This is a genomic window from Micromonospora zamorensis, assembly GCF_900090275.1.
Classification (GTDB): domain Bacteria; phylum Actinomycetota; class Actinomycetes; order Mycobacteriales; family Micromonosporaceae; genus Micromonospora; species Micromonospora zamorensis.
This window is the reverse complement of the sequence record NZ_LT607755.1, coordinates 1,494,317-1,551,052: the sequence shown is the minus strand read 5'-3', so window position 1 is coordinate 1,551,052 and position 56,736 is coordinate 1,494,317. Positions and strand designations below refer to the sequence as shown.

Genomic DNA, 56,736 nt, shown 5'->3' with positions numbered 1-56,736 from the left:
TACTGCAACGCAACTCCCAGATTTGAAAGTTGCACTCCGTGCAGGCGCGACCTGCGGATCTTGTTCTGTCAGACTCGGACGGTGACCGCCGTTCCCACCACCCGATCCGCCACCAGCCCGACCGTGCGCCGCCGACGCATCGCCAGGGAGCTTCGCCAGCTCCGGGAACGCGCGGGTATGACCCTCGACGTGGCGGCCCGTCAGCTCGACATGTCGAAGAGCAATCTCTCCCGCATCGAGACCGCCCAGATCGGCATCAAACCGCGCGACGTCCGGGCGGCACTCGCGCTCTACCAGGTGACCGGCTCCGACGCTGAGGCACTGATCGAGATCGCCCGAGGCGCGCAGCAACGCGGCTGGTGGCAGAACTACAGCGACGTGCTGCCCGAGTGGTTCGAGTTCTACGTCGGGCTGGAGGCCGAGGCGGCGACGCTGCGCACGTACGAGGCCGAGTCGGTGCCCGGGCTGCTGCAGACCGAGGCGTACGCACGGGAGATCTTCCGGCGCACCGCCGGCGAGGACGGCCTGGAGCGCAAGATCGCCGCCCGGCTACGCCGACAGGAGGTGCTGCGTCACGAGGATCCGGTCCATCTCTCGGTGGTGCTCAACGAGGCGGTGCTGCTGCGCCCGGTCGGTGGCGCCGCGGTGATGGCCGAACAACTGGTCCACATGACGCGGATAGCGCAGTTACCCAACGTGACAATTCAGGTACTTCCATTCGCGGCTGGCGGCCATCCCGCGATGAGCACCCCGTACGTGATCCTCAACTTCGCCGATGCCGCCGACGCCTCAGTGGTTTACCTGGATAACCTCACGATGGGGCTGGCTCTGGAGGATGGCGATCATGTGCTCGGGTATAGCCTTCTGCACGAGGAGCTGTGCCGGATGGCGCTCGATCCGACGGCGTCGCTGACCCGTCTTGAGCATGCTTCTCGTAACTTTGCGTGACCGCTTCTGCGGCACGCCGACGCAGACGAGAGGTACCCCGGATGACGGCGCACGACCTGACCCGAGCGGACTGGCGCACCAGCACGCGCAGCAGTGGCAACGGCAACTGCGTGGAGGTCGCGACAGCCGACGGTCAGGTCGCCGTACGCGACAGCAAGGACCGCTCCGGCCCGGTGCTCGCCTTCGGGCCGTCGGCCTGGCGGGCCTTCGTGGGGGGCGTCGGCGAGGTCCGTCGGCGTTGAGGCACCCACGCCGGTGCGAGACTGGGCCGTGCTCTCCGACGTAACCCTGGACCTGCCGGTACGCCCGGTGCTGCCGGCGATGGTCGCGGCGCTCGACGCCGCCGGCGCCGGCGTGCTGGTGGCCCCGCCGGGCACCGGCAAGACCACCCTGGCGCCGCTGGCCGTGGCCGACCGGGTGACCGGCCGGGTGGTGATCGCCCAACCCCGTCGGGTGGCGGCCCGCGCCGCCGCCCGGCGCATGGCCGAGCTGCTCGGCGAGCGGGTGGGCGAGCGTGTCGGCTACGCGGTCCGCGGTGAGCGCAAGGTGGGCCCGGCCACCCGGATCGAGGTGGTCACCACCGGCCTGCTGGTCCGGCGGCTGCACCACGACCCGGAGCTGCCCGGTACGGGCGCCGTGCTGCTCGACGAGTGCCACGAACGACAACTCGACGCCGACCTCGCGCTGGCCTTCACCGTCGAGGCGCGGGCCACCCTCCGGCCGGACCTGTGGCTGCTGGCGATGTCCGCCACCCCGGACACCGACCGGTTCGCCGCGCTGCTCGGCGGGTCCGCCCCCGCCCCGGTGGTACGGGCCGATTCGGCGCTGTACCCGGTGCAGCGGATCTGGGCGCCGCCGGCGCGCCCGATCGCCCCGTCCGGGGCCGGGCCGGTGGACCGGGCCCTGCTCGACCACGTGGCCGCCACCGTCCGGCGGGCGCTGTCCGAGCGCGACGGCGATGTCCTGGTCTTCCTGCCCGGGGCCGGCGAGATAGCGGGGGTCACCGGCCGCTTGGCCGACCTGCGCGACACCGTGGCGCTGCTTCCGTTGCACGGCCGCCAACGCGGCGCCGAGCAGGACGCCGCCCTGCGTCCCGCTGACCGACGCCGGGTCGTGCTGGCCACCGCGCTGGCCGAGACCAGCCTGACCGTCCCGGGCGTACGGGTCGTGGTGGACGCGGGGCTGTCCCGGGTACCGCGTATCGACCTGGCCCGCGGGCTGGGCGCTCTGGTCACCGTGCCGGTCTCCCGAGCCGCCGCCACCCAGCGGGCGGGCCGGGCCGGCCGGGAGGCCCCCGGGTACGTCTACCGGTGCTGGTCGGCGGCGACCCACGAGCGGCTGCCCGCCCGGGCCGAGCCGGAGATCGCCACCGCCGACCTGACCGGCTTCGCGTTGGAGCTGGCCGCCTGGGGTCGGCCCGACGGCGTCGGGCTCGCGCTGCCCGACGCCCCACCGGCCGCCGCGATGACGGTGGCCCGGGACACGCTGCACACCCTGGGCGCGGTCGACGTCGACGGCCGGATCACCGCGCGGGGGCGGGCGATCGCCGCCGCGGGTGCACACCCCCGGCTGGCCCGGGCGCTGCTCGACGGCGCCGGGCGGGTCGGCGCCGACCGGGCGGCCGAGGTGGTCGCCCTGCTCGCCGAGGAGAGCGCGGCGGGCCCCGGTGACGACCTGGTCGCCGGTTGGCGTCGACTGCGAACTGGTGTCGACGCGGGCGCGACAGCCCGGTGGCGCACCGAGGTACGACGGCTACGCGCCGCCCTGCCCGCCGGCGGCGCACCCGCCGGCCGCACCGACTCCGTGGGCCGGGGCGGCTCGGGTGGGCTCAGCGACGATCTCGCCGCCGGGCTGCTCGTCGGTCTGGCGTACCCGGAACGGTTGGCCCGGGTGCGGCGACCGGGCGGTTCGGCGTACCTGATGACCGGCGGGACCGCCGCGGAGCTGGCGGTCGGTTCGGGGCTGGCCGGTGCCGACTGGCTGGCGGTGGCCGTCGCGGACCGCACCCCCGGCGCGCCGTCGGCGCGGATCCGCCGGGCCTCGCCGGTGGACGAGGCGACGGCCCGGGAGGCAGCCGGCCCGCTGCTGCGCACGAGTCGGGAGGTCGGCTGGTCCGACGGCGACGTGGTGGCCCGGGAGGTGACCCGGCTCGGCGCGATCGAGCTGGTGCAGCGGCGGCTGGACCGACCGGACCGCGCGGAGGTGGCCGCGGCGTTGCTGACCGGCCTGCGTCAGGAGGGTCTGGGACTGCTGCCCTGGACCCCGGCGGCCCGGGCGCTGCGGGAGCGGCTCGCGTTCCTCCGACACCATCTTGGCGTCCCGTGGCCGGACGTCAGCGACGAGGCGCTGCTCGACGCCGCACCCACCTGGCTGGGACCGGAGCTGGCCGCCGCCCGGCGCCGCGCCGACCTGGCGCGGGCGGACGTGACGTCGGCGCTGCGCCGGCTGCTGCCCTGGGCGCAGGCCGCCCGCTTGGACGAGCTGGCCCCGGAGCGGATCGAGGTGCCGAGCGGTTCGCGGATCCGGGTGGACTACACCGACCCGACCGCGCCCGTGCTCGCGGTGAAACTCCAGGAGACGTTCGGCTGGTCGGTGGCGCCACGCGTCGGCGACGGGCGGGTGCCGGTGCTGCTGCACCTGCTCTCCCCCGCCGGCCGGCCGGTGGCGGTGACCGCCGACCTGCCGTCGTTCTGGCGCACCGGCTATCCGCAGGTCCGTTCCGAGTTGCGCGGGCGCTATCCCCGGCACCCGTGGCCGGAGGATCCGGGAACGGCGACGCCCACCCGCCGCGCCACACCACGGCGGCGCTGAGCGCCCGCCTATTCCTCCACGACGTCGGCCACCACGACGGTGACGTTGTCCGGTGCGCCGGCGTGCAGTGCCAGGTCGATCAGCTTGCCGACGCACTCCGACCGCTCCGGGTAACCGGTGAGCACCTCGGTGAGGGTGTCCGGACGGACGACGTTGGACAGGCCGTCGCTGCACAGCAACCAGCGGTCGCCGGCCCGGGGCACCATCGTCGCGTACGACGGGGAAACCTCGTCGCCCTGCAACGCCTGGGTGACCACCGCCCGTCGCGGGTGGCTGCTGGCCTGGTCCGCGGTGATCACGCCCTGGTCCACCAGCATCTGGACGAACGTGTCGTCCCGGGTGACCTGCTTGAGCACGCCCTCGCGAAACAGGTAGGCCCGGGAGTCGCCGACGTGCGCGAGGGCCAGGCAGCTGCCGGTACGGGCGAAGAGCAGGGCGGTCAGCGTGGTGCCCATGCCCTGCCGCTCGGAATCCTCGGCGACCGCCTGCCGGATCCGGGAGGTGGCGAGCGCGATGCCACCCTCCAGTGCGGCCACCAGAGCGTCCTCGGGAGTCTCCACATCCAGCGGGGCGACCGCGTCGATGGTGAGGGCGCTGGCCAGGTCACCGGCGGCCATCCCGCCCATGCCGTCGGCGACGGCGACGAGCCAGGTGCCGGCGTGCAGGGCGTCCTGGTTCCCGCTGCGGATCAGCCCACGGTCGCTCGTTCCCACGGAACGCAGCTTCAGGGTCATGGGAGGCAGCCTGCCAGGCGAAGGGCGCAGTTGTCTCTAGGAGATCAGGACGACGGCGCGTGGCGCGGCCAATCTCACGTCCGGATGGCGGCGCGTCGAGGGATGCCGGTCGGCTGACCGCCCTCGTCGGATGCTGAAACCCATCCAACCAGATCAATTGACATGGCGTACCGGCACTGGAAACATCGAGCCGACACCTGGGAGCGCTCCCAGGTTATTTCCGCCCCACCGTGCCACCACCAATGTCCCACTTTCCGTCCCGGAAGGACTCCCCGTGACGCCATCCCGACGCCGCCTCCTGCTGGCCGCGGCGACCACCCTGGCCCTCACCGGCGCCGGCGCCGGCGCGGCCCACGCCGACCCACCACCGGACGCCCCCGAGCAGATCGACAACGGCGACTTCAGCGCCGGAGTGAGCCCCTGGTTCTCGTTCGGCACCGGCCCCCTCGCGGTCACCGACGGCCGGCTCTGCACCACCGTCGCGGGTGGGCTGGCCAACCCCTGGGACGCCGGCATCGGCCAGGACGGGGTGCCGCTGATCGCGGGCGCCGAATACACCCTCGGCTTCGCCGTCTCCGCCACCCCGGGCGCCGCGGTCAAGGCCGTACTGCAACTCGGCAGTGCCCCCTACACCACGTACGCGGCCGTGGACGCCAGCGCGACCGGCACCGCCCAGCGGGTCGAGCAGACCTTCACCGTCCCGGACGACAACCCGAACGCACAACTGATCTTCCAGGTCGGCGGCTCCCCCGAGACGCAGACCGTCTGCCTCGACGACGTCTCGCTGCGCGGCGGTGAGCCGCCCGAGCCGTACGAGCCGGACACCGGGCCACGGGTGCGGGTCAACCAGGTCGGCTACCTGCCGGGCGGCCCGAAGAACGCCACCGTCGTCACCGAGGCCACCGAGGCGCTGCCCTGGCAGCTTCGCTCGGCCGCCGGCGCCGTCGTGGCCAGCGGCAGCACCACCGCGCGTGGCGTCGACGCCGCCTCCGGGCAGAACGTGCAGACCGTCGACTTCTCCAACTACCGCACCCCCGGCACCGGGCTCACGCTCACCGTGGACGGCGAGACCAGCCACCCGTTCGACATCTCCGGGACCCTCTACGACCAGCTGCGCTCCGACTCGCTGCAGTTCTTCTACGCCCAGCGCAGCGGCATCGCCATCGACGGCGACCTGATCGGCGACGAGTACGCCCGCCCCGCCGGCCACCTCGGCGTGGCACCCAACCAGGGCGACACCAACGTGCCCTGCCAGCCGGGCGTCTGCGACTACTCCCTGGACGTGCGCGGCGGCTGGTACGACGCGGGCGACCACGGCAAGTACGTGGTCAACGGCGGCATCGCCACCTACCAACTGCTCAACACGTTCGAGCGGACCAGGACGGCGGCCACCGCGGCCGGCGGCGCCGCGCTGGGTGACAGCACCCTGCGCGTCCCCGAGCGCGGCAACGCCGTGCCGGACATCCTCGACGAGGCCCGCTGGGAGCTGGAGTTCCTGCTGCGCATGCAGGTGCCGGCCGGCAAGCCGCTCGCCGGCATGGTCCACCACAAGATCCACGACCAGAACTGGACCGGGCTGCCACTCGCCCCGCACGACGACCCGCAGCCGCGCGAGCTGCACCCGCCGTCGACCGCGGCCACCCTCAATCTGGCCGCCACCGCCGCCCAGTGCGCGCGGCTCTTCGCCCCCTACGACGCGGCGTTCGCCAGCCGCTGCGGCACTGCCGCGAAGACGGCCTACGCCGCGGCCAAGGCCCATCCCGCGGTGTACGCGAGCCCGACCGACGGCACCGGCGGCGGCGCGTACGACGACACGAACGTGACCGACGAGTTCTACTGGGCGGCGGCCGAGCTGTACCTCACCACCGGGGCGCAGACCTACCTGACCGACCTGACCGCGTCGCCGCACCACACCGGTGACGTGTTCGACCCGCGCGGCTTCGGCTGGCAGAGCGTTGCCGCGCTGGGCCGCCTCGACCTGGCCACAGTGCCGAACGGGCTGCCCGCCGCCGACCTGGCCCGCGTCCGCGCCTCGGTCACCGCCGCCGCCGACAGCTACCTCGCCGAGCTGCGCCGACAGGCGTACGGGCTGCCGATGCCCGGTGACGCCAACAGCTACTTCTGGGGCGGCAACAGCAACGTCATCAACAACGCCGTGGTGCTGGCCACCGCCTTCGACCTGACCCGCAACCCCGTCTACCGCGACGGTGCCGTTCAGGCCATGGACTACATCCTCGGTCGCAATGCCCTGAACATCTCCTACGTCACCGGGTGGGGCGAGCACGCCGCGCAGAACCAGCACAGCCGGATCTTCGGCCACCAGCTCGACCCGAACCTGCCCCGACCGCCCGCCGGCTCCCTCGCCGGTGGCCCGAACGCCGCCCTCCAGGACCCGTTCGTGGCGCAACTGCTCGCCGGCTGCAAGCCGATGTTCTGCTACGTCGACGACATCAACTCGTACTCGACCAACGAGGTGGCGATCAACTGGAACTCGGCGCTGGCCTGGATCTCCTCGTTCCTGGCCGACCAGGGTGACGCCGGCGCGGTGCCGGCCACCACCTGCTCGGTGAACTACACCAACTACGGTGCCTGGCAGGGCGGCACCGGGTTCACCGCCCAGCTGACCATCCGCAACACCGGTGCCACGGCCGTCAACGGCTGGAGCGTGCGGTTCGCGTTCACCGGCGACCAGCGGGTCCGCGAGGCGTGGCTGGCGAAGGTCACCCAGGCCGGCTCGACGGTGACCGCGCGCAACGAGTCGCACAACGCCAAGATCGCACCGGGCGGCACTGTGACGTTCGGCTTCAACGCGACGACGGCCGGCGGCGCCAACCCCGCTCCCGGCCTGATCACGGTCAACGGCGGAGCCTGCAGCCTCTCCTGACCCACTGCTGGTGGCCGCCCTCCCCGGGCGGCCACCACGCTCGCATGATCACGCGGCCGGCGGGCTAACCGCCGGCCGCGTTGTGCTTCGCGACCAAAGTGGGGAGTTCGTCCAGCGAGTCGATCCGGAACAGGCACCGTTCGGACACGGCCGGCATGTCGAGGATGTGACCCCACGGTGAGCGCCGGATCAGGCACGTCTTCATCCCGGCCTCCTGAGCCGGGCGGGCGTCGTTGTCGGGTCGGTCGCCGACGTACAGAATCGACGACGCGTCACCGCCGCCCTCACGAACGACCCGCTCGAAGAAGGCCGGTGACGGCTTCGCCACCCCCCAACCGTGCGACGTGCCGATCAGGTCGACAGGTAGGTCGAGCGCCCGAAGGGTCGACTCGGCGTGCGCTGGCTGGTTGCCGGCCAGGCCCACCACCAGGCCCTGCTCCCGCAACGAGGTCAGGCACGATCGTGCGTCCGGGTAGAGGTCCTCTTCGCCGAACGACTCCGGCTGACCGGCGGCCGCGCGGCGCTCCAACTCGACCGCGAGATCGAAGTCCGGCCGGAAGGCCCGGAACGTCTCCTGATAGTCCAGGCCCCGGGCGATCACCGCACCGAAGACCGCCGAGAACGTGTGCCGTGGAACGCCGAGCCAGTCGGCCCAGGCGGCGAACTCGTGGGACTCGTCGAGAATCGTCCCGCCGACATCGAAGAAAATCGCATTGATCACGTGCATCCCCGTCACTGTCGTTGTCGGTGGATCATAGGCAGCGGCACGACCGGCCACCAGGACTCCATGATCACTTGATGGTGAGCAGCTGGAACAACGCGACTTCCGCTACTGACCACCATGTGATCGAGGGCAGGCGGCGGTGTGCCGCTCCGCAGAAGCGTTCGGGGCGAGCGTGCCTCCGGCTGGCGCTGTGGAGCTGATGACGCAAACGATTCACCGGGCGCGGCAGCAAAACCGATGGATCGGACGCGCTGAGTGAGCCATGGTGACGCCATGGATGACGGCGAACTGGCCGGGGCGGAGCGTCGGGTGTGGGCGGCGATGCCGGCGGGAACGCGGACCGCGCTGACCGGACTGTCCAGCGCAGACCTGAGCAGTCTGCTGTTGAGCGTGGCCCGCGACCGGGCGGCGACCGCGCGTCCATCCGACGCGGTACGACGGTGGCGCCAGGACCGCTTCGTCCGCCCCGCCCGCACCGACCCGCGCGCGCTCGCACGGGTGGAGGCCCGAATGTGGCAACTACTGCCCGCCGACGTCGCCGGAGTGGAACTGTCGCCGGTCGTACCGGTCGGCACCTGCTCGGCGGTCGCACCGGTCAGCCAGAACAGGATCGTCACCACGATGCGCGCCAGCGAGGTACTGAGCGATCCCACCAACGCCCTCGCCATCGAGGCGGCCGTACGTCGCCGCCGACAGAGCGAGGTGCACCTGGCCGCCGCCCATCGGGTGCTGCGGGCGCAGGATTTCGGCAACGACGCGTCGGCTCACTTCCGGCTCTTCGCCCTGGTGTCCAGCGCCCGCGACACTGGTTCGGGCGGCACGCAGACCCGGTTGCTCGTCCGACACCTCACCTACTGGCGGGCCGTCCTCGCCGAGCTGGCGCCGGCCGTCGCGCCTCAGCTGCACGTCACCACCTTCGACGATCGGACCGTCCGAGAGCGGCTGGCCGACACCGTCCGACCGGCACTCGACGGGGGTGCGGTGCCGCTCGTGGATGAACCGGAGCGGTCTCGCGGTCGCGGCTACTACACGGGGTGCGCCCTGCGGATCACTGTCCTGGGCGGCAGCCTGGAGGTCGGTGACGGCGGCCTCACCGACTGGACCGCCCGGCTGAGCGGTGACGCAAAGGAACGCTGCCTCGTCTCCTGCCTCGCCACCGAACGCCTCGTCGACTCCATCAGCCGTTGAGCCGGGCCGGGCGACGACCACCTTGCCCACCGTCCGAGCGGCCACTCATCTCCACCGCCGGAAGCCGCCGCGCTTGGCCTGCTGACCGAACCCGAAACTGTCGTACAGCTGTTCTATTCTCGTTCCATGTTGGAGGAGTTGACGCATGCGGAGACGGCGGTCGCCGACTGCCTCGACGCACCGGCGTGGGCTCTTCCGGAGCACGACCTCGTCGCGGCGCTCGACGCCGCGCACCGACTCGAGCAACGCCTGGCCGCGGTCAAGCTGACCCTCGTGCGGGAGCTGGACGGTCGAGGCACCGGGACCACGCAGGACGCATCCTCGACGGTGGTGTGGCTGCGGGACCGGCTGCGGCTCAGCGTCTCCGCCGCTCGCCGGCTGGTCGATCTCGCCGGCGCGTTGGACGCCGGAGCGCCAGGCGTGCGCGCTGCTCTGGCCAGCGGTGATATCAGCGTCGAGCAGGCCCGGGTCATCGGCGACACGGTCAGCACGGTGCACACGGCCGCCGGCGCCGAGGCGGCCGGGAAGGCGGTCGGCGTCCTGGTCGAGTGGGCCGGGCAGTTCGAGCCGACCCTGCTGCGCAAGCTGGGCACCCGCATCCTCGATCACGTCGCCCCGGAGGTCGCCGAAGCCGCCGCCCGGGCGGCGCTGGAGGCCGAGGCCCGCCGAGCCAGCCGGGATCGCCATGTCACGCTGTCCGAGCTGTCGGACGGCCGGCTGCGGCTGTCCGGCAGCCTGGACGCTGAGGCGGCCGGCCTGCTGCGCGCCGCGATCGACCCCCTGACCGCACCGTCCGGTCCGGACGATCCGCGTTGTCCCGGGCAACGCCGGCACGACGCGCTCGCCGACCTCTGCCGGCTTGCCCTGCGCACCGGCGAGTTGCCCGAGCACGGCGGCGACCCCGCCCAACTCGTCGTCACCACAAGCTTCGAGACGTTGGCCCGGCAGCTCGACGCCGGCACTCTCGACACCGATCTTCGGCTCACCCCGGAGACGGTTCGCCGGCTCGCCTGCGACGCGGCGATCCTGCCCGCTGTCCTCGGCGGCGCCGGTCAGACGCTCGACGTGGGCAGGCAGCGTCGGCTCGTCACCGGCCCCCTGCGACGCGCCCTGGTCCTGCGCGACCGCGGCTGCGCCTTCCCGGGCTGCGACCGCCCGCCCCGCTGGTGCGACGCCCACCACATCCACCACTGGGCCGACGGCGGCAGCACGAGCCTGACCAACGCCGTGCTGCTCTGCGCCCACCATCACCGACACGTCCACCGTGGCGAGTGGACCGTCCGGCTCGGCGGCGACGGTTGGCCCGAATTCGTCCCGCCGGCCTGGCTCGATCCCGACCGGCTCGCCCGCCGCAACCAGTACCACCGGCGAACGTGACCCATCACTGATCCGACTCCGCCAAACAAGCCGACGCCGCCGGACAGACGCGCAGCGCGAGCAGGCGCGCACCGCGAGCAGGCGCGCACCGCGAGCAGGCGCGCAGCACGAGCAGGCGCGCAGCACGAGCAGGCGCGCAGCACGAGCAGGCGCGCAGCACGAGCAGGCGCGCAGCACGAGCAGGCGCGCAGCGCGAGCAGATCAAGAGCCGGCAAGCGACCCGGAGGGGCTGTGACGGGCACCGCACTGCGCGGGGCATCGATGAGCAGGCGGCGGCTCTACGGTCGGTGGATGGGCATCACGGCGGAGGTTCGCGGCCGTTGGCGGTCGCTGTCGCCGCTGCCGCCGCCCGGTCGGTTGCGCACCCTGTCGCTGGCCACCCTCGCCAACACGGTCGGCACGGGGCTGTGGGTGACGGGTGCGGCGCTCTTCCTCACCCGCGCCGTGGGGCTGACCCCGACCGAGGTGGGGCTCGGGCTCACTCTCGCCGGCCTGGTCGGGCTCACTGCCAGCGTGCCGCTCGGCGGGCTCGCCGACCGACGTGACCCCCGGAGCCTCCGCGCCGTCCTGCAACTGGCGCAGGCGGTTGTCGCCGCCGCGTACCTGCTGGTCGGCTCTTTCCCGGTCTTTCTGCTGGTGGCCACACTGGACGCTCTGCTGATCTCCGGCAACCTCGCCGTCCGCGCCGCGCTGGTCGCGGCGGTGGGCGGCCCCGAGGGCCGGGTGTACGCCTTCGCCACCTTGCGCGCGGTGGCCAATCTGGGCGTGGCGCTCGGTGCGGGGCTGGCCGCGTTCGCGCTGGTGGCGGACACCGGGTGGGCGTACCGACTGTTGGTGCTCGGCAACGTCGCCACCTATCTCGTCTCGGCGGCGCTGATCATGCGGCTCCCGGCGTACCCGCCGGCCCGGCAACCACTGCGGCAGAGAGCCGGCCGGGCGTTGCGCGACAAGCCGTTCCTCGCGGTCGCCGGCGCCTCGGCGGTGCTCTCCGTGCACCACGTGGCGTTGACGCTGGTGCTGCCGCTGTGGGTGGTGGCGCACACCGATGCGCCTCCGGTGACGGTTTCCGCCCTCCTGCTGGTCAACACGCTGCTCACCGTGCTGCTCGCCGTACGGCTCAGCGGGAGCGCTCGGCATGCGGTGCCGGCGGCGACGACGATGCGCCGGGCGGGGTTGGTGCTCGCGGCCGGGATGCTGCTCTGGGCCGCGACCGCCGTCGTGCCCACCCCGGTGGCGATCGGCCTGCTGCTGGGCGCGACGGTGATCTACACCGTGGGCGACCTGTGGCACGCCGGGGCCGGGGCGGCGCTGGCCTACGACCTCGCCGCCCCGGACGCCCTCGGCGCCTACCAGGGGGTCGACGGACTGCTCGCCGGGCTGGTCCGCGCTGCCGGCCCGGCCCTGCTGACCTGGTTGATCATCGACGGCGGCCCGGTCGGCTGGCTGGCGCTGGCGGGTTTGCTCGCGCTCACCGGCCTCGCCGTGCCGCCACTCACCCGCCGCGCCCTGGCCGACCGCGCCGATCGCGCTGACCGCACCGAACGCACCGAACGCGCTGACCGGTCACCGCACCCGGTCTGACCGTCAGCCGATCTCCTCGTCGACGAAGCACCATCGCCAGGCCTCGCCCGGCTGCGCCGAGCGGATCACCGGGTGGCCGGTGGACGCGAAGTGCTTGCTCGCGTGCTGGTTCGGCGACGAGTCGCAGCAGCCGACCTGCCCGCAGCTCAGACAGGTGCGCAGGTGCACCCAGTAGGTCTCGCCGATGGCGACGCAGTCCTCGCACTCGTCGGGGGTGCGCGCCTCGGCGGCACCCGCCTCGGTCAGGTGCTGACAGCTCACTTCCCGGCCTCCCTCAGCAACGACTCCTCCAGGTCCAGGTCACGATAGGCCTGCACCAGCACCTCCTCAGGGATCCGACCGGAGTCCCGGGCAGCCCGGAACACATCCCGCTCGGCGTCGATCATCTCTTGTCGCAACCGACCGTACGCCTGCGACGGGGTCTCCCGCTCGGTGCCACCGAGCCGTTCCCAGGCCATGTTGGTGCGGTCCTCCACCGCTCGGCGCAGCCGGTCCACCACCGCGTCCGGGGCGCTGTCGGCCAGCTCGTCGAGACGCTCCTGGGCAGCCCGGCTGGCCTGCTGCTGCACACCGGCCGCGGACAGCGCGTCCTGCACCGGGTCGTCCTGCGGCAGCTTCAACCGACGGGCGACCAGCGGCAGCGTGGCACCCTGGCCGACCAGCGTGAAAACGATCACCGCGAAGGCCAGCCAGATGAGCAACGCCCGGGGGTACGGCTCGCCGTCGGCCAGGGTCAGCGGCAGCGCGAGCGCGGCGGCCAGGGTCACCACGCCGCGCATCCCGGCCCAGCCGATGATGATCGGCAACTTCGGCGACGGCCTGGGGTCGCGTCGGCGGACCCGGGGCACCAACCGGGCCAGGTAGGTGGCCGGGAAGAGCCAGATGAACCGGGTCAGGAAGACGGCGGCGAGCACCGCGAATGTGGTGATGACGAGCGAGCCGACCGGTTCGTCGAGGTCGTGCAGCACCTCCCGCAGCTGGAGCCCCACCAGCAGGAAGACCAGGCCCTCCAGCAGGAATCGGACCAGCCGCCAGAACGCGCCGATCTGCAACCGGGATGCCGCCGACAGCAACTGCGGCAGCTTGTGCCCGAGCAGCAGACCGGTGACGACCACCGCGACCACACCGGAGGCGTGCAGGTGCTCGGCGGTGAACACCACCGCGAACGGGATGATCAACGACAGCGCGTTGTCCAGCAGAGGGTCGGTGATCCGCCGGTGCAGGAAGCCGAAGACCAACGCGCCGAGCGCCCCGATCAGGATCCCGCCGCCGGTGGCCCGCAGCACCTCGATGGCGACCTCGGCCGTGCCGACCGCAGATCCGATGGTGGCCATCGTCGCGACCCGCAGCAGCACCAGCGCGGTGGCGTCGTTGACCAGGCTCTCCCCCTCCAGGATGGTGACGACCCGGCGGGGCAGGCCCACCCGCCGGGCCACTGCCGTGGCGGCCACGGCGTCCGGCGGGGCGACCACCGCGCCGAGGGCCAGGCAGATCGCGAACGGCAACTGCGGCAGCAGCAGGTGCAGCACCAGCCCGACCACGAAGGCCGTGAACAACACCAGGCCGACCGCGAGCAGCAGGATCGGCCGGATGTTGTTCTTGAACGCCGGCACCGAGGTCTCCAGTGCGGCCACGTAGAGCAGCGGCGGCAGGATGCCGATCAGCACCAGCTCGGGGTCGAGTTCCACCTGCGGGAAGCCCGGTACGAACGAGAGCGCCAGACCGAGCACGACCAGCACGATCGGCGCGAGCAGGCCGAGCCGGCGGGCCAGCGCGGCACCCAGGGTGGCGATCGCGAGGAAGACGACGACCGGAAACAGGCTTTCCATGGGGTACGAGCCTAGGGGTCCGTCGGTTGAGCCCTCGATCAGCCAGCCGGGCGCAACTTCGGCAGCACCTCCGCGCCGAACGCGTCGATGAAGCCGCGCTGCTCCTGCCCGACGTGGTGCAGGGCGATCTGGTCGAAGCCGAGTTCGACGTACTCTTCCAACCAGCCGACATGCCGACCCAGGTCCGCGGACACGTTGACCACCTCGGCGACCCGCTGCGCCGGCACGTCCGCGGAGACCACGTCGAAGTGCTCGACGGTCTCCAGGTCCCAGCAGACCGGCGGGGCGAAGACGTTGCTGCGCCACTGTTCGTGGGCGATGGCCTCGGCCTGCGCCTGCTCAGACGCCCAGGAGACGTGCACCTGCAGGTGCAGTGGCCCGCGCCCACCGGCGTCCCGGTACGCGTCGATCATCTCGCGCAGGTGTGCCTTCGGCGCGTTCACGGTGATTAGCCCGTCCGCCCACTCGGCGCACCAGCGGGCGGTGGCCACGCTGACGGCGGCGCCGACCAACGCGGGCGGCTGCTCCGGGCGGGTCCACAGCCGGGCCCGGTCCACCCGGACCAGGCCGTCGTGGCTGACCTCCTCGCCGGCCAACAGCGCGCGGATCACGTCCACGCACTCGCGCAGCCGGGCGGCGCGTACGTCCTTGCGCGGCCACGGGTCGCCGGTGATGTGCTCGTTGCTGGCCTCGCCGGTGCCCAGCGCCGCCCAGAACCGGCCCGGGTACATCGCGCCGAGCGTGCCGATCGCCTGCGCGATGATCGCCGGGTGGTACCGCTGGCCGGGCGCGTTGACAACGCCGAACGGCATGCCGGTGGCCTGCAACGCGGAGCCCAGCCAGGACCAGGCGAAGCCGGACTCGCCCTGCCGGGCGCTCCACGGCGAGAAGTGGTCGGAGCACATGGCCGCGTCGAAGCCGGCCCGCTCGGCGTGCATCACCGCCTCCAACAGGGCGCGTGGACCGATCTGCTCATGCGAGGCGTGAAAACCGAACGACGTCATGGGCACACTTCCTACCCACGACGGCACCGGCTGACGCGTGCCGCGCCCCGAACTACTCGGCGTGCGCCCCGGTGCCGGCCGAGGCGGCGCCCTCACCCACCCAGACCGTCTTGGTGTTGCAGAACTCCCGCATGCCCAGCGCCGACAGCTCGCGCCCGTAGCCCGAGTTCTTCACACCACCGAACGGCAACTCCGGGTAGGACGTCGTCATGCCGTTGATGAAGACGTTGCCCGCGTCCAGGTCCGTGGCGAAACGCTCCTGCTCGGCCGGGTCCCGCGTCCAGGCGTTCGAGCCGAGCCCGAAGCTGGTGCCGTTGGCGACCTCGATCGCCTCCTCGTACGAGGAGACCCGGAACAGGCCGGCGACCGGGCCGAAGACCTCCTCGGACCACATCCGCATCTGCGGGGTGAGGTCGGTGACCACTGTCGGCGGGTAGAACCAGCCGTCGCCGCTTGGCAGCTCGCCACCGCAGAGCACTGTCGCGCCGTTGTCCACGGCGTCCTGGACCTGGGCGTGCACCTCGTCACGGCCCCGCTCGCTGGCCAGCGGCCCCACGTCGGTGTCCGGGTCCATCGGGTCGCCGACCCGCAGCGCGGCCATGTTCGCGGCGAACTTCTCGGCGAAGGCGTCGAACACGTCGGTGTGCACGATGAACCGCTTCGCGGCGATGCAGGACTGGCCGTTGTTCTGGCAGCGGGCCGTGGTGGCCACCTCGGCGGCCCGGTCCACGTCGGCCGAGGGCATCACGACGAAGGGGTCGCTGCCGCCGAGTTCGAGGACGGTCTTCTTCAGCTCCCGTCCGGCGATCTGGGCGATGGACCGGCCGGCCGGCTCGCTGCCGGTGAGCGTGGCGGCGCGCACCCGGGGGTCGCTGAGGATCCTCTCGACGGCCTCCGAGCCGACCAGCACTGTGGTGAAGGCCCCCTCGGGGAAGCCGGCCCGCCGAAACACGTCCTCCAGCAGCAGCGCGGTCTGCGGCACGTTCGAGGCGTGCTTGAGCAGGCCGGTGTTGCCGGCCATCAGCGCCGGCGCGGCGAAGCGCATCACCTGCCAGAGCGGGAAGTTCCACGGCATCACCGCGAGCACCACACCGATCGGCTGGTAGCGGATGAACGCCCGGGTCGCCTTCACGGCGTCGGCGTCGGCCGGTTCGTCGGCGAGGAACGCCGGGGCCTTGTCGGCGTAGAAGCGGGCGGCCGTGGCGCACTTCGTCACCTCGGCCTGCGCCGACACGTAGGTCTTGCCCATCTCCGTGGTCATGATCCGGGCGATCTCGGCGCGCTCGGCGTCGAGCAGGTCGGCGGCGGCGTTCATCCACTGGGCGCGCTGGTCGACGGTCGTCTCCCGCAACTGCTGGTACGCGAGGTCGGCGCGCTCGATGGCACCGTCGAGTTGCTCGGTGGACATCGCCTCATAGGTCTTGAGCACCTGGCCGGTGGCGGGGTTGGTGGTGGCGATGTGGGGCATCTCGTCCTCCTGTCACTCGAACAACGAGTGTCGTACGCCCGGCTCCTCGCGGCGGCGGGCGGCGCGGCGGCGCTGGATCACGACCAGGTCGACCACGGCGACCACAGCGAAGATCGCACAGACGACGCCCAGCCAGGCAATGCCGGCCCAGAATGCCAGCACCGCGAAGAGCACCATGATCACCAGCCCGAAGCTGGCGAGGGTGAGACGGAGGTTCAGCGCGCTGTTCGCGTGGCCGACCGTGCCACGGGCACGCCGGGGCTGCGATCTCGTCATGCTCAGGGACCTACCCCCGATCGCCAGCGTTAACCGGCCTCGGACACCTCGGTCGGTCGCGAACGACCACCGACAGGTTCCGGCCGATGGCCTGCACGGGCGGGCGGCACCGGAGCGCGCCGGTGTGCTCGATTACATCCGTTCGCGTCGTGGCCCCTGCCGACCGCAGGATGGACGCATGTCATTGACCCTCGCCGTGCCGGTGACCGTCGCCATCGCCCGCCGTGTCGACCCGGCACGGTCCAGCGAGATGGTGGCGTGGATGCGGGCCGGCACCGCGTTGGCCGAGGCGTTCCCCGGGTTCCTCGGCGCCGGCTGGGTGCAGAGCGGCCCCGGTTCGCCGGAGTGGCACATGCTCTACCGCTTCGCCGACGCCGAGACGCTGCACCGGTGGGAGGAGTCGCCGCAGCGGCACTGGTGGCTCAGTTCGGCGCAGGGCATCGTCGAGCACACCCGGGTCGAGCGGCGTACCGGGATCGAGGGCTGGTTCGACCCTCCGCTTGAGCACTCGGTGGACCCGGTCGAGCCGGTCGGCCCGGTCGGGCCGACCACGCCTCCGAGGTGGAAGCAGGCGGTGACGATCTGGCTGGCGTTCTTTCCGCTGAGCCTCAGCGCCACCCTGCTGACCAGCCGTTTCCTCGACGCGGTGCCGCTGGCGGCACGGGTGCTGCTGATGACCCTCTGCCTGACCCCGCTGATGACCTATCTTGTGCTGCCCCGGATCACCCGGGCGCTGCACTGGTGGCTGCACGGTCAGCCGGCGCCCTGGCGGGCCTTATAGCACCCCGCTGGCGCCATCGTCGGCGCTCTGCCGCATACCCGACAGCACCTCCCCGGCAAACCACGTCCTACGCATAGAGTTACCGCGCTGTCGCTCTGTGCTGCGGGAGGGGATGTCATGCCTCGACGGGGGGTCACCGCCCTGGCCTGTCTCGCGGCGCTGGTGGCGCTGGCCTGCGAGGGCGGCACCTCCGCGACACCCCGTCCCACCAAGAGCGCACCGCCGTCGAGCGGCCCGGGCGGCATCGCCGCACTCGGAGACTCGATCACCACCGGCTTCGCCTCCTGCCTCGTGCTCACCTCATGCGAGCGCAACTCCTGGTCGACCGGGGACGGCCTGCGGGTGGAGAGCCACTACCGGCGACTGCTGGAACAGAATTCGGCGATCCGCGACCGGACGTACAACCACGCCCGTCCCGGCGCCCGCGCGGACGCGCTGGAGGGTCAGGCCCAGGCAGCGGTACGCGACCGCGCCGACTACGTCACCGTGCTGATCGGCGCCAACGACGTCTGTCGGGGCGGGGTGGACGCGATGACCCCGGTGGCGCAGTTCCGGGCCGACGTCGACCGGGGCCTACGGGTGCTGCGGACCGGCCGACCGAAGGCCCGGGTGCTGGTGGTGAGCATCCCCGACCTGTACCGGCTCTGGGAGGTCGGGCACGACGACGCCCGGGCCGTACGGGCGTGGAGGCGGGGCATCTGCCCGTCCCTGCTGGCCGAGGCGACCTCGACCGCGCCCGCCGACCGGGCGCGCCGGGCCGCCGTCCGGGACCGGATCAACGCGTACAACACCGAGTTGGTGGCGGCCTGCCGGGCGTACGGCTCCCGCTGCCGGCACGACGGTGGAGCGGTGCACAAGGTCCGATTCACTCTGGACCTGCTCAACCCGCTGGACTGGTTCCACCCCAACGCCACCGGCCAGGGCCGGCTCGCCGAGGTCACCTGGCGCTCGTCCGGCCTGGCCAACTGACCAGGCTGGCCGGCTGACCAGGCTGGCCGGCTGACCAGGCTGGCCCACGGTCAGTGGCGGCGGGGCTCCGGGACGGCGACGCCGCGGGAGCGGTACAGGGCCCGGGATCGCTGCGCCAGGTCCTTCGTGGCGGACGAGTTGGCCCAGGTGCCGAGGACGATGGCCGCACCTGGGATGATCTTGGCGACCATCCGCTTGGCGGCCCGGACGCCGGCCATCTGGGCCAGCCGGACGCCGAGTTGCAGCATGACCCGGCCGAGCGGGCGCCGGCCGCCGGAGCCGAAGAGCGCGTCGGCGCGTTCCCGACCGGCGGCCACACCGAGGGCCAGCCGGGCGCTCTCGGCGACCTTGTGCACGCGCTGGAGCACCAACAGGTCGGTGGCCCGGTCGCCGTGCAGCGGGTCGACGTCGTACGCGGCGGCGATGTGCAGCACCATCCGCGCCTGGGTCCAGGCCAGGACGCCCACGTCGATCACGGCCCCGGGCAGCCCTGCCGCTCCGGAGACGGCGCCGGACAGTCGGGCCAGGTTGACGAACTTGCGGGCCGCCTGGTCGGCAAGGACGTCGGCCGACACCCCGGGCTGTTCCGCTCGGGCCCGGACGGCCCACTGCGCGGCCTCCGGCCCGAGCCGGCGCACCGCCTCAAGGGCCAGGTGCTCCGGGGCGTACTGCGGATCGTCGCGCATCCGGTCCCAGAGACGGGCCGGCGGACCCTCGGGGGCGTCCACCGGCCCGGTCGGCAGGCCGACGGACGGCTGGGGGGCAGGGGCGGCAGGTTGGCCGCCGACGGGTGGGGTGTCGGTCACCGGGTCTCCCGAGGGGTGGGAAAGGCGGACAGGGCGGCCGATGGAGCGGTCAGCGGCGGCGGTTGGAGAACCGGGCCGCCAGCCCCTTGAGCTTCTGCTGGTTGCCCGGCTTGGCCATCTCCCGACGGCCTCGCTCCACCAGCTGCTGCCCCTTCGGCGATCTCAGGAACATGGTGATTCGCTGCATCAGTGACATGGCGTCCTCCTGTCGATGGTCCCGCTGTCATGTGTACCCCTAACCCGCAACACATGTACCCAGGATGCGACAGCCTCAACCCTCACCGTCCACAGTGGGCGGTAGGTTACCGTCCCGTCGGCACGATGGCGTCGACGACCCGGGTGGCCCGCCACTCGTGCTGCTGGTAGTGCTCGGGGTACGCGGAGACCTGCACCGCCTGAGCGGCGTCGGTGAGCCGCATCCGCTGCCAGCCGGGCACCTGCTCCAGCGCGGCGAGGAACTGCCGGGTGGCGAACTCGGGGTCCATCAGCCGACCCACCGGGCCCCAACCGCTGCTCGAACGCTGCTGGAACAACCCGACCGAGTCGTGGTCCCAGCCAACGCCCTGGTGCGGGTAGTCCTGCGACTCGGGCAGCACGCCGCTGGCCACGTTGTAGAGGTTGCTCTCCTGCATGGCGGTGGCCACCGCGATCACCAGCCCACGCCGGGGCACCCCCATCTTGCGGCCGGCACGGACGATCGCCTCCGCGTTCTCCATCTGGTCCTCGTCCAGCCCGGCGACGGGCGCCGGGTCGGTCGGGCGAGCCGGGGCGGCCTTCCGGGCCGGCGCGCTGGTGTCCGGGTCGGCGGGGGTCGCCGCGGTGGACGGAACAGCGGCGGAGGTGCTCGGGGCAGCCACCCGGTCGAGGCCACGGGACGCACTCTGCTGCTCGGCGCGCTGCGCCAACTCGGAGTTGGAGATCGCCCCCTCCCGCGTCGCCGCGTCGGCGGACTCGTCGCGGACCTGTGCGACGGCGGCCAGGCCGAGGCAGCACACCACGCCCGTCGCCAGCGCCACCTGCGCCCGGCGTCGACCGGTCAGGTCCCGGGCGTACGCCCGAAGCCGACTCGCGGTGGTTGTCCGTTCGGTTGAGGTGCCATCCTCCGTATCGGCAGTGGGGGTACTCGGGGCATACGGGTCGTCGAGGGTGCCGTCGTCACGCATCAACCGAGGCTAGGCAGGGGGAAACCCTGATCACGCACGGTGATCACGTGGCGCTTCCCACACATTCGGCCCGTCCTGGTGGACGACCTGGGCGGCTCGACCTGCCCGGGGAACGTACCTCGCGTACCGGACCATCCAGGCGGCGCACGCAGTCTGGCTCGGCCCGCCACAGGCCGGGACATCCGACCGCGGGACCCGACATGATCGACAAACTCGGCCTTTGGGCCGAACCGGGCTCGTCCGATCGGTCGACCGGACTCGCCTGGCGGCGTAAACAGATGATTAGTCCGATCACTCCCACCCCCCGGGCGGCGGATCGCCCGAAGCAGGAATGCACCAGGATGGCGGGTACGTTGCCCGAACGGGTGCCCTCCGTCGCGTCGGCACTCCGCAGGCACATTTCAGGGAGGTCCGCACCGGTGCTCGACCCACACGAGCTCTACCAGCTCACCGACGATCTGCCCGACCTCGGGCAACCGGTCCTCATCCAGGCCCTCACCGGGTTCGTGGACGCCGGCAACGCCAGCCGGCTGGCGCGCGAGCAGCTGCTCACCTCGCTGGAGGGTCGGCCGATCGCCACCTTCGACGTCGACCAGCTCTTCGACTACCGGTCCCGACGACCGGTGATGACCTTCGTCGAGGACCACTGGGAGAGCATCGACGCTCCCAAGCTGGAGCTGCACCTGCTGCACGACGACGACGAAACGCCGTTCCTGCTGCTCACCGGCCCCGAGCCGGACCTGCAGTGGGAGCGGTTCGTGGCCGCCGTCGCGGGCCTCGCCGCCCGGTTGGACGTCCGGCTCACCGTCGGGCTCAACTCGATCCCGATGGCGGTGCCGCACACCCGGCCGACCGGCGTGACCGCGCACGCCACCCGCCCCGAGCTGATCGCCGGCTACGAGCCCTGGCTGCAACGCGTCCAGGTGCCCGGCAGCGTCGGCCACCTGCTGGAGTTCCGGCTCGGCCAGCAGGGCCGGGACGCGCTTGGCTTCGCCGCCCACGTGCCGCACTACGTGGCGCAGACCGAGTACCCGGCCGCCGCCGAGGTGCTGCTCACCTCGGTGTCCCGCAGCACCGGCCTGCTGCTGCCCGGTGACGGGCTGCGCTCGGCCGCCGAGGTGGTCCGGGTGGAGATCGACCGGCAGGTCGCCCAGACCGACGACGCCGCCGCCCTGGTCCAGGCCCTGGAGGAGCAGTACGACGCGTTCGCCCGGGGTCGGGGCGAGAAGAACCTGCTCGCCCAGGACGCCGGACCGCTGCCCACTGCCGACGAACTCGGCGCGGAACTGGAGCGGTTCCTGGCCGAACAGACCCGTCCCGGCGACACCCCGGGTAGCTGACCGGGCGTCGCGGGGGCGAATGCGGCAGGCTGGGGGCATGCGTTTGGCGACCTGGAACGTCAACTCGGTGAAGGCCCGCCTGCCCCGACTGCTGGAGTGGCTGGCCGACACCGGCCCCGACGTCGTCTGCCTGCAGGAAACCAAGTGCCCGGACGGCGCCTTCCCCGCACCCGAGGTGGGCGAGCTCGGCTACACCGTGGCCAGCCACAGCGACGGCCGGTGGAACGGGGTCGCCATCCTGTCCCGGGTCGGGCTCGACGACGTCCGGGTCGGGTTCGCCGGTGAGCCCGGCTTTCCCGACCCGGAGGCCCGGGCCATCTCCGCCACGTGCGACGGGGTGCGGGTCTGGTCGGTGTACGTGCCCAACGGCCGGACGCCGGACGACCCGCACTACGCGTACAAGTTGGCCTGGTTCGCGGCACTGCGCGACGCGCTGGCCGCGGAGCTGGCCGGCGGGCTCCCGCTGGCGGTCTGCGGCGACTTCAACGTCGCCCCGACCGACGCCGACGTCTGGGACCCGGCGGTCTTCACCCACTCCACGCACGTCACCCCGGCCGAGCGGGCGGCCCTCGCCGCGCTGCGTGACCTCGGCCTCAGCGATGTCGTGCCCACCCCGATGAAGGGACCACACCCCTTCACCTACTGGGACTACCGGGCCGGGATGTTCCACCAGAACAAGGGCATGAGAATCGACCTGGTGTACGCGTCCGCACCGTTCGCACGAGCGGTCCGCTCGGCGTACGTGGACCGCGAGGCCCGCAAGGGCAAGGGCCCGTCGGACCACGCGCCGATCGTGGTCGACGCGGACCTGGTCCCGGTGGTCGAGGCGTTCTGAGTGGCTAGGGTGGGCAGATGGCAGTCGTGAAGATCAACGCAATCGAGGTCCCACCCGGCGGCGGCGCGGAGTTGGAGAAGCGGTTCGCCGCCCGAGCCGGCGCGGTGGAGAACTCCCCCGGCTTCCTCGGCTTCGAGCTGCTCCGGCCGGTCGCCGGCGAGACCCGCTACTTCGTCTACACCCGGTGGGAGACTGAGGAGGCCTATCAGGCCTGGGCCGCCGGCCCGTCCCGCGCCGCCCACGCCGCCGCGCCCGGCGAGAAGCCACGTCCTCCGGTCGCGACCGGCGCCAGCCTTCTGGAGTTCGAGGTGGCCCTGCACGTCCCGCAGCCCTAGGCGGCACGCCCTCAGCGTCGGGGATCACCCGCCGGAGCCAGTGGCAGGAATCCGTTTGAGTCGGACTTTACCGCTGATAACGTCGAAGCGGCCCAAGCGGTAGCCGGCCATCGGTCGCCCTGTCCTGACGAGCCGTCGGCACGGGTGGTCCCACGAGGTTGCGGGGGAATTCCGGCCATGTTCGAGGGATTCGACGAGTTCGACGTCGACACGACCGCCGCGACGATCCACGGACGTCGCGGCGGGAGTGGGCCTCCGGTCCTGCTCCTGCACGGCATCCCCGAGACGCATCTCATGTGGCATCGGATCGCTCCACGGCTCGCCGAGAACTTCACCGTCGTCGCCACCGACCTGCGCGGCTGGGGCGACAGCGGCACCCCGCCGAGCACCGCGGATCACGAGCCGTACGGCATGCGAGCCATCGCCCGCGACCAGATCGAGGTGATGCGGAGCCTCGGCCACGAGCAGTTCCGGCTCGTCGGCCACGATCGCGGTGCCCGCTGCGCGTACCGTCTTGCGCTGGACGAGCCGGACGCCGTCACGCGGCTGGCGGTCATGGACGTCGTTCCCATCGGCGATGTCTACAACCGCGCCGACAAGGCGTTCAGCCTCTCCTACTGGGTCTGGTCCTTCCTGGCGGCACCGGCGCCGGTGCCCGAGCAGTTCATCGACGCGGCGCCCGCCGTGCTCGTCGACTTCATGCTCGACACCTGGCCCGAGGTGAAGGACTCCTTCCCGGCCGAGGTGCGGGCGGCGTACGTCAGGCAGTTCAGCGATCCCGCCCGGGTCCACGCGATCTGCGAGGAGTTCCGCGCGGCCGCGACGCTGGACTACCAGCAGGACGAGGCGGACCGCGGAAACCGCAAGATCGCCTGCCCGGTGCTGTTTCTCTGGAGCCAACGCGGTCAGGTCGCGAAGCTCTACGACGATCCGCTCGCGATCTGGCGGGAGTGGGCCGACGACGTACGAGGCGAGCCCGTCCCGGTCGGGCACTTCATCCCGGAGGAGGCCCCCGAGGAGACCACGCGCCAACTCCTGGACTTCCTGCGCTGAGCCTCGGGCACGCCAGTCGGGCGAACCGCGGTCCGCGGCGGACGGGCGGGCGTCGGCGCGCGACAGAAGGGCGTCGTCGGATCAGGACTTGCGGGAGGACTGCAGGGTGGCGAAGGCGATGACGTTGTCGGCGTAGCCGGTGCGTCCGCCGATGAACTGCCCGCCGCAGGTGATCAGCCGCAGGCCGGGTGGCCCGTCGTGACCGTAGATCCGTTCGGCGGGCAGTTGGTCCTTTGGGAAGTGCTCGACGGTGTCGACCCGGAACACCACCACCGACTCGTCCGCCCGGGCCACCTCGATCAGGTCGCCGGGGTGCAGCTTGCCCAGGTCGTAGAAGACCGACGGGCCGGTCTTGGTGTCCACGTGCCCGACGATCACCGCCGGGCCGGACTCGCCGGGTGTGGGCCCGCGGTCGTACCAGCCGGTCTCGTTGTGGCGTTCCAGAGGCGGTACGGCGATCGAGCCGTCCCGTGCCTGCCCGACGGGTGCCACCGGCGCGGCCACCTTGATCGCCGGGACCGTCAGGCGCACCGGGCGGCTGGCCGCCAACCCGACCGACTCACTACGGGCCGGCTGGTCGCCGCCGGCAGGGGCGAAGTCGAACGGGCCGACCGAGCGGCCCAGCCCTGCCCCGGTGGCGAAGACCCCGGCCAGCACCAGCACCACGGCCAGCGGCACGGACCAGGGGCTACGACCGGGAGGACGGCTGCGCCGAGGAGTGACGGCGGTCGGCGGGCGAGCAGCCACCGCCGGGCGGTCGACAACCAGCGGGCGGTCGTCCCGCGGTAGGCGGTCGTCCTCCGGCCACGGGTCGTCCAGCGGTAGGCGGTCGTCTTCCGGCCAGCGATCGTCCCGGGAGCGGCGAGCACCGGGCGACGGACGCGCACCCGGCGACGGACCGGCACCCGAAGACTGGCCGACACCGGGCGACGGACGCCCACCAGGAGACGGGCGCCCACCGGGAGACGGGCGCGGACCGGGAGACGGGCGCGGACCGGGAGACGGGCGCGGACCGGACGGCGAGCCGGAAGCGCCGGGCTGGCGGGGACCGGCCGGCGGCGACGGGGGGCGGAAGATCGCCATGGCAGGCTCAGCGCCGCGTAGCGCCGTGGACCGGGCGCGGCCGGCGCAGCGCCGTCACGGCGAGGATCAGGCCGGTGATGGTCAGCGCCGCGCCGCCGGGCAGCAGCAGCTTGCCGGTCATCCCGCCGGCGCCCCCGCCGAAGCCGGTGGCCGGGCCGCGACTGGGCTGGGACGGCACCTTCTTGACCACCTGGAGCATGGTCGAGGCAGTTTCGCCGTCGCGGCACTCCAACTTGACCCGGTAGTTGCCGGGGCGAGTGCGATCGCGCACCATCGGCGCGGCGGTCAGCACCCCGCGCTGCGGCTGCACACCGACCGCGCCGAAGGCGTCGGAGACGACTGTCGCGCCCACCGAGTTGTCCCGACAACTGGCGCGGATGCCGACCAGGTAGCCGGGCTGCACCGTGCTGGGGCTCACCTCGACGAAGATGTCCACCGGCGATGGCTGGGACGTGCCACCCGGCGGGCCTTCGGGCTGCGGCGCGGGAGCGGCGAGCACCCGAGCAACGGGCGCAGGAGCGGCGGGCACCGAGGCGACCGGTGCCGGAGCGGCGAGCGCGGGAGCGGCGGCCAGCAGGGGCCCGACGAGCACGGCCAGCACCGACAGGGTCACGCCGCCACGGGTCACTGTCACGATGCCCCCTCTCGACGCCGCGCGGCCGTGTCGGGCAGCGGAGCACCCGACCTGCCGTACCAGTTGGATCCTCTCATTTCCGGTCGCACATCACACCCGATCCGTCGACGGCGTCGCGTACGCTCGGGTCGCTGTGACCGCCACCGACCATGACCCCGCCGTCCCGCCCACGAGCCGGACGATCCGCACGTTCCACCCCCGTCGGGGTCGGATGAGCGACCGGCAGACCGATGCGCTGGGCCGGCTCTGGCCCGCGTACGGCCTGGATGTGCCGGACGGACCGGTCGTGCCCGTCGACCTGGCCGACCTGTTCGGTCGCCGGGCGCCGGTGGTGCTGGAGATCGGCTCGGGCATGGGCGACAGCACCGCCGCGATGGCTGCCGCCGACCCGGATCGAGATTATCTGGCGGTCGAGGTGCACACGCCGGGAATCGCCAACCTGCTCGACCTGGTGGAGCGCGGTGGCCTGCGCAACGTACGGGTGGCGGAGGGCGACGCGTTGTCCCTGGTCAACGGCTTGCCCGAGGGCGTGCTGGACGCCGTACACATCTTCTTCCCCGACCCGTGGCCGAAGACCCGCCACCACAAGCGGCGGATCATCCAGCCGGCGCACGTGGCGCTGCTGCGGTCCCGACTGCGGCCCGGCGGCACGCTGCACTGCGCGACCGACTGGGCCGAGTACGCCGAGTCGATGCGGGAGACCCTGGAGGCGGACCCGGGGTTGGTGGACACGTACGGCGGCTTCGCGCCGCGTCCGGCGCACCGGCCGGTGACGAAGTTCGAGCGGCGGGCGATCACGGCCGGCCGGCCGGTCGCCGACCTGATCTACCGCCGACGGTGACGCGCCGGCCCGGACCGGCGGCCCGGACCCGCCGCCCCGAACGGAGGTCCGGCGGACACCGGGTTGGCGTAGCGGGGCATGATCCAGGCACCATGGACAGGCTATGACGCTCACCGCCGCGCTTCCGAGAAGCGCCGACCCCGACACCCTCTTCGACTCGTTCGCCGGTTGGGCGAAGGAGCGCGGCCTCGACCTCTACCCCCATCAGGAGGAGGCGGTCATCGAGATCGTCTCCGGCGCCAACCTGATCATGAACACGCCGACCGGCTCAGGTAAGAGCCTGGTGGCCATCGCCGCGCACTTCGCGGCGCTCGCCGACAGCCGGACGACCTTCTACACCGCGCCGATCAAGGCGCTGGTGTCGGAGAAGTTCTTCGCGCTCTGCGAGGTCTTCGGCGCCGAGAACGTCGGCATGCTCACCGGCGACGCCAGCGTCAACGCCGATGCCCCGATCATCTGCTGCACGGCGGAGATCCTGGCGAACCTGGCGCTGCGCGAGGGTGTGAAGGCCGACGTCGGCCAGGTGGTCATGGACGAGTTCCACTTCTACGCCGAGCCCGACCGGGGTTGGGCGTGGCAGGTGCCGATCATCGAGCTGCCGCAGGCCCAGTTCATCCTGATGTCCGCCACTCTGGGGGACACCACCCGGTTCGTCGACGACCTGACGCGGCGCACCGGGCGGCCGACCGCCGTCGTGCGCTCGGCGGAGCGGCCGGTCCCGCTCATCTTCTCGTACGCGATGACGCCGCTGCACGAGACGCTTGAGGAGCTGCTGGAGACCAAGCAGGCCCCGGTCTACGTGGTGCACTTCACCCAGGCCGCCGCACTGGAACGCGCCCAGGCGCTGACCAGCGTCAACGTCTGCACCCGCGCCGAGAAGGACATGATCGCCGAGGCGATCGGTGGTTTCCGGTTCACCGCCGGCTTCGGCAAGACGCTCTCCCGGCTGGTTCGGCACGGCATCGGCGTCCACCACGCCGGCATGCTGCCGAAGTACCGCCGACTGGTGGAGACCCTCGCCCAGGCCGGCCTGCTCAAGGTCATCTGCGGCACCGACACCCTCGGCGTCGGCATCAACGTGCCGATCCGCACCGTGCTGTTCACCGGCCTGTCGAAGTACGACGGGGTCCGTACCCGGCTGCTCAAGAACCGGGAGTTCCACCAGATCGCCGGGCGGGCGGGCCGGGCCGGCTACGACACCATCGGCCGGGTGGTGGTGCAAGCTCCCGAGCACGTCATCGACAACGAGAAGGCCCTGGCCAAGGCCGGCGACGACCCGAAGAAGCGGCGCAAGGTGGTCCGCAAGAAGCCGCCCGAGGGCTCGATCGGCTGGGGCCAGCCCACCTTCGACCGGCTGGTCGACGCCGAGCCGGAGCCGCTGACCTCCAGCTTCCAGGTCAGCCACTCGATGCTGCTCAACGTCATCGGCCGGCCCGGGGACGCGTTCACCGCGATGCGGCACCTGCTCACCGACAATCACGAGGAGCCCGCCGCCCAGCGCCGGCACATCCGCCGGGCCATCGCGATCTACCGGGCGCTGCGCGCCGGTGGGGTGGTCGAGGAGCTGCCCGAGCCGGACGAGACCGGCCGGCGGATCCGGCTCACCGTCGACCTCCAGCTCGACTTCGCCCTCAACCAGCCGCTCTCGCCTCTGGCCCTGGCCACGATCGAGCTGCTCGACGCCGAGTCCCCGTCGTACGCGCTCGACGTGCTGAGCGTGGTCGAGTCCATCCTCGACGACCCCCGGCAGATCCTGTCCGCGCAGCAGTTCAAGGCGCGCGGCGAGGCGGTCGCCGCGATGAAGGCAGAGGGCATCGAGTACGAGGCCCGCCTCGAACTGCTCGACGAGGTGACCCACCCGAAGCCCCTCGCGGAGCTGCTGGAAGCCGCGTACGAGATGTACCGGCAGGGGCACCCCTGGGTCGCCGACCACCAGCTCTCCCCCAAGGCCGTCGTCCGCGACATGTACGAGCGGGCCATGACCTTCACCGAGTACGTGCAGTTCTACGGGCTGACCCGCTCGGAAGGCCTGGTCCTGCGCTACCTGGCCGACGCGTACAAGACGTTGCGGCAGACCGTGCCCGAGGACGCCAAGACCGAGGAGCTGATCGACCTCATCGAGTGGTTGGGCGAGCTGGTCCGCCAGGTCGACTCCAGCCTGATCGACGAGTGGGAGCGGCTGCGCAACCCGTCCGACGTGGCCGAGGTGGCCCTGGCGCACGCCGCGCTGACCGACCGACCGCCAGCGGTGACCCGCAACGCGCGGGCGTTCCGGGTGCTGGTGCGCAACGCGCTGTTCCGCCGCGTCGAGCTGGCCGCGCTGCGCCGCTGGGACCTGCTCGCCGAGTTGGACGCCGAGGACGGCTGGGACTACGACGCGTGGGCCGACGCGCTCGCGCCGTACTTCGAGGAGTACGACTCGATCGGCGTCGGGCCGGACGCCCGGGGGCCGGCACTGCTCATGATCGAGCAGGGCCGGGAGCGGTGGACCGTCCGGCAGAGCTTCGACGACCCCAACGGCGACCACGACTGGGGCATCAGCGCCGAGATCGACCTGGTGGCCTCCGACGAGGTCGGCGCCGCGGTCGTCCGGATCACGGACGTCGGCCAGCTCTGACGCCCACCATCACCCGGCCTGGGCGGCAGCCTTGATCCGGCGCACCGCCTCGACGGCACCCTCGTTCCAGGGGGTGCCGTGGCCGGGGAGGATCCACGTCGCCCGCAGGTCCTCGATGCGGGCCAGCGAGGCGAGCGCCAGGGCCGGGTCGTCGGTGAACGGCGCCGGCTGCGGGCCCGACCGGCCGGTCAGCACGTGTCGGGTGGTGAGCGCGTCGCCGACGAACACGGCGTCGGCGATCGGCACGTGCACGGCGATGCTGCCCGGCGAGTGGCCGGGCATCCCGATGACGCGCGGAGCGCCGGGCAGGTCGAGCACCTGACCGTCCCGCACGGTGATCACCTCGCTGAGGTACGTCGTGCGCAGCCCACCCTTGCGGCCCGCGTACATCAGGAAGCTGGCCACGGCACCCACCTTGAAGGTCCCGAAGGGCGCCTTGGACTTGACCTCGCCGCGGGCTCGGGCGGCGTCCGCCTCGTGCACGTAGACCGGTACGCCGTGGTCGCGCCGGAGCCGCTCGGCGAAGCCGATGTGGTCGGTGTCGCCGTGGGTGAGGATCAGACCTCGGACGTCGGCGAGCGAGCGACCCATGGCGGACAACTCCGCCAGCAGCTCCGGCCAGTGACCGGAGAGGCCGGCGTCCACGACGGTCACGCCCTCGTCGGTCTCGACGAGGTACGCGGCGACGATGTCGTTGCCGATGCGGTGCAGGTGCGGCCCGAGCTTCATGACTTTCCTCCGAGGTGATGTCGTTCCCTGATAGCTACGATACATAGCCATGATGCCTAAGGGCCATAGCTATGATGGGTGACGAACGTCGCCCACCCCGGAAGGAACACCGCATGCCGACTCCCGACCGGACGTCCCTCGCCGACATCGTCGCGGCCGCCCGCCAGATCCTGGAGTCCGAAGGGCTTCCCGGCCTGACCATGCAGGCGGTCGCCCAGCGGGTCGGCGTCCGCGCCCCCTCGCTGTACAAACGGGTCCGCAACCGTGACGACCTCATCCGGCTCGTCACCGAATCAGCCGTGCACGACCTCGGCGAGCAGCTCGGCGCCGTAGCCGGCAGCGGCGATCCGGGCCGAGACCTCGCCGAGCTGGCCCACGCCTTCCGCGCGTTCGCCCACGCCCAACCCGCGGGCTACCACCTGATCTTCGCCACCGGCCCCGCGGACACCAGGCCCAGCCTCGACATCCTCACCCGGGCGAGCGCCCCCGCCCTGCGCCTCGCCGCGGAACTCGCCGGGCCCGAGCACGCCCTGTCGGCCGCGCGCATGTTCACCGCCTGGGCGAACGGCTTCATCAGCATGGAACTGGCGGGTGCCTTCAACCTTGGTGGCGACCTCGACGAGGCCTTCGCGTTCGGGATCGACCGCCTGACCGCCGCCCTGACCACCCTGGACACACCCCGCGCCGAGTGAGGGCCGGCCGGCAGCGCGGGTCCTCCGGAAACCGCACATCTCCGGACCCCGGATTCGCTGGGCGATGTCAGACCCGTCGATTAGAATGTATGTACTAATCGAGTTCCTGACCTGGGAGGACGCTCGTGACAGTGCCCGCCTCCACGCCCCTCACCCCCTACGCCACACTGCTCGGTTTCACCCGCTACGTCGACCGCACCGGCCCCACCAAGGCGACCTTCGTGGGCGGGCTGCGCAAGCAGCGCGCCAGCAGGTCCGGCTTCAACCCGCACGGCCAGTTCGTCAAGGCGCTCAAGGCCGACATCGCCTTCCACACCGGTGGCACGCACCTGACCGGCGTGGTCGATGTGGTCAAGCCACGCTGGCGCCCGCTCTACCAGGCGCTCGTCCCCGGCGCCACGGCCTGGCTGCACTCCCTCGGCGATCCGGCAGCCGTCGACCTCGCCCAGACACGTGATGCCCTGGCGATGCTGGGTGACCTACCGGTCAAGATCAACCCCCACTTCGGCGTACGCCACGCCGACGGCCGCGCCGAAGCGGTCCGGCTGCACTTCGACGAGGCCCCACCGAGTGAGGAATCGGTGCTCGCCACCCTGCACCTGATGGCCCGACACATGGACGCGGTCCTCCCCCACGCAGAGCCGATCCTGGTCGACATCCGTCGCGGCCAGGCCCACCGCATGCCCAGTGACGCCAAGCCCGACCAGATCGAGCGCTGGCTGTCCGGCGAAGCCGCCGCGTTCCGCGCCATCTGGTCCACCGCCGCCTAACCCCATCCCACCCCCACCCCCACCCCCACCCCCCAACCCCCCAACCCCCCAACCCGCCCGCCGCGCTCTATCCGCCCAAGATCCGCGCAACTTCGGGGATGCTGCTGTCTCACGTCGTGAGGAGGCAGCAAGAACAGCGAAGTTGCGCGGATCTTGGCGTTCAGGACCTGGTCGGGGGTTATCCACAGGGGCTGCAGGCGCACACCTCTGCCGGTCAAGGTGTCGTCATGCCTGTTTCCCCACGACGGCCTGCGAGCCTCCAAGGGCGCGTCTTTCGCGGCTCCCGTGTCGTTGCCCAAGGCCTGCTCACCCGAACGGAGCTGCGCAGCAGGGCATGGCGCCCACTGTTCCGGGACGTCTACGCGGATGCCCGACTGGAGGTCACCCATCGCACTCGTTGCGCCGCCGCGGTGCGCTGGGTGCTGCCACCGGGTGTGGTGATCGCTGGTCGCAGTGCGGCGGCGCTCTACGGCGCGGCATCGGTTGCCGACCACGAGCCCCTCGACGTGCTCGTGCCCGCCGCTCTGCGGTTCGGTCCCGTCTCGGGGCTCGTCGTGCACGCCAGCGAGATCGCCGCGACCGACATCGCGATACGTCAGGGCATTCCGCTGACCACGCCGACTCGCACATGTTGGGACCTGGCCCAGTGGCTGCCGACCGAGGAGGCTGTCGCCATCGTGGACCGCCTCGCCAGCCAACGGCTGGTGGTGATCCCTGAGCTTCGCACAGGCTCCCGGTCGAGAGCCGGCAACCGAGGCTGGAGACGGATGATGCGGGTAGCTGAGCTGGCCGACGCCGGCGCCGAATCAGCCCCGGAGTCACGGCTGCGGGTGCGGATCGTGCTCGCCGGGGTGCAGGCACCCGTGACCCAGTTCGTCGTCGAGCGAGACGGCAGGTTCGTGGCCCGCCTCGATCTTGCGTGGCCACATCTCAAGGTCGCCGTCGAGTACGACGGCTTGTGGCACGACGATCCCGAGCAGTTCCACCGGGACCGCCGCCGCCTCAACCGCCTGCTCGGCGAGGACTGGATCGTCCTGCACGTCACCGCGAAACGGTTCCGCGAGGACTTCGACGGCTTCCTCGCCGAACTCCGTCAAGCCCTCCGGTCCCGCTCCCGCTGACCCCGCCCCAGAACCAGACCCCCACCCACACCCCACACCCACACACGCCAAGATCCGCGCAGTTTCAGGGATCTTGCTGTCTCACCAGGTCGTGAGGCAGCACTTTCACCGAAGTTGCGCGGATCTTGGGGTGGGCGCGCGCGGAGCGCGGGGCTTGCGGTGCGCGGTGCGCGGGCGCTGAGGGGTTGTCAGGCGGCGGGGAGGTACTTGGTCAGGTCGTCGAGGATCTTGTTGGCGGCACCGACGCCGATGCCCGTCATCCAGACCTCGTCGGAGACGGGGTACGCCTTGCCGGCCTTGACGGCGTTGAGGCCCTTCCAGAGGGTCCCGCCCGCGACCTTGGTCTGCTCGGCGGCGGCCTTGTCGCCGTACGCGGTCACGAAGATGACGTCACCGTCGACCTCGTTGACCCGCTCGGGGCTGACCAGGTCGAAGCGCTTGTCCTCCTTGTTGGCGAGCAACTGCCGCTCGGGGCGGCCCAGACCGGTGTCGCCGATGACGATGCCGGAGAACGAGTCCGGGCCGTACACCCGGATGTTGCCGGGCAGGAACCGCACGATCGACACCTTGCGGTAGGCGGCGTCGCCGAGGGTCGCACCGAAGTCCTTGGCCCGCTTCTCGTACGCGCCGAGCAGGTCCTTGGCCTGCTGCTCGCGGCCGAGCGCCTTGCCGTCCAGGAGGAAGTTCTCCTTCCAGGCGATGCCCACCTTGTCGGTGAACACGGTCGGCGCGATGGCGGCCAGCTCGTCGTAGAACTTCTCCTGGCGGAACTTGCTGCCGAGGATGAGGTCCGGCTTCAGGGCGTTGATGGCCTCCAGGTCGGGTTCGGTGAGCACCCCGACCTCCTTGATGCCGGCGAGCTTGTCCGCGCCGAAGTAGGTCGGCCAGCTCTTGGCTTCGCCGGCCGTGGCGGCGCCGACGGGCGTGACGCCCAGCGAGAGCGCGGTGTCGATCTTGTCGGTGTCGAGCACGACGACGCGCTTGGGCTCGGCCGGGACCTTGGTGGTGCCCATGACGTGGGTGATCTCCCGGGTCTCCCCGGTGGTGGAGCCGGCGACCGGGTCGCTCTCACCGCAGGCGGTGAGTCCGACGCCGAGGGCGACGGCCGCGGCGAGAGCGGCGACGAGACGACGCATCAGAGTCCTTTCGAAGGGTGCGAACCGGCGAGCGGGGTGGCCGCGTCGCCGGTGGTGGGTCGGGCGTCCGGTACGGACGCCGTCGACGAATCAGGGTCTCCCGCACCAGCGGACGCGACGGCACCGCCAGCGGACGCGGCGGAGTTGCCGCCGGTGTACGCGGGCACCACCAGCGGCGCGCCGGTCACCGGGCAGGGCACGACCACGCAGGCCAGCCCGAAGACGTCGCGGACCAGGTCGGCGGTGAGGATCTCCCGGGGCGGCCCGGCGGCCACCACGGCACCGGCGCGCATCGCGACCAGGTGGTCGGCGTAGCGGGCGGCCTGGTTCAGGTCGTGCAGCACGGCGACCACGGTGCGGCCCCGCTCGACGCGTAGCCGGTGCAGGAGGTCCAGCACCTCCACCTGGTGGGCCAGGTCGAGGAAGGTGGTCGGCTCGTCCAGCAGCAGGGCGTCGGTGTCCTGGGCGAGCGTCATGGCGATCCACACCCGCTGCCGCTGACCGCCGGAGAGGCTGTCCACCGGCCGGTCGGCCAGGTCGGTCACGTCGGCCAGGGTCATCGCCTGGTCGACGGCCGCGCCGTCCTCCGGCGACCACTGCCGCCACCAACGCTGGTAGGGCTGCCGGCCGCGCCCGACCAGGTCAGCCACTGTGACGCCCTCGGGCACCAGTGGGCTCTGCGGCAGGACGCCGAGGCGGCGGGCCACCTCCCGGGTCGGCAGGTCGCGGATCGCGGTGCCGTCCAGCAGCACCGTGCCCCGGCGCGGGGTGAGCAGCCGGGCCATGGTGCGCAGCAGGGTGGACTTGCCGCACGCGTTCGGGCCGACGATCACGGTGAACGCGTCGGTGGGCAGGTCCAGGTCGAGCCCGTCGAGCACGGTCCGCTCGTCGTAGCCGGCGACCAGGTCGCGGGTGGAGAGCATCACACGACTCCTTGAGGCGTCACGACGACCGCCGCCGTCCGCGCAGCAGCAGGAAGATCAGGTACGGGCCGCCGATGGCGGCGGTCAGCACACCGGCGGGCAGTTGGGTGGGTGCGAGCAGGCGTCGGCCGGCCAGGTCCGCCAGCACCAGCAGCAGCGCGCCGAGCAGCGCGGCGCAGACCAGCGGTGGCCGTTCGGCGCGTACCAGTCGACGGGCCACCTGGGGCGCGACCAGCGCGACGAAGTCGACGGCGCCGACCTGGGCGGTGACCATCGCGGCGACGAGGACGCCGGTGCCGGCAAGGCCGATCCGGCGGGCCACCGGGCGAAGCCCGACGCCGCGGGCGGTGTCGTCGTCCAGGGCGGTGCTGTTCAGCGCCCAGCCGGCCCAGGCCAGCACCGGCAGCAGCACCAGCAGAGTGCCGGCGATCCAGGCCGCCTCGGTCCAGCCCTTGCCGGCCAGGGTGCCGATCAGCCAGATCTGCGCGCGGAGGCCGTCGATCGGGTCGGCGGTGAGCATGACCACCTCGGTGAGCGCCCGGAAGCCGAAGGCGACCGCCACACCGGCGAGCACGAACCGCTGCGCGGCCAGCCCGTGCCGGGCGCCGAGGGCGAACAGCAGCACCGCCGCGAGCAGCCCGCCCACCAGCGCGGTGGGTGCCACCAGCACCGCGGCCATGCCGCTGGTCAGGGCCACCGTCGCGGCGAGACCGGCGCCCTGGGTGATGCCGATCACGTCCGGGCTGGCGAGCGGGTTGCGGGCCACGCTCTGGATCAGGGTGCCGGCGATGCCGAAGGCGGCGCCGGCCGTCGCCGCCAGCACGACCCGCGGCAACCGAAGATCAAAGACCACGAGGTCGTACGGGGTGCCGGCGCCGGAGAGGGCGCGCAGCACGTCGGCCGGGGCGACGTACGGGGTGCCCAGCGAGAGGCTGAGCACGACGGCCAGCAGGAGCAGCACGGTCAGCACGGCGGCCACCAGCACCGCCCGGCGGCGGATGACCAGGCTGACCGGGCCGATCCGCAGCAGCGACCGACCGGGCAGTCGGGCAGAGCCACCAGCGGGTGACGCGGTGGGTGACAGGCCGGCCTGGGCGGGCGGACCCGAGGGGCGCTGGGTGGTGGTCACGCGGTCACCACCCGGGCGCGGCGGACCAGGACGGCCAGCAGCGGCGCTCCGATCAGCGCGGTGACGATCCCGGCCGGTATCTCGCCCGGTGGGGCGACGACCCGGCCGACGATGTCGGCACCGAGCAGCAGCGCGGGCCCGAGCAGGGCGGAGACGGCGAGGGTCCAGCGGTGGTCCGCGCCGACCAGGGCGCGGGCCAGGTGCGGCACGGCCAACCCGACGAAGGCGACCGGTCCGGCTGCGGCCACCGCCGCGCCGGTCAGCAGCACGGCGGCGAGCCCACCGCCGAGGCGGACCAGGCCGATGCGGTGGCCGAGGCCCCGGGCCACGTCGTCGCCGAGCGCCAGCGCGTCCAGACCTCGGGCGACCAGGGTGGCGAGCACCAGCCCGGCGAGGACGAAGGGCAGCACCTGCGCGGCGACCGAGAGGTCCCGGCCGGCCAGGCCGCCGACCACCCAGAACCGGTACTCCTCGAAGGTGCGGGCGTCGATGCTGAGCAGCGCGTACACCCCGGAGGCCAGGCTGGCGTCGAGGGCCGCGCCGACCAGCGCGAGGGTGACCGGGCTGGCGCCCTCGCGGGCCCGGGTGGCGATGGCGAAGACCAGCAGCCCGGCGATGAGTGCCCCGGCGATGCCGAACCAGACGTACCCGGCGAGCGTGCTGATGCCGAAGACGGAGATGGCGAGCACCACGCCGAACGACGCGCCGGCGCTGATGCCGAGGATGCGGGGCTCGGCGAGGGGGTTGCGGGTGAGCGCCTGGAACAACACGCCAGCCACCGCGAGGGCGAGCCCGACGGTGAGGCCGAGCGCGGTGCGGGGCATCCGCAGCTCACGGACGATCGTGCTGGCGTCGCCGCCATCCGGTGCGACGAGAGCGTGCCAGACCTGGTCGATGCCGAGTTGCCGGCTGCCGAGCGCGAAGCTGGCCAGTACGGCGAGCAGCAGCACCAGCGCAGACCCGACGGTGACGGCCACCCGGCGGCCGGTGCGGGTGCCGGACCGGCTGGGGGCCTGGGTCGGCCGGGTGACGAGGGTGGTCACGAGTCTCCTGCACGTTCACGCTTAGGTTCGCCTTACCTTAGCCGCTCAGGTGGGGGCCGCCTAACTGGCGCTTATCGATCCGCGACCCGCTGAGCAGGGCAGACGCCCGCGCGACGGGGGCCGCGCACCTAGGGTGGGCTCATGCGATTCGACCAGCACACGGTCGTCCTCCTGGCCCGACCGCCAGACCCGCCGGAGCTGCCGCAGGACGCGATCGACCGGTTGCAGGACGCGCACCTGGCCCACCAGGCGGGGCTCGTGGAGCAGGGGCTGGTGCTCGCGACCGGGCCCTTCCTGGACACCGACGACGACCGGCTGCGGGGTTTCGTCGTGCTCTCCATCGCCCCGGAGGAGGCGCGTGACCTCTACGCCAACGACCCGGCCGTGCGGGCCGGACGGCTGGACGTGCGGGTGATGAGCTGGATGGTGCCGGAAGGCAACGTGCGGTTCGAGGGCGTGCCGATCCCCCGGTCGATGCTGGAGGCGGCGGCGGGCGACTGACTCAGCCGAGCAGCGAACCGATCTCGACCACCCGCAGGGCGTCCAGCTCTCCGGTGATCACGCGCAGCGCCGGAAAGTAGTCGGCCAGCACCTGCCGGCAGTCGCCGCACGGCTCGTTGACGTCGCGGCCCCGGTCGGTGACCGTGACGATCGTTTCCAGCTCGGTCACACCCTGCGTGGCGGCCGTGCCGATCACCACGAGTTCGGCGCAGGACCCGCCGGTGGCGTGGTGGACGTTCACGCCCGTGAAGACCCGCCCGTCGGCGGTCCGGGCGGCCGACGCGACGGTGTGGTGCTGGCTGCGGCAGCGCAGCTTGGCGACCGCGGTGGCGGCCTGCACCAACGCACGGTCGGTGTCCCGCAGCTCCATCTCGGCCCCCCAGCGCTCGGCGTCGAGCGCCCACTCTAGGTGCCGCCCAGGGACGTCGACGGACCGGCCGCGCGGTAACCCAGGGGCGGTACGCCGCCGGGCTGCCTATCCTTGGGCACGACATGCAGAATCCAACCGCCTCCGTCGCGACCGACCAGGTTCGCGAGCTGTACAGCCGCCTGACCCCTCTGATGTTCCGCGACCAGCGCCGGCTCCAGCGGCGGCTGGACGGCGCCCGCAAGCTGCGCGACCCGCAGCGCCGGGAGGCGGCGCTGGCCGAGATCACCGCCGACCTGGTCCGGGCCGAGCAACGGCTCGCCAACCGCCGAGCGGCGGTGCCCGTGATCACGTACCCGGCGGGGTTGCCGGTCAGCGAGCGCAAGGACGACATCGCCGCCGCCATCCGTGATCACCAGGTGGTGATCGTGGCGGGCGAGACCGGCTCCGGCAAGACCACCCAGATCCCGAAGATCTGCCTGGAGCTGGGGCGCGGGGTGCACGGCCTGATCGGGCACACCCAGCCCCGACGGTTGGCAGCCCGCACGGTGGCCGACCGGATCGCCGACGAGCTGGGCACCGAGCTGGGTGACGTGGTCGGCTACAAGGTGCGCTTCACCGACCAGGTCAGCGAGCGCAGCCTGGTCAAGCTGATGACCGACGGCATCCTGCTGGCCGAGTTGCAGACCGACCGGATGCTGCGCCAGTACGACACGTTGATCATCGACGAGGCGCACGAGCGCAGCCTCAACATCGACTTCATCCTCGGGTACCTGCGGGAGCTGCTGCCCCGCCGACCCGACCTCAAGGTGATCATCACCTCGGCGACCATCGAGACCGACCGGTTCGCCCGGCACTTCGCCGGGCCACCAACGGCCGACGAGCCGGAGGGCGTGCCCGCGCCGGTGGTCGAGGTCTCCGGGCGTACCTATCCGGTGGAGGTGCGCTACCGGCCACTCGTCGAACTCGCCGAGGGCGAGGAGGACGGCGACGGCGACGAGGAGAACGTCCGCGACCAGATCCAGGCGATCGGCGACGCAGTCGAGGAGCTGGCCGCCGAGGGCCCCGGTGACATCCTGGTCTTCCTCAGTGGTGAGCGGGAGATCCGGGACACCGCCGACGCGCTGGGCAAGCTGGTGCAGAAGAAACGCTCGCTGCTCGGCACCGAGATCCTGCCGCTGTACGCCCGGCTCTCCTCCGCCGAGCAGCACCGCGTCTTCGCCGCGCACTCCTCGCGCCGGGTGGTGCTCGCCACCAACGTCGCGGAGACCTCGCTGACCGTGCCCGGCATCAAGTACGTGGTGGACCCGGGCACCGCCCGCATCTCCCGCTACTCCAGTCGCCTGAAGGTGCAGCGGCTGCCGATCGAGCCGGTCTCCCAGGCGTCGGCCAACCAGCGCAAGGGCCGCTGCGGCCGCACCTCGGACGGCATCTGCATCCGCCTCTACGACGAGCAGGACTTCCTCTCTCGTCCCGAGTTCACCGACCCGGAGATCCTGCGCACCAACCTGGCATCGGTCATCCTCCAGATGACAGCGATCGGGCTCGGCGACCTCGCCGCGTTCCCGTTCATCGACCCACCGGACAAGCGCAACATCACCGACGGCGTCAACCTGCTGCACGAGCTGGGCGCGTTGGACCCGACCGAGGCGGACCCGGCGAAGCGGCTCACCGCGCTCGGCCGGCGCCTGGCCCAGTTGCCGGTCGACCCGCGCCTGGCCCGGATGGTGGTCGAGGGTGAACGCAACGGTTGCGCCACCGAGGTGTTGGTGATCGCCGCCGCGCTCTCCATCCAGGACCCGCGCGAGCGGCCGGCGGAGAAGCAGGCCCAGGCCGACCAGGCGCACGCCCGGTTCGCCGACAAGGAGTCCGACTTCGTCGCCTACCTCAACCTGTGGCGCTACCTGCGCGAGCAGCAGCGGGAGCTTTCCTCCAGCGCGTTCCGCCGGATGTGCAAGGCGGAATACCTGAACTACCTGCGGATCCGCGAGTGGCAGGACATCGTCAGCCAACTGCGTCAGGTCCTGCGTACCCCGTCCGAGGGCGACCGGCGCGGCGGGCGGCCGGCGCGCGACACCGCCGACGGCGCGGACGCCGGCCGGGGTGAGAGCCGCCGGGGCGGCGCGGACCTACCGGAGGAGATCGACACCCCGAAGGTCCACCAGTCGCTGCTGCCCGGCCTGCTGTCGCACATCGGGCTCAAGGACGCCCAGAAGCACGAGTACCTGGGTGCGCGGGGGGCGAAGTTCGCGCTCTTCCCCGGCTCGGCGCTGTTCAAGAAGCCGCCGCGCTGGGTGATGGCCGCCGAGCTGGTGGAGACGTCCCGGCTGTGGGGCCGCATCGCCGGCCGGGTCGAGCCGGAGTGGGTCGAGCCGCTGGCGCAGCACCTGGTCAAGCGCAGCTACAGCGAGCCGCACTGGGAGAAGAAGCAGGCCGCGGTGATGGCCTACGAGAAGGTCACCCTGTACGGCGTCCCACTGGTCAGCTCGCGCAAGGTGAACTTCGGGCGGATCGACCCGACGCTGAGCCGGGAGCTGTTCATCCGGCACGCTCTCGTCGAGGGCGACTGGCAGACCCACCACCAGTTCTGGGCGGACAACAAGCGGCTGCTCGCCGAGATCGAGGAGTTGGAGAGCCGGGCCCGCCGTCGGGACATCCTGGTCGACGACGAGACCATCTTCGGCTTCTACGACCAGCGGATCCCGGCCGACGTGTCCTCCGGCCGGCACTTCGACAGCTGGTGGAAGAAGACCCGCCGCGAGCAGCCCGACCTGCTCACCTTCACCCGCGACCTGCTGATCAACGACGGCCGACCGGGGGTGGACGAGGACGACTACCCGGACGAGTGGCAGACCCAGGGGGTGACGCTGCCGCTGACGTACCGCTTCGAGCCGGGCACGCCGGACGACGGCGTCACCGTCGACATCCCGCTGCCGCTGCTCAACCAGGTGCCGGCGGAGACCTTCGACTGGCAGGTGCCGGGGCTGCGCGAGGAGACGGTCATCGCGCTGATCCGCTCGCTGCCCAAGGCGATACGCCGCAACTTCGTCCCGGTCCCGGACTACGCCCGCGCCGCCCTCGCGGCCATCACCCCGGGCGAGGAGCCGTTGCTGGACGCGCTCACCCGGCAGCTGCGCCGGATGACCGGCGTGACCGTCCCCCGCGACGCCTGGGAGCCGGGCAAGCTCCCCGCCCACCTGCGGGTCACCTTCCGGGTGCTCGACGCCGACGAAAAGCCCGTCGCCGAGGGCAAGGACCTGCCGGCCCTACAACGTCAACTGCGCCAGGAGGTACGCCAGGTGGTGGCGGCCGCCGCGCCGGAGGTGGCCCGGACCGGGCTGCGCGAGTGGAGCATCGGCACGCTGCCCCGCAGCATCGAGCAGGTCCGCGCCGGCTACGCGGTGACCGCGTACCCGGCGCTGGTCGACGAGGGCGCCACGGTCGGGGTGAAGGTGTTCGACTCCCCCGCCGAGGCGGAGGCGTCGCACTGGGCCGGCACCCGCCGGCTGCTGCGACTCACCGTGCCGTCCCCGGCGCGGTTCCTGCAGGGGCGGCTGAACAACGAGGCGAAGCTGGCGCTGAGCCGCAACCCGCACGGCGGCGTGCAGGAGCTGATCGAGGACGCGGCGGGCGCGGCCATCGACCGGCTGATCGGCGCGGCGGGCGGGCCGGCGTGGGACGCCGACGGGTTCGCGGCACTGCGCGAGAAGGTCCGCGCCGACCTGGTCGACACCGTGGTCGAGGTGATGGACCGGGTACGCAAGGTCCTCGCCGCCGCGTACGCCGTCGAGCAGCGGCTCGGCGCCACCCGCAACCTCGCCGTGGTGGCCGCGTTGGCCGACATCCGCGGCCAGCTCGCCGGGCTGGTGCACGCCGGGTTCATCACCGAGACCGGGTACGCGCGCCTGCCCGACCTGCTGCGCTACCTCACCGCCATCGAACGTCGGCTGGACCGCCTCGGTGGCAACCCGCAGCGGGACCGCCAGCAGCAGGACCGGATCGCGGCGGTGCAGAAGGAGTACGCCGACCTGCTCGCCGCCCTTCCGCCGGCCCGCCGGCAGGAGACCGCCGTCCGGCAGATCCGCTGGATGATCGAGGAGTTGCGGGTGAACGTCTTCGCCCAGGCGCTGGGCACCCCGTACCCCGTCTCGGAGCAACGGATCTACCGGGCGATGGACGACGCCGAGGGCCGCTGACCGGGCCGACCGCTCTTGGGCCGGCTGGGCCGCTCCGGCCCGGCCGGCCGGGTCAGGTCAGAGGCTCCACGCCGGGCGGCAGCTCACCCCGGTCGATCGCCGCCTGGATGTAGTCGAGCAGGATCCGCCGGAGTTCCCGACCCGCGTGGGTGGGCACGATGTCGCGGCGGCGGGCCACCGCGATGGTCCGTCGCACCCCGGGCGGAGCGAGGGGCGTGATCCGCACGCCGGGGCGACGGGCGAGCACGATGCCCGGCACCAGCGCGATGCCCAGCCCCGCCTCGACGAAGCTGAGGACGGCGTCCATCTCGCCGCCGTCCACCGCGAAGGTCGGTTCGAAGCCTGCCTCCCGACAGGCCTGGATGGTCGCGTCCCGCAGGTCGTAGCCCTCCCGGAACATGACCATCGGCTGGTCCCGCAGGTCGGTGATCCGCAGCTCCCCGGTCAGCGACGCGGTCGGCACCTCCCCCACCGAGGCCACCACCAGGCTCTCGCGCAGGATCGGATCGACCCGCAGCCCGGGGTCTGCACCCTGGGCCGGCATGATGATGAGGGCCAGGTCGAGGTCGCCGCGGAGCAGATCGCGCACCAGATCCTGGGAGCCACCCTCCTCGACCTTGAGGTCGACGGTGGGATGCGCGTCGCGAAACCGGCGCAGCACCGGCGGGGCGAGCGAGGTGGCCAGGCTCGGGGTGGCGCCGAGCCGGACCCGACCGCGGCGCAACCCCACCAGCTCCTGCACCTCGCGGGTGGCGGTGTCCACGTCGGCGAGGATCCGGGTGGCCAACGGCAGCAGCACCTCACCGGCGGCGGTGAGGGCGATGTTGCCCCGTACCCGCTCGAACAACGGCGCCCCGAGGTCGGTCTCCAGAGCGTGAATTTGCTTACTGAGAGAAGGCTGAGTGATGCCTACGAGATCGGCGGCTTGGGTGAAATGTCGTACTTCGGCCACCGCGACGAAGTACCGAAGCTGATGGAGCTGCATCTACATAGCCTACGGCTATCAACACTGCGAGTTTGATGCATTGGACGACTGATCGAAGTGCTCCTAGCGTCGGTTGCGTGGTAATGACGAAAACTCGGTCGCCCATCCGCTCGAACGTCGGCCTCAAGGCCGTCATGGCGGTGACGGGCATCCTGCTGGCGCTGTTCCTGATCGCCCACATGCTCGGGAACCTCAAGGTGTTCACGGGGGAAACCTCGTTCGACCACTACGCGCACTGGCTGCGCGACATCGGCAAGCCGCTGCTGCCCGGCGTCTGGTTCCTCTGGATCCTGCGCACCGTGCTGGTCGTCGCGGTCGTCGCCCACATCGTCGCCGCCACCGTGCTGGCCATGCGGGCCCGCGCCGCCCGCCCGGTCAAGTACGCCCACCGCAAGAAGGTCAACGGCAGCTACGCGGCCCGCACGATGCGCTGGGGTGGAGTGATCATCCTGCTCTTCGTGATCTACCACATCCTGGACCTGACCACCGGCACGCTGAACCCGGTCGGCGACGCCAGCAAGCCGTACGGCAACGTCGTCGCCGACTTCGCGCCCGAGCGCTGGTACGTCACGCTCTTCTACACGCTCGCCATCGTCGCGGTGGGCTTCCACCTGCGCCACGGCGCGTTCAGCGCGTTCCGCAGCCTCGGCCAGCAGACGCCGCGTGGCGAGCGTCGGGCGCGTACCGCAGCTCTGGTCTTCGCCGTGCTGCTCTGCGCCGGGTACCTGGTGGTCCCGTTCGCCGTACTCACCGGATTGGTGTCCTGACATGGAACTCTTCACCGAGGGCGACCCGATCGCCGACACCAAGGCTCCCGCCGGCCCGGTCGAGAAGCGCTGGGAGACCCGCCGCTTCGAGGCCAAGCTGGTCAACCCCGCCAACCGCCGCAAGATGACGGTGATCGTGGTCGGCACCGGCCTCGCCGGTGGCTCGGCCGCGGCGACCCTGGCCGAGCAGGGCTACCACGTCAAGTCCTACTGCTACCAGGACAGCCCGCGCCGGGCGCACTCCATCGCGGCACAGGGCGGCATCAACGCGGCGAAGAACTACCGCAACGACGGCGACTCCGTACACCGGCTGTTCTACGACACCGTCAAGGGCGGCGACTTCCGCTCCCGCGAGTCGAACGTGCACCGGCTCGCCGAGGTCTCCGTCAACATCATCGACCAGTGCGTCGCCCAGGGTGTGCCGTTCGCCCGCGAGTACGGCGGCCTGCTGGACACCCGCTCCTTCGGCGGCGCCCAGGTGCAGCGCACCTTCTACGCCCGGGGCCAGACGGGTCAGCAGCTGCTGCTCGGCGCGTACCAGGCCCTCGAACGGCAGATCGGCCTGGGCAACGTCGAGATGAACACCCGGCACGAGATGCTGGAGCTGGTCCTCGTCGACGACAAGGCCCGCGGCATCGTCGTCCGGGACATGGTCACCGGCGAGATCAGCACCGAGATGGCCGACGCCGTCGTGCTCGCCTCCGGCGGCTACGGCAACGTCTTCTACCTCTCCACCAACGCCAAGGGCTGCAACGTCACCGCCACCTGGCGGGCGCACCGCAAGGGCGCGTACTTCGCCAACCCCTGCTACACGCAGATCCACCCGACCTGCATCCCGGTCTCCGGCGACCACCAGTCGAAGCTGAGCCTGATGAGCGAGTCGCTGCGCAACGACGGCCGGGTCTGGGTGCCGAAGACCAAGGGTGACGACCGCAGCCCCAAGGACATCGGAGAGGACGAGCGGGACTACTACCTGGAGCGGATCTACCCCTCCTTCGGCAACCTGGTCCCCCGCGACATCGCCTCCCGCGCCGCGAAGAACGTCTGCGACGAGGGCCGGGGCGTCGGACCGACCAAGCTCGGCGTCTACCTCGACTTCGCCGACGCGATCAACCGGCTGGGCCGCAAGGCCATCGAGGCCAAGTACGGCAACCTCTTCGAGATGTACGAGCGGATCACCGGCGAGGACCCGTACGAGGTGCCGATGCGGATCTACCCCGCCGTGCACTACACGATGGGCGGCCTGTGGGTCGACTACGACCTCCAGTCGAACATCCCCGGCCTGTTCGTGATCGGTGAGGCCAACTTCTCCGACCACGGCGCGAACCGCCTCGGCGCCTCCGCGCTGATGCAGGGCCTCGCCGACGGCTACTTCGTGCTGCCCACCACCATCGCCAACTACCTGGCCTCCGGCCCGCTGGAGAAGGTCGACGCCAGTCACCCGGCGGCGGTCGAGGCCCGCACCGACGTCGAGGATCGCGTCCAGCGGCTGCTCGCGGTCAACGGTGACCGGACCGTGGACTCGTTCCACCGGGAACTGGGCCAGATCATGTGGGAACACTGCGGCATGGAACGCAGCGAGGCCGGCCTGCGCAAGGCGATCGACGAGATCCGCGGCCTGCGCGAGCAGTTCTGGCAGCGGGTCAAGGTGTCCGGCACCGGCGAGGAACTCAACCAGTCGCTGGAGAAGGCCGGCCGGGTGGCCGACTTCTTCGAACTGGCCGAGCTGATGTGCATCGACGCCCTGCACCGCGAGGAGTCCTGCGGCGGCCACTTCCGGGCCGAGCACCAGACGCCCGACGGTGAGGCGCAGCGCGACGACGACCGGTTCGCGTACGTGGCGGCCTGGGAGTTCACCGCCGACGGCGAGCCCTCGGTGCTGCACAAGGAAGACCTGAAGTTCGAATACGTCCACCCCACGCAGCGGAGTTACAAGTGAACCTGACCCTGCGCATCTGGCGCCAGAAGGGCCCTGAGGACAAGGGTCGGATGGTGACCTACCCGGTCGACGACGTGTCCCCGGACATGTCGTTCCTGGAAATGCTCGACGTGCTCAACGAGCGGCTGATCCTCGCCGGCGAAGACCCGGTGGCGTTCGACCACGACTGCCGCGAGGGCATCTGCGGCATGTGCGGCCTGATGATCAACGGCGACGCGCACGGGCCGCAGCGCGGCACCACCGCGTGCCAGCTGCACATGCGCCAGTTCACCGACGGCGAGACGATCGACATCGAGCCGTGGCGGGCCAGCGCCTTCCCGGTCATCAAGGACCTGGTGGTCAACCGGAGCGCCTTCGATAAGATCATCGCGGCCGGTGGCTACGTCACCGCGCCAACCGGCAGCGCGCCCGAGGCGCACTCCACCCCGGTCGCCAAGGCCAACGCGGACGCCGCCTTCGAGTCGGCGGCCTGCATCGGCTGCGGCGCGTGCGTGGCAGCCTGCCCGAACGGCTCCGGCATGCTCTTCACCGCCGCCAAGCTCACCCAGCTCTCGCTGCTGCCGCAGGGCCAGCCGGAGCGGTACACCCGGGTGATCGGCATGGTCGACGCGCACGACGAGGCCGGCTTCGGCGGCTGCACCAACGCCGGCGAATGCACCCCGGCCTGCCCGAAGGGCATCCCGCTGAACACCATCGGCCGACTCAACCGCGACTACCTCGCGGCCACGGCGAAGGGCGCCGGCAACACCCCCGGTTCCTGAGGCCACCGCACGACGCCGGACCGCCGTACCCCTGCGCTGTTTTCGGGGGTACGGCGGTCCGGCGTTTGTCCTTGGCTCGGCGTTCGGTCCTTGGGACTCGGCGTTCGGTCTTTGGTTCGGCGTTCGGTTTGTGGTTGCGGTGGGGCTGGGGCGACCGTCCCCGGCTCCGGGCGGTCAGGCTTGATCCCTCCGCCCGGGGACGGTCGCCCCAGCCCTGACCTTGGTCATGGGTGGTCCGTGAGTTGCGGTTTCGCTGCGGTACGCCGGTCGCTCCGATCGCGGACCCTTCGTGAACCTTGCCGACACGCCGTCACGTGCCAGTCGCCCTACCCGCGCCGACCTGCCTGGCGACACCACACCTCGCTGCTGCCCGCCGCCTTGACCCGCCCCGCCCACGCCACGCTGGCCCGACCCGCCCGCGCCGCCGCACTGGCCGCGACTGCTTGATCCACTCGGATTTCATGAAGTCGGGGCGTCATCGCACCTCGGATACCGCGACTTCAAGGAACACGAGTCGATCAACCACAGGCAGGGCCGAGAACAACCCGGACATCGGAGTGCGCAGCAGGTTCAAGTGCCCGAGCCCGGGTAGCAGTCTTTCGAGACGGCGTGAGAAGGGACGAGGGACATGAAGGCACTGACCTGGCAGGGAAAGCGGGACGTACGGGTCGAGGAGGTGCCGGACCCTCGGATCGAGGAACCCACCGACGCGATCGTGAAGATCACCTCGACTGCGATCTGCGGCTCTGACCTGCACCTGTACGAGGTTCTCGGGCCGTACCTGAAGCCGGGTGACGTCCTGGGCCACGAGCCGATGGGGATCGTCCAGGAGGTCGGGTCGGGCGTGACCGGGCTCAAGCCCGGCGACCGGGTGGTGATCCCGTTCAACATCTCCTGCGGGAGTTGCTGGATGTGCCAGCGGCAGCTCTACGCGCAGTGCGAGACCACCCAGGTCACCAGCGAGGGCAAGGGCGCGGCGTTGTTCGGTTACACCTCGCTCTATGGTTCGGTGCCGGGCGGGCAGGCCGAGTACCTGCGCGTCCCGCAGGCCCACTTCGGGCCGATCAAGATCCCGCAGACCGGCGCTGACGAGCGCTACCTCTACCTGTCCGACATTCTGCCGACCGCCTGGCAGGCGGTGAAGTACGCGGACACCCCTCCGGGCGGCACCCTGGCCGTCTTCGGGTTGGGCCCGGTCGGGCAGTTCTGCGCGCGGATCGGCCGCCACCTCGGCGCGGGCCGGGTGATCGGGCTGGACCTGGTGCCGGAGCGGCTGGAGCTGGCCCGCCGGCACGGCATCGAGGTGCTCGACGTGAGTGAGCTCTCCGACGTGCCGGGCGCGTTGATCGACCTGGTCGACGGTCGCGGTCCGGACGCGGTGATCGACGCGGTCGGGATGGAGGCGCACGGTTCGCCGGCGGGGAAGTTGGCTCAGACCGCCGCCGGGCTGTTGCCGGACAAGCTGGCCCAGACGATGACCGACCGGGCGGGCGTGGACCGGCTGTCCGTCCTGCACGCCGCGCTCAAGGCGGTTCGCCGTGGCGGCACCGTCTCGCTGTCCGGCGTGTACGGCGGCGAGGCGGACCCGATGCCGCTGATGGAGATGTTCGACCGGGGCATCCAGCTGCGGATGGGGCAGTGCCACGTGCGCCGGTGGACCGACGAGATCCTGCCGCTGCTCTCCGGTGACGACGACCCGCTGGGTGTGGAGGACCTGCGCACCCACCGGATGCCGCTGAGCCAGGCGCCGCAGGCGTACGAGATGTTCCAGAAGAAGGAGGACGGCTGCATCAAGGTCGTGCTCGAACCATGAGTGCGAGGAGTGAGCCGGGGTTGCGAGCCCCGCAGTCACGAATGCAGCCGGTGCCGTGAGCCGAGTGGTCGTGATCGTCGGCGCGAGCAGCGGGATCGGCCGGGCGACGGCCCGGGAGTTCGCCGAACGCGGCGACCGTCTGGTCCTCGCCGCTCGCGCCACCACGACCCTGGCCGAGGTACGCGCGGAGTGCGCCGACGTCGACGTGTTGACCGTGCCGACCGACGTCACCGAGCCGGGCGCTCTGGACGCGCTCGCCGACGCGGCGATCGAGCGGTTCGGTCGCATCGACGTCTGGGTGCACACGGCGGCGGTGATGGCCTACGGTCGCTTCGACGAGCTGCCCGGGCGGGTCTTCGACCAGGTGGTACGGACCGACCTGCTCGGCGCTGCCGGCTCGGTGCGGGTGGCGCTGCGGCACTTCCGGGCCGCCGGGGCCGGCACTGTCGTCCTCACCGGCTCGGTGCTCGGCCACATCACCGCCCCGAACATGAGCGCGTACGTGGCGAGCAAGTGGGGTTTGCAGGGTCTGGTCCGCACGGTGCAGCAGGAGTTGCGCGACAGCCCGGAGATCCGGTTGTGTCTGGTCAACCCGGGCAGCGTGGACACACCGGTGTACCAGCAGGCGGCCAACTACCTGGGCCGGGTCGGGCGACCTCCGCCGCCGGTCGCCAGCCCTCATCGGGTGGCCCGGGCCATCGTGAACTGTGTGGACCGTCCCCGTCGGGAGGTGTCCGTGGGCCGGCTCAACGTGGTGATGCGGGTCGGGTTCACCGTGCTGCCGGGCGTCTACGACATCCTCGTCGGGCCGTTGATGCGGCTGGCCGGCCTGAGTGGACGGTCGATTGCCGCGAACGACGGCTCGGTCTTCGCCCCGAACCCGGCCGGTGAGGCGGTACGCGGCGGTCACCTGCCCGACCTGCGGCAACTCGTGTCCGGGCCGGCGAGCGCAGTCGGAGCGGCAGTGCGCCGACGATTCGGCTGACCTGTTCGGAGTTGTTCGGAACTGTTCGGGGGGCATTGTGGATCGATCAACTCGCCTAGGGTGGTGGGCCAGCAAGCGCTCTGGCGCACCACGATGGGGGAGACGATCGACCATGCGACTGAACCGTAGAACGGCACTCGGGTTGGGCACGGTGGCCACCGCCGGCACGGTGCTGGGCGCCGCCTCCTCGGCGAGCGCCGCCGAGAGCACCGAGGTCACCCCGACCACCCCTGCCCGGGCAGCCCGCCGGGTGGCCGCCGTCTTCGCCAAGCACAGCGTTGAGGCCGGCGGCAACTGGCAGGCGTACGTCAGCGTCGCCGACCCGGCCGGCACGCCGGTGGTGGCGGTGGAGGCCGACGCGGACCGACGGATCGAGGCGTACAGCGTCAACAAGATCGCGGTCGCCACGGCGGTGCTCGACAAGGTCGACCGAGGGCTGCTCACCCTGGACCAGCAGGTCGAGGTGAGCGCGGCGATCGTCGTGCCGGGTGGTGACGGCATCTTCAGCCTGGACGGCGCGTACCCGAGCATGGTGACCCTCGGGCACGTGCTGGCCAATCTGCTGACCGTCTCGGACGACACGGCTGTGCGGCTGTGCGGGCTGGTCGCCCCGGCTGCCGAGATCAACTCCATCCTGGTCGCCAAGGGTTTCCCGAACACCCAGGTTGAGCCGGTGGCCAACCCGAACCGGTTCTTCCTCGGCACCAGCACCCCGCGCGAGACGCACGACCTGCTGCGCGCCCTGGTCGGCGGCACGCTGCTCTCCCCCGCCTCGACCACGTACCTGTTGGGTCTCCTGCGTTCCCCGGTGGCCTTCACCGACGGCATCCGGCGCACCATGTCCTCGGACGAGCGGGCCCGGATCGCCACCAAGGCCGGCTGGTACGCCGACGCCCGGCACGAGGCCGGCGTGATCTTCGACCGCTCCGGTGCGGCCGTGCTCACCTACGCGCTCTTCGCCGACGGGCAGGCCAACCCGGAGGACTTCGGCGCCACCCACCCTGCGGTCCAGGCCCGGGCAGCCATGGGCCCGAAGTTCCTGGCCGCGGTGGACCGGATCGCGGGCGTGGGCCGGACGTTCCGGATCACCGCCCGGCGCCCCAGCAACGGCGGCTAGAGCCCGTCCCGGGTCGGTCGCCGCTGCCGGCGATCGACCCGGCGTGGCGACCGCCGAGGCACGGACCGATCCGGGTGACTACCGTGTAGGGCGGACACGTCGGAGGGACGGCAATGGCACGAGCGCAGAGCACGGACGTCGAACGGTCGCTCGGGCGGCGGATGCGGGGCGCGGCCGGGCTGGCGGCGCTGGCCGGGCTGGCCTGGGTCGCCCGGGATGTGCCGGCGGCGCTCGGCGGCCGGCTCAGCGGGGCCCGGGCCGAACGGGCGGCCCGCTCGCCCCAGTTCCGTGAGGGCACCTTCCACAACCAGGCCGGCACCCGCACGATGGTCGCCGAGCCGGGCCGCAACCTGGTCCGCGAGCTGATCTTCGGCAAGCAGAAGCGACGCCCGACCGCACCCGTGCCGCTGCTGCGCTCCAGCGCACCCCACACCGTCGACACCGCCGACGAGCTGAACATCGTCTGGTACGGCCACGCCTCGACGCTGATCGAGATCGAGGGCCGGCGGGTGCTGCTCGACCCGGTGTGGAGCGAGCGGTGTTCCCCCTCCGGGCTGGTCGGTCCTCGCCGGCTGCACGAACCACCGGTACGCCTCGACGAGCTGCCGCCGCTGGACGCCATCCTGATCTCGCACGACCACTACGACCACCTCGACATGCCGACCGTCCGGGCGCTGCTCGCCGGGCAGTCCGCGCCGTTCCTGGTGCCGCTCGGCGTGGGCGCGCACCTGGACCGCTGGGGCGTACCCGCCGAGCGGATCATCGAGCTGGACTGGTCCGAGTCCCACCGGGTCGCCGGGCTGGAGATCACCGCCACCGCCGCCCAGCACTTCTCCGGGCGAGGGCTGCGCCGCGACGGCACGCTCTGGAGTTCGTGGGTGGTGGCCGGGGCGCGCCGCAAGGTCTTCTACACCGGCGACTCCGGTTACTTCGACGGATACTCGGCGATCGGCGCCGAGCACGGGCCGTTCGACGTGACGCTGATGCAGATCGGCGCGTACGACCGGGCCTGGCCAACGATCCACATGTTCCCCGAGGAGGCGGTCGACGCCCACCTCGACCTGCGTGGCGGGCTGTTCGTCCCGGTGCACTGGGCGACGTTCAACCTGGCCCTGCACGACTGGTCCGAGCCGGTGGACCGGCTGTGGGCCGAGGCGAAGGCCCGCGACGTGCGCCTCGCCGTGCCCCGCCCAGGCGAGCGGGTGGTGGTCGACGAGCCGCCCGCCGTCGACGGCTGGTGGCAGTCGGTCGCCTGAGGCAGGCCACAGCAGGCATCGCCTGAGCCGGGTCAGAGCACGAAGGCGTCGGTCCAGAGCGCGCCGGAGCGGCCGGAGAGCGCGTCCAGCATGGCCACCGCCTGACCGTCGGTGAGCTGCGCGACGAAGTCCACGATGGCCCGCCCCCGGGCGCGGCCGATCCGGTCCGGGATCCGTGGGTGCAGTTCCGCCTCGGCCAGCTCGACCAGGTCGTGCAGCCGGCGGGGCAGTCGCGACTCCTCCTCCGGGTCGAGCAGCCACTCCCAGAGCGCCTCGACCAGGGTGCCCAGCAGCCGGGCCTGGCCGCGCTGGTGCAGGGCGAGATCCGGTCGGGCCAGCACGAACCGGTGGTGGACGAACTTGAGCACCTGCACCTCGTGCCACTGCGCGCAGCCCAGCAGCACGTGACCGGAGCGCACCGACGGCTGGTCGGTCACCGTGATCGCCTCGACGAAACGGGTGGACCAGCGGGCGGAGAACCGCGCCACGTACTGCTCGGCCTCGATCGAGCCGTCGAACGGCATCGCCAGCAGCCCGTCGACCAACTCCTCGCGGACGTGCTCGACAGCGGCGGCGAACGCGTCGTCGTCGGCGATCCAGGCGTCCTTGCGGTGCAACTGCCGACGCAACCGCTCGATCGCCGCCCCCGGACGCCGGGCCGCGGTGGCCAGCGCCGCGTCGGTGATCGCCCGGAAGTGCCCGCTCTCGCGCTGCCACGCCATCAACTCGGCGGACACCGACCCCTGTTGGAGCACACCGACCCGGTAGAAGTCCTCCACGTCGTGGATGGCGTACGCGATGTCGTCGGCGGTGTCCATCACCGACGCCTCCACGGTCTGCTGCCAGTCCGGGATGCGGCCGGCGAACGGCTCCCGGGCCTGCCGCAGGTCGTCGAGTTCGGTCCGGTACGCGCCGAACTTCGACGAGCCGCTCTCCGGGTCGTCCGGCGGAGGGGTGGCCCCGCGCGGCGGCGGGTCCATCGTGCGCGGGTGCGGGTCGGGGTGGTCCAGCCGGGTCCACGGGTACTTCAGCATCGCCGCGCGGACCGCGGCGGTCAGGTCCAGCCCGGTGGTGGCCGCGCCGCGGATCTCGGTGCTGGTGACGATCCGGTACGACTGGGCGTTGCCCTCGAACCCGTCGGCGAGGCCGAGGCGCTGGCGGGCCAGCCGGTCCAGCACCCGCTCCCCCAGGTGCCCGAACGGCGGGTGGCCGAGGTCGTGTGCGAGCGCAGCGGCCTCCACCACGTCGGGGTCGCAGCCGCCGAGCTTGTCCAGCAGGTCACGCCACCGCTCGTCGGCGTTCAACCGCTCGGCGACCGCCCGGGCCACCTGGGCGACCTTGAGGCTGTGGGTGAGCCGGTTGTGCACCAGCAGCCCGGAGCCGACCGGGCTGATCACCTGGGTGACACCGCCGAGGCGGGCGAAGAACGGCGAGCCGACGATCCGGTCCCGGTCGGCGCGGAACGGGTTGGCCGTCAGGTCGCCGAGGGCCCGGGCGCTGCCGCCGAAGAGCCGCCGGGCGCGCGGCTCCGCAGGTGTTTCCATGATCGCCACGCTAGCGCAGGGCCGCTGGCACCGCCGCCGGTCACCCCGGCCGGGCGCGGCGACAGCGTCGGGGGCCGCCCGGCAGAATGCAGGCGGTACCCGCTCTTTGAAGGCGGATCGAGTCGAAGGCGGATCGAGATCGTGACCCAGTCTGTTCATCAGCGGATCGCCGGCGAGCTCGGCGTGGCCGAGCGTCAGGTGCGGGCGGCCGTGGAGCTGCTCGACGGCGGCGCCACCGTGCCGTTCATCGCCCGTTACCGCAAGGAGGCCACTGGCCTGCTCGACGACACCCAGCTGCGCACCCTGGAGGAGCGGCTTCGCTACCTGCGCGAGCTGGACGAGCGGCGGGCCGCCGTGCTGGAGTCGATCCGCGGTCAGGGCAAGCTCGACGAGGCCCTGGAAGCGCAGATCATGGCCGCCGACTCGAAGTCCCGGCTGGAGGACATCTACCTGCCGTACAAGCCGAAGCGGCGGACCCGGGCGCAGATCGCCCGCGAGGCCGGGTTGGCGCCGTTGGCCGAGACGCTGCTGGCCGACCCGACCCAGGACCCACGGGCCACCGCCGCCGGGTTCGTCGATGCGGAGAAGGGCATCGCCGACGCCGCCGCCGCGCTGGAGGGCGCGCGGGCGATCCTCATCGAGACCTTCGCGGAGGACGCCGACCTGATCGGCACGCTGCGCGAGCAGATGTGGTCGCGAGGGCGCCTGGCTTCCCGGGTACGCGAGGGGCAGGAGACCACGGGCGCCAAGTTCTCCGACTACTTCGACTTCTCCGAGCCGTACCCGAAGCTGCCCTCGCACCGGATCCTGGCCATGTTCCGGGGCGAGAAGGAGGGCGTGCTCGACCTGACCATGGAACCGGAGGAGGCCGGCGAGTCCGACGCCGCGCCGACCGGCCCGACCCGTTACGAGGCCGCCATCGCCGGCCGGTTCGGGGTCTCCGACGCCGGTCGCCCGGCCGACCGCTGGTTGACCGACACGGTCCGCTGGGCCTGGCGTACCCGGATTCTCATCCACCTCGGCGCGGACCTGCGGATGCGGCTGTGGCAGGCGGCCGAGGAGGAGGCGGTGCGGGTCTTCGCGACCAACCTGCGCGACCTGCTGCTGGCCGCGCCGGCCGGCACCCGGCCCACGATGGGCCTGGACCCGGGCCTGCGGACCGGCGTGAAGGTGGCCGTGGTGGACGCCACCGGCAAGGTGCTCGCCACCGACACGATCTATCCGCACGAGCCACGCCGGCAGTGGGACGCGTCGGTCGAGACCCTCGCCCGGCTGGCCGGGGCACACGGGGTGGAGTTGATCGCGATCGGCAACGGCACCGCCTCGCGGGAGACCGACAAACTGGCCGGCGACCTGATCAAGCGGCACCCGCAGCTCAACCTGACCAAGGTGATGGTCTCCGAGGCCGGCGCGTCGGTCTACTCCGCCTCCGCGTACGCCTCGCAGGAGCTGCCCGGGATGGACGTGTCGCTGCGCGGCGCGGTCTCCATCGCCCGACGACTCCAGGACCCGCTCGCCGAGCTGGTCAAGATCGACCCCCGGTCGATCGGGGTCGGCCAGTACCAGCACGACCTGTCCGAGGTGAAGTTGTCCCGGTCGCTGGACGCGGTGGTGGAGGACTGCGTCAACGCGGTCGGGGTGGACGTCAACACCGCCTCGGCGCCGCTGCTGACCCGGGTCTCCGGGATCGGTGCCGGGCTGGCCGAGAACATCGTGCTGCACCGGGACGCTAACGGGCCGTTCCGGTCGCGTACCGAACTGAAGAAGGTGGCGCGACTCGGTCCGAAGGCGTTCGAGCAGTGCGCGGGCTTCCTGCGCATCCCCGACGGCGACGACCCACTGGATTCCTCCAGCGTGCACCCCGAGGCGTACCCGGTGGTGCGCCGGATCCTCTCCACCACCGGTCAGGACCTGCGCTCGGTGATCGGTAAGAGCACCATCCTGCGGGGGCTGCGCGCCACCGACTTCGTCGACGACCGGTTCGGTCTGCCCACCGTCACCGACATCCTCGCCGAGCTGGAGAAGCCGGGCCGGGATCCTCGGCCGGAGTTCCGCACCGCCACCTTCGTCGAAGGGGTGGAGAAGATCGGCGACCTGACGCCGGGCATGGTGCTCGAAGGCGTGGTCACCAACGTGGCCGCGTTCGGCGCGTTCGTCGACGTCGGGGTGCACCAGGACGGTCTCGTGCACGTCTCGGCGCTGTCCCGGACTTTCGTGAAGGACCCCCGCGACGTGGTGAAGTCCGGCGACGTGGTCAAGGTCAGGGTGCTCGACGTGGACGTACCCCGTAAGCGCATCTCGCTGACTCTGCGCCTGGAGGACGAGCCGGGAGCCGCCGGTGGCGGTGGTCGGACGAGCCAGGAGGGGCGTGGCGGCCCGGCGCAGCGCGGGCCGCAGGGTGGTCCTGCCGGTCAGGGCGGTCGCGGCGCGCAGGGTTCCCGGGGCGGGCAGGGTGGCGGTCAGGGTGGTCGTGGCGCGCAGGGTGGTCGCGGCGGGCAGGGTGGCGGGCAGGGTGGCCGCGGCGGGCAGCAGCGGCAGGGTGCGCCGGCGCCGGCCAATGACGCGATGGCGGAGGCCCTGCGCCGCGCCGGCCTGGCCTGATCAACCAGCGGGGCGCGCAGCCCTCGCTCGACAAGCTCGGGATGTCGCCCACGCGGGCGGCATCCCGAGCACCCAAGATTCTGTCGACCTCGATCGCCGGCCTGCCCGGTGCTCCACGGCACGGCACGGGTCCTCACGGAGACCTGTCGAGCTGCCCCACTCGTGGGGCGAGTCCGTGTGGCGGCGGTCCAGATCTGGGGCAGCTCGACAGGGGCCGCCTGCATCGGGCTCCCCAGAATCTGCATGTGCCGTCGGAGTGAGGGAGCCACGGAGGAAGGATGCGGACCCCGGGGAAATCGGCTCGCCTGGCAGCGCAGCGATGCGTGATGATCTCGCGGTGAAGATGCACGCCGATCAGCTCGACGTCAGCGCCGAGGTGGTGGCCGCCCTGGTCGCCGAGCAGTTTCCCGAGTGGCGGGCGCTCCCCGTTCGTCCGCTCCCCTCGACCGGCACGGTGAACGCTCTCTTCCGGCTCGGTGCGGAGATCGTCCTGCGGTTTCCCCTGCAACCGACGGCCGGCGCCGACCTGCGGGTCGAGCTGCTGCGGGAGCAGGAGCACGCCCGGCTGCTCGGCCGGCACCTGCCGATCGCGGTGCCCGAGCCGCTCGGCCTCGGTGAGCCGGGCGAGGGGTACCCGGGGCCGTGGACTGCGTACCGCTGGATCCCCGGAGAGCCGATCCACCCCGGCCGCTTCGGCGACCTGGACGCCTTCGCCCGGGACCTGGCCGGCGTCGTCACCGCCCTGCACGCGATCGACACCGGTGGCCGGGCCTGGTCCGGATCCGGCCGGGGCGGCCCGCTGGCCGACCAGGACGGCGGAGTGCGGTCGGCCCTGGCCAGCAGCGTCCAGCTCACCGACACCGCTCGGCTCGCCGAGGTGTGGGACCGCTGCCGGGTTGTCCCGCGGTGTCAGGTGGCCGACGTGTGGATCCACGCCGACCTGATGCCGGGCAACCTGCTGGTTCGCGACGGCCGGCTGGCCGCGGTCATCGACCTGGGCGCCGTCGACGTGGGCGACCCGGCGGTGGACCTGATGCCGGCGTGGAACCTGTTCGACGCCGGGTCGCGGGAGACGTACCG

At 72.0% G+C, this 56,736-nt stretch carries 49 protein-coding genes (1 of these 49 running past the window's edge); 29 read left to right on the top strand and 20 right to left on the bottom strand.

Translation table 11 applies throughout. The features are described 5' to 3' along the window. The first annotated feature begins 123 nt into the window (after window positions 1-123). The 3 genes from GA0070619_RS06930 to hrpB are packed head-to-tail and all read left to right on the top strand — an operon-like array spanning window position 124 to window position 3,759. Entirely contained in the window at window positions 124-948 is an 825-nt protein-coding gene (locus GA0070619_RS06930; protein WP_255509115.1) for a helix-turn-helix domain-containing protein, read from the top strand. A 41-nt stretch (window positions 949-989) separates the two neighbouring features. Then, on the top strand, window positions 990-1,190 hold the full coding sequence (locus GA0070619_RS06925) for a DUF397 domain-containing protein (RefSeq protein WP_088947295.1): 201 nt from the start codon (window positions 990-992) through the stop codon (window positions 1,188-1,190). Window positions 1,191-1,218: 28 nt separating this feature from the next. Then, a complete protein-coding gene (gene hrpB, locus GA0070619_RS06920) occupies window positions 1,219-3,759 on the top strand; it encodes an ATP-dependent helicase HrpB (protein WP_088951607.1) in 2,541 nt (846 codons plus the stop codon). Window positions 3,760-3,767: 8 nt separating this feature from the next. Here hrpB and GA0070619_RS06915 read toward each other — a convergent pair whose 3' ends face one another. Then, complete coding sequence (locus tag GA0070619_RS06915) at window positions 3,768-4,493, bottom strand: PP2C family protein-serine/threonine phosphatase (protein WP_088947294.1); 726 nt, start codon at window positions 4,491-4,493, stop codon at window positions 3,768-3,770. 274 nt (window positions 4,494-4,767) lie between these two features. Between GA0070619_RS06915 and GA0070619_RS06910 the strand changes: the two genes are divergently transcribed. Further along, window positions 4,768-7,377, top strand: a complete 2,610-nt coding sequence (locus GA0070619_RS06910) for a glycoside hydrolase family 9 protein (RefSeq protein WP_088947293.1) — start codon at window positions 4,768-4,770, stop codon at window positions 7,375-7,377. Between the two features lie 64 nt (window positions 7,378-7,441). Here the strand turns inward: GA0070619_RS06910 and GA0070619_RS06905 are convergent, their stop codons facing one another. Further along, window positions 7,442-8,098 carry an HAD family hydrolase gene (locus tag GA0070619_RS06905; protein ID WP_088951606.1) on the bottom strand — a complete coding sequence of 219 codons (657 nt, stop codon included), beginning with the start codon at window positions 8,096-8,098 and terminating at the stop codon, window positions 7,442-7,444. A 276-nt stretch (window positions 8,099-8,374) separates the two neighbouring features. Between GA0070619_RS06905 and GA0070619_RS06900 the strand changes: the two genes are divergently transcribed. The 3 genes from GA0070619_RS06900 (at window position 8,375) to GA0070619_RS06890 (ending at window position 12,247) form a co-directional block, all read left to right on the top strand. After that, entirely contained in the window at window positions 8,375-9,289 is a 915-nt protein-coding gene (locus GA0070619_RS06900) for a hypothetical protein (protein ID WP_088947292.1), read from the top strand. A gap of 126 nt (window positions 9,290-9,415) precedes the next feature. Further along, window positions 9,416-10,666, top strand: coding sequence for an HNH endonuclease signature motif containing protein (locus tag GA0070619_RS06895; RefSeq protein WP_088947291.1), 1,251 nt, complete (start codon window positions 9,416-9,418; stop codon window positions 10,664-10,666). Between the two features lie 291 nt (window positions 10,667-10,957). Beyond that, window positions 10,958-12,247 carry an MFS transporter gene (locus tag GA0070619_RS06890; protein WP_088947290.1) on the top strand — a complete coding sequence of 430 codons (1,290 nt, stop codon included), beginning with the start codon at window positions 10,958-10,960 and terminating at the stop codon, window positions 12,245-12,247. A 3-nt stretch (window positions 12,248-12,250) separates the two neighbouring features. Here GA0070619_RS06890 and GA0070619_RS06885 read toward each other — a convergent pair whose 3' ends face one another. The 5 genes from GA0070619_RS06885 to GA0070619_RS06865 are packed head-to-tail and all read right to left on the bottom strand — an operon-like array spanning window position 12,251 to window position 16,824. After that, complete coding sequence (locus tag GA0070619_RS06885; RefSeq protein ID WP_088947289.1) at window positions 12,251-12,508, bottom strand: UBP-type zinc finger domain-containing protein; 258 nt, start codon at window positions 12,506-12,508, stop codon at window positions 12,251-12,253. Further along, the gene (locus tag GA0070619_RS06880; RefSeq protein ID WP_088947288.1) at window positions 12,505-14,076 is read right to left on the bottom strand and encodes a Na+/H+ antiporter; all 1,572 of its coding nucleotides are present in this window, start codon (window positions 14,074-14,076) and stop codon (window positions 12,505-12,507) included. Before GA0070619_RS06880 ends, GA0070619_RS06885 begins: the two co-directional genes overlap by 4 nt. Before the next feature lie 38 nt (window positions 14,077-14,114). Continuing rightward, complete coding sequence (locus tag GA0070619_RS06875) at window positions 14,115-15,080, bottom strand: TIGR03885 family FMN-dependent LLM class oxidoreductase (RefSeq protein WP_088947287.1); 966 nt, start codon at window positions 15,078-15,080, stop codon at window positions 14,115-14,117. A gap of 52 nt (window positions 15,081-15,132) precedes the next feature. Then, window positions 15,133-16,548 carry an NADP-dependent succinic semialdehyde dehydrogenase gene (locus GA0070619_RS06870; protein WP_088947286.1) on the bottom strand — a complete coding sequence of 472 codons (1,416 nt, stop codon included), beginning with the start codon at window positions 16,546-16,548 and terminating at the stop codon, window positions 15,133-15,135. Between the two features lie 12 nt (window positions 16,549-16,560). Next, window positions 16,561-16,824: a DUF6343 family protein gene (locus tag GA0070619_RS06865; protein ID WP_088947285.1), complete on the bottom strand. Its 264-nt coding sequence runs from the start codon at window positions 16,822-16,824 to the stop codon at window positions 16,561-16,563. A gap of 178 nt (window positions 16,825-17,002) precedes the next feature. Here GA0070619_RS06865 and GA0070619_RS06860 point away from each other — a divergent pair, with 178 nt between their 5' ends. Both GA0070619_RS06860 and GA0070619_RS06855 read left to right on the top strand, forming a co-directional pair. Then, window positions 17,003-17,605, top strand: a complete 603-nt coding sequence (locus tag GA0070619_RS06860; protein ID WP_088947284.1) for an antibiotic biosynthesis monooxygenase — start codon at window positions 17,003-17,005, stop codon at window positions 17,603-17,605. Window positions 17,606-17,722: 117 nt separating this feature from the next. After that, the gene (locus GA0070619_RS06855; protein WP_088947283.1) at window positions 17,723-18,574 is read left to right on the top strand and encodes a GDSL-type esterase/lipase family protein; all 852 of its coding nucleotides are present in this window, start codon (window positions 17,723-17,725) and stop codon (window positions 18,572-18,574) included. A 50-nt stretch (window positions 18,575-18,624) separates the two neighbouring features. Here the strand turns inward: GA0070619_RS06855 and GA0070619_RS06850 are convergent, their stop codons facing one another. The 3 genes from GA0070619_RS06850 to GA0070619_RS06845 form a co-directional block, all read right to left on the bottom strand. Then, on the bottom strand, window positions 18,625-19,380 hold the full coding sequence (locus GA0070619_RS06850) for an EcsC family protein (protein WP_088947282.1): 756 nt from the start codon (window positions 19,378-19,380) through the stop codon (window positions 18,625-18,627). 49 nt (window positions 19,381-19,429) lie between these two features. Next, a complete protein-coding gene (locus GA0070619_RS32695; RefSeq protein WP_172861992.1) occupies window positions 19,430-19,576 on the bottom strand; it encodes a hypothetical protein in 147 nt (48 codons plus the stop codon). A 106-nt stretch (window positions 19,577-19,682) separates the two neighbouring features. Continuing rightward, complete coding sequence (locus GA0070619_RS06845) at window positions 19,683-20,543, bottom strand: peptidase M23 (protein ID WP_088947281.1); 861 nt, start codon at window positions 20,541-20,543, stop codon at window positions 19,683-19,685. Between the two features lie 419 nt (window positions 20,544-20,962). On the opposite strand from GA0070619_RS06845, the gene GA0070619_RS06840 reads away from it, so the two are divergent. The 4 genes from GA0070619_RS06840 to GA0070619_RS06825 all read left to right on the top strand — a co-directional run bounded on the left by GA0070619_RS06840 (window position 20,963) and on the right by GA0070619_RS06825 (window position 24,106). Further along, a complete protein-coding gene (locus GA0070619_RS06840; RefSeq protein ID WP_088947280.1) occupies window positions 20,963-21,883 on the top strand; it encodes a proteasome assembly chaperone family protein in 921 nt (306 codons plus the stop codon). Between the two features lie 37 nt (window positions 21,884-21,920). Further along, window positions 21,921-22,718 (top strand): exodeoxyribonuclease III, encoded by a 798-nt coding sequence (locus tag GA0070619_RS06835; RefSeq protein ID WP_088951605.1) that lies wholly within the window; start codon window positions 21,921-21,923, stop codon window positions 22,716-22,718. A 17-nt stretch (window positions 22,719-22,735) separates the two neighbouring features. After that, window positions 22,736-23,053: an antibiotic biosynthesis monooxygenase family protein gene (locus GA0070619_RS06830; protein ID WP_088947279.1), complete on the top strand. Its 318-nt coding sequence runs from the start codon at window positions 22,736-22,738 to the stop codon at window positions 23,051-23,053. Between the two features lie 177 nt (window positions 23,054-23,230). Further along, a complete protein-coding gene (locus GA0070619_RS06825) occupies window positions 23,231-24,106 on the top strand; it encodes an alpha/beta fold hydrolase (protein ID WP_088947278.1) in 876 nt (291 codons plus the stop codon). Window positions 24,107-24,187: 81 nt separating this feature from the next. Here the strand turns inward: GA0070619_RS06825 and GA0070619_RS06820 are convergent, their stop codons facing one another. Beyond that, a complete protein-coding gene (locus GA0070619_RS06820) occupies window positions 24,188-24,853 on the bottom strand; it encodes a class F sortase (RefSeq protein WP_231927311.1) in 666 nt (221 codons plus the stop codon). Between the two features lie 343 nt (window positions 24,854-25,196). After that, the gene (locus GA0070619_RS06815) at window positions 25,197-25,826 is read right to left on the bottom strand and encodes a hypothetical protein (protein ID WP_088947276.1); all 630 of its coding nucleotides are present in this window, start codon (window positions 25,824-25,826) and stop codon (window positions 25,197-25,199) included. Between the two features lie 130 nt (window positions 25,827-25,956). On the opposite strand from GA0070619_RS06815, the gene trmB reads away from it, so the two are divergent. Beyond that, window positions 25,957-26,664, top strand: a complete 708-nt coding sequence (trmB, locus tag GA0070619_RS06810; RefSeq protein WP_406085032.1) for a tRNA (guanosine(46)-N7)-methyltransferase TrmB — start codon at window positions 25,957-25,959, stop codon at window positions 26,662-26,664. A 103-nt stretch (window positions 26,665-26,767) separates the two neighbouring features. Then, window positions 26,768-29,281: a DEAD/DEAH box helicase gene (locus GA0070619_RS06805; protein ID WP_088947274.1), complete on the top strand. Its 2,514-nt coding sequence runs from the start codon at window positions 26,768-26,770 to the stop codon at window positions 29,279-29,281. 9 nt (window positions 29,282-29,290) lie between these two features. Here GA0070619_RS06805 and GA0070619_RS06800 read toward each other — a convergent pair whose 3' ends face one another. Continuing rightward, window positions 29,291-30,010, bottom strand: a complete 720-nt coding sequence (locus GA0070619_RS06800; protein ID WP_088947273.1) for an MBL fold metallo-hydrolase — start codon at window positions 30,008-30,010, stop codon at window positions 29,291-29,293. 113 nt (window positions 30,011-30,123) lie between these two features. Between GA0070619_RS06800 and GA0070619_RS06795 the strand changes: the two genes are divergently transcribed. From GA0070619_RS06795 to GA0070619_RS06785, 3 genes are all read left to right on the top strand, one after another. Further along, entirely contained in the window at window positions 30,124-30,702 is a 579-nt protein-coding gene (locus GA0070619_RS06795) for a TetR/AcrR family transcriptional regulator (protein WP_088947272.1), read from the top strand. 125 nt (window positions 30,703-30,827) lie between these two features. Continuing rightward, window positions 30,828-31,472 carry a hypothetical protein gene (locus GA0070619_RS06790; protein ID WP_088947271.1) on the top strand — a complete coding sequence of 215 codons (645 nt, stop codon included), beginning with the start codon at window positions 30,828-30,830 and terminating at the stop codon, window positions 31,470-31,472. Between the two features lie 227 nt (window positions 31,473-31,699). Next, entirely contained in the window at window positions 31,700-32,593 is an 894-nt protein-coding gene (locus GA0070619_RS06785) for a hypothetical protein (RefSeq protein ID WP_157743925.1), read from the top strand. Window positions 32,594-32,781: 188 nt separating this feature from the next. Here the strand turns inward: GA0070619_RS06785 and GA0070619_RS06780 are convergent, their stop codons facing one another. From GA0070619_RS06780 to GA0070619_RS06765, 4 genes are read right to left on the bottom strand one after another with little or no spacing between them, the layout of a single operon-like run. Beyond that, complete coding sequence (locus tag GA0070619_RS06780; protein ID WP_088947269.1) at window positions 32,782-33,729, bottom strand: ABC transporter substrate-binding protein; 948 nt, start codon at window positions 33,727-33,729, stop codon at window positions 32,782-32,784. Next, complete coding sequence (locus tag GA0070619_RS06775; RefSeq protein ID WP_088947268.1) at window positions 33,729-34,652, bottom strand: ABC transporter ATP-binding protein; 924 nt, start codon at window positions 34,650-34,652, stop codon at window positions 33,729-33,731. Before GA0070619_RS06775 ends, GA0070619_RS06780 begins: the two co-directional genes overlap by 1 nt. Window positions 34,653-34,671: 19 nt before the next feature. Beyond that, complete coding sequence (locus GA0070619_RS06770) at window positions 34,672-35,781, bottom strand: FecCD family ABC transporter permease (RefSeq protein WP_231927310.1); 1,110 nt, start codon at window positions 35,779-35,781, stop codon at window positions 34,672-34,674. Beyond that, a complete protein-coding gene (locus tag GA0070619_RS06765) occupies window positions 35,778-36,824 on the bottom strand; it encodes a FecCD family ABC transporter permease (RefSeq protein ID WP_088947267.1) in 1,047 nt (348 codons plus the stop codon). The genes GA0070619_RS06770 and GA0070619_RS06765 overlap by 4 nt, the downstream gene beginning before the upstream one ends. A gap of 141 nt (window positions 36,825-36,965) precedes the next feature. On the opposite strand from GA0070619_RS06765, the gene GA0070619_RS06760 reads away from it, so the two are divergent. After that, on the top strand, window positions 36,966-37,325 hold the full coding sequence (locus GA0070619_RS06760) for a YciI family protein (RefSeq protein ID WP_088947266.1): 360 nt from the start codon (window positions 36,966-36,968) through the stop codon (window positions 37,323-37,325). A 1-nt stretch (window position 37,326) separates the two neighbouring features. Here GA0070619_RS06760 and GA0070619_RS06755 read toward each other — a convergent pair whose 3' ends face one another. Next, complete coding sequence (locus GA0070619_RS06755) at window positions 37,327-37,695, bottom strand: cytidine deaminase family protein (RefSeq protein ID WP_088947265.1); 369 nt, start codon at window positions 37,693-37,695, stop codon at window positions 37,327-37,329. A 122-nt stretch (window positions 37,696-37,817) separates the two neighbouring features. Between GA0070619_RS06755 and hrpA the strand changes: the two genes are divergently transcribed. Then, window positions 37,818-41,888 carry an ATP-dependent RNA helicase HrpA gene (gene hrpA / locus GA0070619_RS06750; protein ID WP_088947264.1) on the top strand — a complete coding sequence of 1,357 codons (4,071 nt, stop codon included), beginning with the start codon at window positions 37,818-37,820 and terminating at the stop codon, window positions 41,886-41,888. A gap of 52 nt (window positions 41,889-41,940) precedes the next feature. Here the strand turns inward: hrpA and GA0070619_RS06745 are convergent, their stop codons facing one another. After that, window positions 41,941-42,873, bottom strand: coding sequence for a LysR family transcriptional regulator (locus GA0070619_RS06745; RefSeq protein WP_088947263.1), 933 nt, complete (start codon window positions 42,871-42,873; stop codon window positions 41,941-41,943). An 83-nt stretch (window positions 42,874-42,956) separates the two neighbouring features. Here GA0070619_RS06745 and GA0070619_RS06740 point away from each other — a divergent pair, with 83 nt between their 5' ends. The 7 genes from GA0070619_RS06740 to GA0070619_RS06710 all read left to right on the top strand — a co-directional run bounded on the left by GA0070619_RS06740 (window position 42,957) and on the right by GA0070619_RS06710 (window position 51,511). Beyond that, window positions 42,957-43,640 (top strand): succinate dehydrogenase cytochrome b subunit, encoded by a 684-nt coding sequence (locus tag GA0070619_RS06740; RefSeq protein ID WP_088947262.1) that lies wholly within the window; start codon window positions 42,957-42,959, stop codon window positions 43,638-43,640. Window position 43,641: 1 nt separating this feature from the next. Next, window positions 43,642-45,579, top strand: a complete 1,938-nt coding sequence (locus GA0070619_RS06735) for a fumarate reductase/succinate dehydrogenase flavoprotein subunit (RefSeq protein ID WP_088947261.1) — start codon at window positions 43,642-43,644, stop codon at window positions 45,577-45,579. Next, window positions 45,576-46,340, top strand: a complete 765-nt coding sequence (locus GA0070619_RS06730) for a succinate dehydrogenase/fumarate reductase iron-sulfur subunit (RefSeq protein ID WP_088947260.1) — start codon at window positions 45,576-45,578, stop codon at window positions 46,338-46,340. Before GA0070619_RS06735 ends, GA0070619_RS06730 begins: the two co-directional genes overlap by 4 nt. Window positions 46,341-46,968: 628 nt before the next feature. Then, window positions 46,969-48,153, top strand: a complete 1,185-nt coding sequence (locus GA0070619_RS06725) for a zinc-dependent alcohol dehydrogenase (protein WP_088947259.1) — start codon at window positions 46,969-46,971, stop codon at window positions 48,151-48,153. A gap of 55 nt (window positions 48,154-48,208) precedes the next feature. Further along, window positions 48,209-49,138 carry an SDR family NAD(P)-dependent oxidoreductase gene (locus GA0070619_RS06720; RefSeq protein WP_088947258.1) on the top strand — a complete coding sequence of 310 codons (930 nt, stop codon included), beginning with the start codon at window positions 48,209-48,211 and terminating at the stop codon, window positions 49,136-49,138. A 112-nt stretch (window positions 49,139-49,250) separates the two neighbouring features. Then, window positions 49,251-50,255, top strand: coding sequence for a serine hydrolase (locus GA0070619_RS06715; RefSeq protein ID WP_088947257.1), 1,005 nt, complete (start codon window positions 49,251-49,253; stop codon window positions 50,253-50,255). Between the two features lie 113 nt (window positions 50,256-50,368). Continuing rightward, the gene (locus tag GA0070619_RS06710) at window positions 50,369-51,511 is read left to right on the top strand and encodes an MBL fold metallo-hydrolase (protein WP_088947256.1); all 1,143 of its coding nucleotides are present in this window, start codon (window positions 50,369-50,371) and stop codon (window positions 51,509-51,511) included. 32 nt (window positions 51,512-51,543) lie between these two features. On the opposite strand, the gene GA0070619_RS06705 is transcribed toward GA0070619_RS06710, so the two are convergent. Continuing rightward, window positions 51,544-53,055 carry a deoxyguanosinetriphosphate triphosphohydrolase family protein gene (locus tag GA0070619_RS06705; RefSeq protein WP_088951603.1) on the bottom strand — a complete coding sequence of 504 codons (1,512 nt, stop codon included), beginning with the start codon at window positions 53,053-53,055 and terminating at the stop codon, window positions 51,544-51,546. Between the two features lie 141 nt (window positions 53,056-53,196). On the opposite strand from GA0070619_RS06705, the gene GA0070619_RS06700 reads away from it, so the two are divergent. Next, a complete protein-coding gene (locus GA0070619_RS06700) occupies window positions 53,197-55,656 on the top strand; it encodes a Tex family protein (RefSeq protein WP_088947255.1) in 2,460 nt (819 codons plus the stop codon). A 319-nt stretch (window positions 55,657-55,975) separates the two neighbouring features. Then, window positions 55,976-56,736: the 5' portion of an aminoglycoside phosphotransferase family protein gene (locus tag GA0070619_RS06695; protein WP_231927309.1), read on the top strand. It continues 148 nt past the right edge of the window; only the first 761 of its 909 coding nucleotides appear in the window; its start codon is at window positions 55,976-55,978; its stop codon lies off the right edge, out of view.

What these genes read in the sequence shown, in the direction of transcription:
- GA0070619_RS06925 (WP_088947295.1), top strand. Translation starts at nt 990, where the DNA reads ATGACGGCGCACGACCTGACCCGAGCGGACTGGCGCACCAGCACGCGC.
- GA0070619_RS06915 (WP_088947294.1), bottom strand. Translation starts at nt 4,493, where the DNA reads ATGACCCTGAAGCTGCGTTCCGTGGGAACGAGCGACCGTGGGCTGATC.
- GA0070619_RS06900 (WP_088947292.1), top strand. Translation starts at nt 8,375, where the DNA reads ATGGATGACGGCGAACTGGCCGGGGCGGAGCGTCGGGTGTGGGCGGCG.
- GA0070619_RS06895 (WP_088947291.1), top strand. Translation starts at nt 9,416, where the DNA reads ATGTTGGAGGAGTTGACGCATGCGGAGACGGCGGTCGCCGACTGCCTC.
- GA0070619_RS06890 (WP_088947290.1), top strand. Translation starts at nt 10,958, where the DNA reads ATGGGCATCACGGCGGAGGTTCGCGGCCGTTGGCGGTCGCTGTCGCCG.
- GA0070619_RS06880 (WP_088947288.1), bottom strand. Translation starts at nt 14,076, where the DNA reads ATGGAAAGCCTGTTTCCGGTCGTCGTCTTCCTCGCGATCGCCACCCTG.
- GA0070619_RS06875 (WP_088947287.1), bottom strand. Translation starts at nt 15,080, where the DNA reads ATGACGTCGTTCGGTTTTCACGCCTCGCATGAGCAGATCGGTCCACGC.
- GA0070619_RS06870 (WP_088947286.1), bottom strand. Translation starts at nt 16,548, where the DNA reads ATGCCCCACATCGCCACCACCAACCCCGCCACCGGCCAGGTGCTCAAG.
- GA0070619_RS06865 (WP_088947285.1), bottom strand. Translation starts at nt 16,824, where the DNA reads ATGACGAGATCGCAGCCCCGGCGTGCCCGTGGCACGGTCGGCCACGCG.
- GA0070619_RS06860 (WP_088947284.1), top strand. Translation starts at nt 17,003, where the DNA reads ATGTCATTGACCCTCGCCGTGCCGGTGACCGTCGCCATCGCCCGCCGT.
- GA0070619_RS06855 (WP_088947283.1), top strand. Translation starts at nt 17,723, where the DNA reads ATGCCTCGACGGGGGGTCACCGCCCTGGCCTGTCTCGCGGCGCTGGTG.
- GA0070619_RS32695 (WP_172861992.1), bottom strand. Translation starts at nt 19,576, where the DNA reads ATGTCACTGATGCAGCGAATCACCATGTTCCTGAGATCGCCGAAGGGG.
- GA0070619_RS06845 (WP_088947281.1), bottom strand. Translation starts at nt 20,543, where the DNA reads ATGCGTGACGACGGCACCCTCGACGACCCGTATGCCCCGAGTACCCCC.
- GA0070619_RS06835 (WP_088951605.1), top strand. Translation starts at nt 21,921, where the DNA reads ATGCGTTTGGCGACCTGGAACGTCAACTCGGTGAAGGCCCGCCTGCCC.
- GA0070619_RS06830 (WP_088947279.1), top strand. Translation starts at nt 22,736, where the DNA reads ATGGCAGTCGTGAAGATCAACGCAATCGAGGTCCCACCCGGCGGCGGC.
- GA0070619_RS06825 (WP_088947278.1), top strand. Translation starts at nt 23,231, where the DNA reads ATGTTCGAGGGATTCGACGAGTTCGACGTCGACACGACCGCCGCGACG.
- GA0070619_RS06805 (WP_088947274.1), top strand. Translation starts at nt 26,768, where the DNA reads ATGACGCTCACCGCCGCGCTTCCGAGAAGCGCCGACCCCGACACCCTC.
- GA0070619_RS06800 (WP_088947273.1), bottom strand. Translation starts at nt 30,010, where the DNA reads ATGAAGCTCGGGCCGCACCTGCACCGCATCGGCAACGACATCGTCGCC.
- GA0070619_RS06795 (WP_088947272.1), top strand. Translation starts at nt 30,124, where the DNA reads ATGCCGACTCCCGACCGGACGTCCCTCGCCGACATCGTCGCGGCCGCC.
- GA0070619_RS06785 (WP_157743925.1), top strand. Translation starts at nt 31,700, where the DNA reads ATGCCTGTTTCCCCACGACGGCCTGCGAGCCTCCAAGGGCGCGTCTTT.
- GA0070619_RS06780 (WP_088947269.1), bottom strand. Translation starts at nt 33,729, where the DNA reads ATGCGTCGTCTCGTCGCCGCTCTCGCCGCGGCCGTCGCCCTCGGCGTC.
- GA0070619_RS06775 (WP_088947268.1), bottom strand. Translation starts at nt 34,652, where the DNA reads ATGCTCTCCACCCGCGACCTGGTCGCCGGCTACGACGAGCGGACCGTG.
- GA0070619_RS06760 (WP_088947266.1), top strand. Translation starts at nt 36,966, where the DNA reads ATGCGATTCGACCAGCACACGGTCGTCCTCCTGGCCCGACCGCCAGAC.
- GA0070619_RS06755 (WP_088947265.1), bottom strand. Translation starts at nt 37,695, where the DNA reads ATGGAGCTGCGGGACACCGACCGTGCGTTGGTGCAGGCCGCCACCGCG.
- hrpA (WP_088947264.1), top strand. Translation starts at nt 37,818, where the DNA reads ATGCAGAATCCAACCGCCTCCGTCGCGACCGACCAGGTTCGCGAGCTG.
- GA0070619_RS06745 (WP_088947263.1), bottom strand. Translation starts at nt 42,873, where the DNA reads ATGCAGCTCCATCAGCTTCGGTACTTCGTCGCGGTGGCCGAAGTACGA.
- GA0070619_RS06740 (WP_088947262.1), top strand. Translation starts at nt 42,957, where the DNA reads ATGACGAAAACTCGGTCGCCCATCCGCTCGAACGTCGGCCTCAAGGCC.
- GA0070619_RS06735 (WP_088947261.1), top strand. Translation starts at nt 43,642, where the DNA reads ATGGAACTCTTCACCGAGGGCGACCCGATCGCCGACACCAAGGCTCCC.
- GA0070619_RS06725 (WP_088947259.1), top strand. Translation starts at nt 46,969, where the DNA reads ATGAAGGCACTGACCTGGCAGGGAAAGCGGGACGTACGGGTCGAGGAG.
- GA0070619_RS06715 (WP_088947257.1), top strand. Translation starts at nt 49,251, where the DNA reads ATGCGACTGAACCGTAGAACGGCACTCGGGTTGGGCACGGTGGCCACC.
- GA0070619_RS06710 (WP_088947256.1), top strand. Translation starts at nt 50,369, where the DNA reads ATGGCACGAGCGCAGAGCACGGACGTCGAACGGTCGCTCGGGCGGCGG.
- GA0070619_RS06705 (WP_088951603.1), bottom strand. Translation starts at nt 53,055, where the DNA reads ATGGAAACACCTGCGGAGCCGCGCGCCCGGCGGCTCTTCGGCGGCAGC.